Here is a 57,671-nt window from a genome sequence, read left to right as displayed (position 1 = left end):
CCAAGAGGATGGAGTTTCCGCATACTTAGCTATGGGAGACGGCGGCAATGTCATTTGCTGTATTCCAGAAAAAGATCTAGTCGTAGCCATCGCATCAGAATTCATGATGAATCCCCGGGATAGATGGACACTGATTAATTATTTAATCGGAAAATAAATATCAATCTGAGATTCGGGGTTATCCGCGCCTAGAAACCGTTCAGAATAGCATTCGAAATCATCCCTGGCAGCCAGTTCTACATCGCTTGCAGACAGCCAAGCTCCCCAGATATACTGATAGCTTTGAAACAATGAGTGTACCTTTCCAGTGTGTGTGAATCGTGCGTATTTTCCTCCGGGGAATTTTTTATAACACATTTTATCTGGAGCAAGGCTTGGTTCGTTTACTTCTATTCCGATAAATTCGCTTGTTTGGCTCTGCTCACTGAACGAATCAAATGTACAGCCTTGTGCAGACTCAAAGATGCCATAACGGCAGGAGTCAGGAAGCGCATGATGGATTTCATGAACCCGAGACTGGAAATATTCCCACTTACTAACGCTTTGATTGTTTGCAACACTAGTTTGAAATCGTATGCCAACGAGCTGTTTGGGTTCAACATCGACAATTTGCGGCCGCAGCGTAATAGAATTACACCGATGCAGTATTTCAGGTTTAGTGATTTCCCTGCGGCTGCCAAGGATGGTCTCTACACGGTTTTTGCGGTATTGATTCGGTGTCATATGATACTGGGATTTAAAGGCCCGGCTGAAAGCTTCATGGGATTCAAACTGCAGAGAAACCGCAATATCTAAAATTCTTTTATTAGTATATAGCAATTCCTTCGCGGCCTGTGTCAGTCTTCTGGAGCGTATATAACTTCCTGCGGTTTCTCCCATCATTGCTTGAAAAAAACGATGGAAATGATAATACGAATAGGAGGCTGCTTTAGCAACATCAGTAACGGAGATAGCGTTATTTAGATTGCTTTCAATAAAAACCAATGCTTTTTCCAATTGCATCCTATAGTCCATAGCAGCCTCTCTTTCTCAAATTATAAAATATTATAAAAGTTTTTTGGTGTCTGTTCGTAAGGAAGCTGTACAGAAAATTCCATATCCTTCTGTGAAGCGAAAGTAAACAACTGCCAATCATTCTGCTGTGGGGAACCAAAGGTCATTTCCACTTGTCCTGCTGTTACATCAAAAATCATAGAACGCAATGTGCCGAAAAAGTCTCCGTAGTAGTGGCAGCATAACCCATTTGGATAGGGTGAAGATAGCAATTGTTTTATATCTGTTTTCGTGAATTTTTCCCTTGCGTGGCTAAAGTGGACAATAAGGTCGTTTCTAATCATGGAATTTTCTAGGATCACTTTCTCAAAGGACTTTAGCTCAGTAAGTACTGCGTGATTGGTAGCACTTAAAAAAGATTCTTCTGTTTGGCCATCCAGTAACTTATTCGCTTTGTGTCCATCAATACATTCAAACAAGGCTATTTCACCACTTTTATCGGCAAGCATCAAATTCATGTTGTATCCGATGGGAACCTCCATGCAATAATTAACTGCTTCCTTAACGTTTTGGCAATTTTCCAAAATTCCGCGAATGACAGCCCAGAACTGCAGTCCGCTTACTTCCGCCTTCTGTCCGCCCTCAAAATTACCCACAGGCATTCCGCAGGAGGCTTGGGCAACGGCAAGGCCACATTCATTCATCCCATCACCGCGACCAAATAGGTTAATCATAGAGCCGAGATGCTTGTATTTACCAGCTGTTTGAGTATAGCTAAAGCAAAGCTCCTCCATCACATCGGAGAACTCATAATTCCTCGCAAGGATAGTATGTCCGTCCCGTGTTTTGGCAGGCATTGCCGCAAACAAGCTGCATCCGCGTTCTAAATAGGTCATAGCATAAAACAATGCTTGACCGCGTTCAATACCAACGGTATCAGCGAATCCTTGTATTTCTTCATTAATACCGCTGCAATATTGATCCAGTAGTTCTGTGATTTCCTGTAATTTCTTTTGAGGGTACACATTTGGAGGGAGCAACATAGCTTTGAGCATTTCCGGTTTGGACAACGCCCATTTACCAAGCAATACGCCAATTTGATAACTGTCTCCTTCAAAGGTTTTATAATACGCCGTGGTTTTTTTCAAAATAGTCACCTTACCTTTCCTGTTTTACTTTACAAGAAAGGAAATAATTGATTTTGATATTTTCTGCTGTTTTAGGTTTTTTGCATGATACTGTTTCAGCTTGCTCTTAGCTGTTACAGGAATTTCCGTAAAGTGTTCAGCCGCTTGATTCCTTCCGTGCCGGCCCATCCTCCGGCACTTGCCAAGATTACATTGTGGAAAAGCTTCAACGCTATAGAATAGGTTACAGTCCCGAGGATAATTTCGATGACAAAGAAGCGCAGGATATCGCCGGAGGTTATGATATAGACTTTGAATTCTTGGTTATGGGTCATGGATTAATCACCGTCTCTTCAGGGTTTATGTAACTAAATATGCTTATTTTAGGTTGTCTAATGCCTAAAATCACCTATCAACCGCTAACGTTGTCATGTCCTTGTTCCTTGCTGCAAACTTTTGTTCTGCGGGATAAATGGTATATATTATATTTGAGGAATAATTGAATGTTTTTATTTGAACAAAGGTGAGGAGCAGGGGAATGAACACAGCAGAGTTCCAACAGTACGTAAGAGAATTCAGTGAAGTGAAAGGTTTTGACAGGAGTACCATTGAGCAGCGGATGTTGTACTTGATGACTGAGGTTGGTGAGTTATCGCAAGAGGTACTGTCAGTATCATTTCATCCCGATGCCGAGAAGAAAGAGAATCTCGGTTATGAGATGTACGATGTGGTGTGGAACATCTTTGATTTAGCTAACAAACTGGACATTAATCTGGAGGACGCCTTCAATCGCAAGAAGGAAATCAATGACAACAGAAACTGGGAATAATATGGGGAATGTATCTCATTTGTATAGAATGTGATATTGTTAATAGCAGTGTGAAATGTGTGTGGTCTTGGAATTAGCAGGACTAGAAGGGACGAACGGCATTATGTTAAAGACAGAATTTATTGATGTATTGTCGGTCATTTCCATAAAGTTATATGATTCGGCTGCCAAGGTTATGGATACAGCAAGCAAGTTAATCCCCGCAAATACTTTCTGCATCGCGAATCTGGATAGTCTCTCTACAAAGGTGATGAAAGCATACAACCGGGACAAGCTCATCTTGGGAGAGGGACTGGTAGTAGACAATGAGGAGTCTTACTGCGCGCTGGTGACGGAGCATGCCCAGGGCCCGCTGCTTATTAACAATAATCTTACCCATCCGTTAACCAAAGACATGGATGCGACTCAATTCGTAGGCGGTTGTTCGTTTATCGGAGTTCCGATCCGTAATGAAAAAGGCGAGTTTTACGGTTCACTTTGCTCTTTTGATCAGGATTTCTATCAGTATCAGCAACGGGATATTGAATTGCTGCTTTCTTTGTCAGCCTTTTTCACCGTGCTGCTTGAAATGGAATCAACGCTTATACAGCTGAGAGAGGCTGAAGAAATAGCTGCGCAGGTGCTGGAGGACAAGAATAATCTGCTTGCAGTGCTCAGCCACGAAATTCGTACACCGATGAATGGTGTCATTGGCATGGCAAGCTTGCTGGAGTCTACCGAGCTCTCCGAGGAACAGTCCATATACGTCGATGTTATCGAGAAGAGCGGCAGTAATCTGCTCGTTATGATGGATCAGATCCTGGATTATTCCAAAATGGAGGCCGGCACAATGACGGTGGACAACAGCCCGTTCATTGTCCGTGACGTCGTGGACCATGTAATGCAACTATTCTCCACAGAAGCAGAGAAGAAGGGCTTGAAATTGTCGGCCATTTTCGATAGTGAGGCCAATCCCAGACTGCTGGGAGACAGCAATAAAATCCGTCAGGTTTTGACCAACCTGCTTGGGAATGCACTTAAATTCACGGAAAAGGGTGAGGTGTGCCTGTCAATCCGGAATCAAGCTGCCCCAGATGGCGGGGTCATCGTTACTTTCGAGGTAAGGGATACCGGGATCGGCCTGCCGGCCGAACAAATGAACAGTCTGTTCCATTCCTTCTCGCAAATTCATGATAAAATAACTCCGGGCAAATTTGGCGGTGCGGGATTAGGACTCTCAATCTGCAAGCAGCTTGCCGAATTGATGAACGGGAGAGTATGGCTTAAGGATTCGTGTGAACAGGGAAGCTGCTTTGTATTCGAACTTCCATGTGCTGTCGCGTAATAACCTGTATCAACTTAAATTGCAAATAGATGTTCTTACTCCTCCGAAGCGCTTGTGCAGCCTCAAGTGTTTCGGAGGAGTATTTGTGATGTCCTGTCTAGACCGAGGTTGCTTAATTCTAAATAGCGTTTTAGAATATAAGTAATGACTTATATGTTGGAAAGGAGAAACCTGCATGGATGTTCTAAATGAACTCGTGGATGATCTGAAGCTGCTGGGTGACAAAACACGTCTCTCTATGCTTTCGTTATTGAAAGAACGGGAGTGGTGTGTCTGTGAATTCGTTGAACTATTTGATATTTCACAGCCCGCGATCAGTCAGCACTTGCGCAAACTGAAAAGCAAAGGGCTGGTCAAGGAACAGAAAAGAGGGCAATGGGTTCATTATTCCCTGAATATCAAAGACAAGCCGCATATTCAGGCTATTCTTGAGTATACGCCGGATTCCAAAGAGATTTTGGCAGGACTCAACAAGGTGTCTGTTGCTGTCTGCTGTGACTAAATAGAATCATACATAAACGGGAGGGTCAGACTTGGTAATACTTGCAATTTTTATATTTTTGCTCACATTGGTTTTTGTTATTTGGCAACCCAGGAACCTGTCTATCGGCTGGTCGGCCTGCGGAGGTGCGATTCTCGCTTTGCTGGCAGGTGTAGTCAGCTTTAACGATGTTCTTGATGTTACCTTAATCGTGTGGAATGCTACACTGGCGTTTGTTGCGATTATTCTGATTTCCTTAATCCTTGATAAGGTTGGGATCTTTGAATGGGCTGCCCTGCATATGGCGAGAGCTGCACGGGGGAACGGAACCCGGATGTTCATCTATGTCACTCTTCTTGGGGCAGTAGTGGCTGCGTTTTTTGCCAATGACGGAGCGGCGCTTATCCTGACACCTATTGTCCTGGCCATGGTCCGTGCGCTGAATTTTGATGAGAAAAAGGTCTTTCCCTTCATCATCGCCAGCGGCTTTATTGCGGATACGACCTCATTGCCGCTGGTGGTAAGCAATCTGGTCAATATCGTATCGGCGGACTTCTTCGGAATCAGCTTCATGGACTATGCAGGGCATATGCTGATACCTACACTGTTTTCTTTGGCAGCAAGTACCCTGGTGCTATACCTCTTCTTCCGTAAAAGCATCCCGCGTAACTTCGACAGCTCAGAGCTTAAACATCCGCAAGAGGCGATCGAAGACCCAAAAATGTTCAAACTGTCCTGGCTTGTGCTTGCGATTCTGCTGGTTGGATACTTCGTCAGTGAATTCCTGAACATTCCGGTTTCTGTGGTGGCCGGGATTATTGCGATCTTTTTCCTGCTCATGGCCAGAAGAAGCTCTGCTATTTCAACGATGGAAGTAGTTAAGGGCGCACCATGGGCGATCGTGTTCTTTTCTGTCGGGATGTATGTTGTTGTGTATGGATTGCGGAATGCCGGGTTAATGGATATACTAGCGGATTTGATTCAGGTTGTTGCCGATCAGGGGGTATTCGCTGCCACAATGGGGATGGGCTTTATAGCCGCTGTCATTTCATCGGTAATGAATAACCTGCCTACGGTCATGATTGACGCACTGGCTATCGACGCCACACATACCTCCGGAATCATTAAGGAAGCTTTGATATATGCCAATGTCATCGGCTCAGATCTAGGCCCGAAGATTACGCCGATCGGATCACTGGCCACGCTGCTGTGGCTGCATGTGCTCTCGGGCAAAGGTGTGAAAATCTCCTGGGGCACGTATTTTAAGACCGGAATTATATTGACGATTCCTACATTGTTTATCACTTTAGTGGGCCTCTATTTAAGATTGACTCTATTTTAAACTTAAACTATATTGCATTGCGCCTATGGATCGACCCTTGGCCTGAATTCAAATCGAACAGTACAATCGAGTCTGTAGGCGCTTTTGTAAAGTGGGGATAAGTATGAACAACTATATAATATCTTTTACAAAAAAGTTTGATTATTTTTTCGGGCAAAAGGAAATCGCGAATCTTATTTATTTACATGATGAGGGTGATAATGAGAGATTAGATCATGTCCTTTTTCTTGAGAAAGATAGTGGTGATGTCATAGGCTTGTATATAAGAGGTATGAACCCGTTATTCTCAGTGAATAGAATTTACGATTTGGATGATTTTAATTTATTTGCAAGTTATGAAGGATTAATTGAATGTAAGGAAAAAATTAAACTCAAAATGGAGTATGTAGGTTTGTTTTTTAGCACTCAATACAACGAATTATTGGGTTTCTATTTGGCGAATAATGATGCATCCAGTTCTATATTCATATTATTTTTACAAGATGAAATTTATATGGAAAAGGATTGTAGCAGATACGAGGTTAGTAGGGTACTTGAAAAAAGGTTTTCGACTGAAGGTTTTATAACATACGAAAAAAAATGTGAGACTGACTGGGAAAAAATCATCAATCTATCTTTATCTCTCAGGGGAGAGTGCTAGGAACAGGTTGTTTTTCAATTATAGCCCAATCTATTCCTTCTTCAAGTTCAGTATCTTGAAGAACTGTCTCGCTTTTCATCAACAATAACAAATTAAAGAGAAAGAGGCGAAGTTGTGAAATCAATAAAAGATTTTTATGATGAAAGAGTTGCAAAAGTTCGCTGGTTCGAGAATTGTGGTAAAGAGATAAGGGAGCCTTATTTTGAAGGTAATATCATAATTGTTGATAGTTGGACAAAAGCTCAGAAAGGGATAAACGGGAAATGGGACAATCTGAAACTAGAAATAAGAAATAATCTAACGGGTGCTTTACATGAACGTTGGAGAAATGAATATAGAGAATGGAATACGATTACTTTAGAAGCGAAAGCTGTACTCCAAAAAGGTGTACTTAACGAACTCAAATCTTATGTTTCTGCTAATAACATCAATTATAGTGTATATGAGAGTGTTGAATGGGATCTTCTTTGCGTGTTGATGGAATATGCCTACAGCGATCTCGTCGCTCCAGGTTTTTATTTCAAAATGTTTGATGTATATGAAGCAGGTCATCTTCCATGTGGCTGGAAAGGAAAATGGCCGGAAGGAAGTGTTTTAATTTTTTAATATAAGGATCTAACCTCCGGAGGTACATATGGTTAAAAATGATGACTTTGCATCAGGTGAGCTAATAAATCATTTGCGTGAAAATATTGGAGAACCTAGTTTTGTAAACATGGAAGGTTTTATGCAAAACATAAATATAGATTTAATAGTATTTGAGGCAAACACTAATAGAAACTATCACACCATAGTTACTTCTGGAATGAGCAACTATTCATCCAATGTGGAGGAAGGATATGAAGAGTGGAAATACACAGAATTAATAATGTATTTACCTTCAGAGTGGCCTGTACGACAAGCTGACATCCAAGATGAATTGTATTGGCCTTTCGTCTGGTTACGGAAACTTGGGAAGTTTACATTTGATCATCAAACTTGGTTTTGTTACGGTGACAGTATTCCAAATGGAGATCCTCCGCAGTTATTAAGCAACAAAAACCCATTTGCCGGCTTTATGCTGTTACCACCTATAAACGAGAACCCTGATTTTTTCATACTAAAAACTCCTGATAAAGAAATTCAGTTTCTAGTTGTATTTCCTGTTTTTTTGGAGGAAATGAACTTTCTGAGGGATAATAATTTTACACTGTTGTTGGAGAAGTTTGATGATTGCCATATTAATGACATTATTAATCTGCAAAGGGTTAATGTTTGTGAGTAAGCAGATTGATCTACGTCGGGGGTGAGCGGCATCATGCGGAGCGCATGGAGGAGATGGATTCATTCGTCACCGGGTAGCCCCCACTATTGATACTCTACCGCACCCAAAAATCTGAAATAATTCGATTGAATGGTTGCTTCAAGAAGTTCCTCAGTATACATAAAATTATATAGTAAAACTACTGCATTAAAATCATCCGTCAAACCTTCTTGTAGTAAGGCAGTAAATCTCAGAACAATCTCATCATCATAAGAGAATCCTTCAAGTAATTGATTCAGATTATTACTTGCTTCTTCATAATATTCTGCTTCTCTTACAGCATCATCATATCTACGAATCCCAAAATGTTTAGCAAAAATCGATGGAATAAAGTATCCTTCATCCGTATAAGACACAGTAAGCAGCCTATCCAATTCCTCGGAAGATTGAACATTGCCTACCCACAGAGATACGGCTCCTTCTTTTTCCATGTTTAGCCTCCTCTAAGGTTTTAATCCATCAGGCAGATCAGTAGACGAATCAATAATTTCTAACGTACAAGTTCATTGGCAGCGGCACTTACTTATTCACTTATTTCGCATTTTTCTAGCACCCATTCCTTTGCTTGTTCTGATTTCAACAATATAGGGTTCTCCAAGGTACCAATATTAATGCTTCTAAAATGAGCTTCTTCTATACCTGTAATATTTTTCAGTGTCACTCCGTTTAATAATGTTTCTTCAAATGAGGCTACACTTATATCTACATTTTCTAGTCTTGCATTACTAAAATCAGTTAAATAGAAAAATACATTAATCAAATTACAATTCACTAAATATGCATTTCTAAATATTGCTTCCCAACAATCACCTTTACTAAATCTGCTGTTTTTAATGACGCAATTAGAGAAATCTGTATACCCAAGATCTGATTTATAAAAATCGCATTTATCTAAATACGCTTTTTTAAAAGTTGATGAGCATAATAATGATGCATGAAAATCGATATTTTCCAATATAAGATCATCAAAAATACACTCAGTTAAATATGCTTGTTCAAGCAATTTATCGGATAAATCAAAACCTCTTAAATCCACTTCATCTAATTTTAACTGTTCGCCTTCTTTACCAATGGACTCAACCCACTTTTTATGTAGTTCAAACTTATTAATAATATTTTCTTCCATTTTGCCACTCCTTAAGAGACCAATTCAATTCTTGATTTCTTCCTCCGTTATACTTTCCATCCTTATCGAAAAGGTTATCTTTATCCGGCCTCCAGCTCGACCCAAGTACTCTCCTGATTCTAACGCATCAATCAGTCCTTGTCTCTCCGGGGTGAGAACCGCTTCATGCGGATTTTCATTTTTCGGACAACACTTTGCAAGAAGCCTTCGAGAGAATCCAGATTGCTTGGCAGGCGGAGCGCTTGGGTCTTGAGCTTTCCGTCGCCGAGCTTGGTTACCGGGTATCAGGACCATGTGTTTTGTTGGGATTAGGTACGTCCAGTTCACTGGAGAGGAGAAAACCAATCATGGTAGTATCTGACCATAATCGACCTGTTTTATGTATCGCTTTAGCGTTAATTAAGTTATGCTTTTCAAGCATTACTGTGTGTACAAGCGAAATTACTAAATACTTATACGGTATTATTTCATCAGCCGTCACAAAAGAGCAAAAAACTAAAAAAACACAAATACGTACGGCTATCTCGCATTGTGGCGTTATTGGTTGTATTGTTTTTATTTCTGTATAAGGTCTTACAGTCTTCTAAATTGCCAACTAAACGTTTTACTCTTACAGTATAACAACGGTTATGAAGGAAAAAGACGACAATATATTATCAACTGCTCTCTCAAGACAAAGCGAGACTTCTTATTAAAGGCTCCATGAATATGTCTCAAGCTTTGGCTCCTGACTGTTTGGAAAAATGAAAGATTTGAAGGGAAAGTGGCAGGATAATATAAAATGAGGCTTTTCAAGCAACAAAAAAGAGCGGAAAACTTTTAAGTTCTCAACTCTTTTTTTTTGCTTCATTTACAAAAGTTAATTTGCAATGATAATAATAATAATTACATCACCCAACGTAGTCATCAAAATCCCCCCTTTGCATTAGCTATGCATAAAAGATAATTCAAAAGGGGCAATGAAAAGTTTGAATTGACGAATCGAAACTCAACTTGCGTATTTGAAATTCGGGATATTCAATTCTGCAAACTCTTTTAGAGCCTCTGCAAAAGGCTCTCTTCCCATCAAATAGAAGCTATGAATAATGTGCGTAATATTCGGGTCAAAGGTTCGGAGTTCATTTATACACTCGATGACGATCTGATAGTATTTGCTCATTAAACGATAAAAGGTGAAATCAGGAGTTTTAGGAAGCTTGTCTAGTAGCTGAAACGGTTTTCTGGTGAGGACAAGTTCTTTTTTTCTAATACATATAGATATATAATTCAGTAGAATTGTCGCCAGCAGGAACGGGTTTTCATTTGCAGTTTTCGTAAATGAGTAATCCATCCGCTTTCGGATTAAGGACTGGACTAAAAAAACGGTATCTTCAAAGTCGAAAATGTGGAGCGTATTTGCAAAAAGCATAAGTGAGCGAGTGGTCCAGTCTGAATCACTTGAAATTCTGGACTTCAAAAAATTTCTGTCTGCTTCGGAAATCTCCCTGTCAGAATGATCCGTAATCTCCTTTAAAACCTCCAATAAGGTAATGAAAATTTTCTTTTCAGAGTCAGATAGTTCCTGGTGATTTCGTGCAACACGCTCCAGTTGTGTGAGCTCAGCAATTTTGTTGTCATAAAATATTTGATACATTTGTACCTCTAGAAGTGTCAGCGGGGATTTTTGATCTGATATATCCAGCTTGTTCACAAACTCCGTAATTGAAATGGCATTGATTTGCAGCAAGCTGAACAAGTCCTCCGCGCATATTCTATGTAGGTTGTTCTCCACTTTTGAATAATAGGATTCCGAAATACAATTCTTGATGAATTCCTTCTGTGTCAGTTCTTTTTGCAAACGATATTCCCTCAATAAAGAACCAATTTCCATAAAAAAAACTCCTTTCGAATTCGAAATCATTGCCATACCTAGATAGTAAACAGGTTATGTTTGATTTATCAAGATAAAAGGAGAATGACAATGCACATTTATTTTTCTAACAGACAATTTCGGCAAATCGCTACTGCAAACATTTTCTCAACGATCGGGGATAAGATGTATTATCTGGCCATGCTGACTTTTGTCAGTACGCTTCCTAACGCGCAGTTAGCGATTGGCCTGGTGACAGCGTCTGAATTGATTCCGCAGCTATTTTCCTCTTATACTGGGTATCGGGCAGACCAAACGCACAAGGTGGCCAGAAATTTAATTTGGGCTGATCTCATCAGAGTTGGCTTGTATTTCATCGTCGGCTTGCTATTTTGTTCGACCCTTGAGAAATGGATTGTGTTAATAGGCATCGTCATATTGAATTTCCTGTCCGATTTCACAGGATCGTACGCAAGTGGATTGCGGCTGCCGCTCATTGTGAAAGTTACTGGAAAAGAGGATTATCCTCAAGCCAGCGGCTTCAATCAGGGCATTTCACAAATCGTCGGCATGATTTCCCAATTCATAACCGCCTCCTTACTGATCGTTGTGTCTTACTCCTTTTTAGCCTGGACGAATGCAGCAACCTTTCTTTTTTCTGGCTTTATTATGCTGAGTTTTTTTAGAAGAAGCCCGCAATTCGCAACAAAGGCTGTAACCGAAGTACAGCAAGGTCATAAAGGGGACAGCTATTTCAAAAACCTGAAGGTGAGCTTTGCAGCCTTAACAAAGGAAAACAAGCTTTTCGGCGTAATTCTTGCAATTATCGTGCTTAATGCCATGCTATCGTCCCTCACACCACTCATTCAAATGATCATTGTATCGGCTAAAAATGAGATGGTTATTTATTCCTATCCATTTACAATAGCTGTACTAAGCACGGTGATTTCTCTTTCACTAGCTGCTGGCGGACTGCTGGGAACTAAAATACTCAAGCAAATGCATTTGCAGCAATTAGTGATGATCTGCTTAGTGTTTACCACTATTTTTTATCCTGCTCTACTTCTAAAAAATATGCTGATCATTCTGCCGATGCTAGCACCTGTTTGTTTCCTGGTCGGAACGATCGTACCCAAGTTATCCGGCTGGATCGTGTCCGTAGTAGAAGAGAACAAGCTGGCAACTACGATTGGCATCATTAATACACTTTTAGTAGGCCTTGCACCGTTAACAACCTTTTTATTAGTAACGATATCTGCTGCAGCTTCTCCAATTTTGACCATAGCGATTTTATTCGTCAGCTCCCTGGCATTGATGACATTTCAAATCAAGAGCGGCCGGGTCAATAAAAGCAAGCAGCATGTGAATCTCCAGTAGTGTGAGGAAAGGGGAACGTCAAATAGCCCCATCTAGCGAGAGGGGGTGAAATGGAGAGACGTTGATGGCAATACCCATTTTAGAAACCTGTTGTTAAGACTAACGGCGAGAAAATAATAATAAACAGGTCAATCATGGTGGTATCTGACCATATTCGACCTGTTCAATGTAACGTAGAATGGAAGAGTATTTGAAAATATCCAACTACTCTTCTGTATCATCATATAAATTTTCTAAAAAAACCTTGAAATTCTCAGAAATAAAATACATGTTGTCCATATCTTCAGTGTCTTCGTCATGAATCCCAAAATAAATATTTCCGAAACACTTCTCAGTAAGACCTATGCAAATTTGATTTCCACCAGAATCATCTGCAATTGGTAAAAATCCTGCATTAAGTATATCGTCAAAAATATCTATTTTTTTGTCTAAATTATCATACATTCCTCCAATGCCATAGAAAATATTTACCATACCCTTACCTTGCCCCTCAGAAATGATGAAGTAGTATGGTTTAGGATAGCCCCCATTGTATCTCAATAAAAAATCTCGATAATGGTTAGGAAGTTGCACTCCAATGATTCGCTCAAAAACTTGAAGTCTAGCTTCTGTTAAAACTTCTTGATTGCTTTGCATTTCCAAACCAATCTCCTCCTGTTCCGTTTACAATGGACCGTCCGCCCATGTGCTCATGTATGTCTTTTCAACTAACACCAGTTCTTTTGCTCGTCCCTTAAGCCTGATCCAAGTACTCTCCCCGATTACTACATGGGTATATGTGTTTCTGGTTGAATGATGAGTTCATTCAGCACTGGTCATCCTATTTTCATCTTCTAAAACAATAATCCTATAAGTTTTTTCTTTGAGAATTAATCTATTACCAACCGAAATGTGAATATCATCAAACTTTGCCTCTATGATGGTTTTCAGTTCATTCAGATCTGGTATTTCGTTGACAAATAAATAAAGGTCATTGATTTTTAAACACTCCATGTCAATATCCATTTCTATTTTAGATATATCTTGATCTTTACGTTCAACGTTTTCGACTCTGCAAATAATTTTGTCTCCGTTATCCATACCTGCTTTACCTTTACCAAACCATCTTTCAAACTCTTCTTTCTCTTTTCGAGCAGTTTCTAATCCATAACGAGATATCAAATATCCTTGTACTATTTCATATTTCATACTAAAAAGTGAAGAAAGCTCGTAGTAGTTTGGCAGCCCTTCCTTAAAAATATGAACCAATTCACATATAAGGTCTGTAAAGTTACTCTCCTTTATGATTCTCCCTAATTGACCCTTCTCGTCGTTCCCGAACCAGTCAAATCCATTTGAAACTGTATCCACAATCACTTTAGCGAAATAGGGTTTAGTATATAGGAAATTTCTTTCTTGACTATAATTTGTATACATTAGAACTACCTCCCATCGATTCAGCGTTACATCAAACAGGCCGATTTTAAAATGGATATTGCGCAGGGAAGAGGGGGCGGGGGCGTCAGAAACATATGTTTTGGGATCAGGCAGGTTCAGCTTACGGGAGAGGAAAAGGGCCATTTCGATTTCCGTGCAGTTCTCAGACCGGGGGAGAAGTTGCTAGCGTAATTGTGCGTACAAGTAAAATGGAAGAATTCTTATACTGATATTATTTGAGTTAAGTCTGCTTGGGCTAAGCCGCCCGAATCACTCGGCATTGTGTGGGGTGTATATTAGAGCCAATCCCTAATATAATTTATCAAAAAAATCGTTGAAACTGTTTTTTAAAAAAGTCATGTTTTCCATTTCTTCATCTGACTCCATATCATGCATCCAAAAATATATTTTTCCAAAGTATTTCTCACTAATTCCAATACAAATCTCATTTCCTCCTGGATCACTAGCGATTGATATAAAACCTTCAGGCAGCTCACCATCTAAAATCTCAAATACCTTAGCCAAATTCCCCTTCATATCACCGATCCCGTAAAATTTATTTACGACACTTTCACCCGCTTCATCAGAAATCTTAAATGTAGATGCTTTAGGATACCCACCATTATTATTAAGCAAAAAATCAATATACTGCTCAGGAAGCTTTAGAACATATTTACCTTCAAATTCACGAATTTCATTTATAGTTATTGTCTTGTTTCCTCGATCCATATTCGCCATAGTTATTTTCCTTTTTGATTTTCTATTTTACTGTAGACTGACCACTGAATGCCTAAACTCACTAGGAATATCTTCATCGACAAGGATCATTGTCTTTCTATATTATTGGGCTTTATGAGTTAATTCTATATATTTGTTCTTCACCAGTTCCACATACTCTTCTAGATACTCAACCTCATGTTCATCCAAGCTGTCCAGATAGAGACGTGGCTATCTCATTAAGAACCTAATTAACATCTAATCCACAAAATCACAAATGGATTTTCGAAAGGAAATCTTGGAGCATTTTCTTTACTGGTAGGCTAGCAGTGTGTAATGAGTCATTTATACGTTGGAGTATATTTGGGTTATCTAATATCATTTTCTTAATTTCTTGATTTGTAAAACTTCTTAGTGTGTCAATACATATTTCGAATAATTCCTCATCATTCGTACTGAGCAATGATAATAAAATGTTGAATTCATTTACATTGCATTCATTATCCAAACAATACGCTAATTTTCTCTGCCACTCTATAGGTTTATTTTGCACTTGATTAGATAATTCAACCCAATCACTTGGGTTAAACTCCGAAAGCATCTCGCTTGCAATGACACAGCCATCATCGTACCACGAATCTACTGATGTATCAGCCGATAAAAGGTTATCTAGTTCTTTGTACATATTTGAGGCCTCCATTTATATTTGAATTAAAAACCTGATAGGCGAGACGCTTTATCTTGCCTGTTGGCTAACCACTTGTTACATCGTCACCAACTTTAAATATATCAATTTCCACAGCATTCGTCGTGGCCCTTTTCGGTGTAATGAGGATATTTGTACTTCGGATGATCATTCTATTAATGTTTGTTAATTTAAACATTAGAACTTCTGAAATTCTTGACAATTAGTTCCTTGTGGGTTAGTATTAAGAAGCTTCTGAATGCTAGAAGGAAAGCAAAATATACGAAGGTAGGAGAGGTGCTGTTTATTATGAAATACGATGGAAGTCAGGCTGGCACAACAGCGGTGTCCAAGATTCAGATGTATCTCACAGGAAAGCCGTTTAACCGGAATGAGGCTACACAGATAATAGAAGGCCTCAAAAGCTACAATAGGAACCGCAAGTATGGGGAAGAACTTACTGGATCATGTGAGGAAATTTTCAGCTATTTTAAATTCAAAACAAAAAACAGATTTACAGACGAGTTAGCATATGACAACTTCTTTAAGAAAAATGGGATTACCGATTATGCAACGCTTGAGATTCAAGCAGAAGACTACTACGAACGCTATAAGCTTTAAGAATAATAATCACTTTATCCCCGGCCTACGTATGAAAACCTTGAGAAATCAAGGTTTATTTTTTATAGAGAACTATAGAATGTAAGCTTAATTTTTGTTTTTTGATTGAAACTTCTAAAGTTCAGAAGTTTTTTTGATTGTATGCATACTTTTTTACTTGTATACTTAAAGCGAATATAGGATTGTGAAATTTATAAAGAGTAGGAGTTGATCAGAATGAGTGGAGAACAATTTAGCTCAAACGCTGAGGAAATCAGATATTATATTAAACAATTGCTTCAAGATGGTGCGATACATGGCATTGAAGAAATGCGAAGTTATGTTGAACGGCATTCTTCCAACGGTGCGAATTTTACTACTGGTATGTATACAGGGGCAATACGCGATCTTGTGCGTAATAGCGGGGGGCATTATGCCAATCCGGTTCGGGGCGGCTATCAATTGGTTCAAGAGCCAATCGTGAAGTCGGCAGGCTCCGAGTTGCGTCAAAATGTGCTTACCGTGATCGATAATACATGTGAATCTCTAACAGAAGCATGCACGATTAATATAATTGGACTTTCGCAGGCGGAATTAGCTGTCGCGAATAAGGTAGCTGATCTAATAGCCTATTTGAAATCAGCCGCTGATGAAATTCGGCAGGAATAATAAATCTTTAATAAGTTTGCAGTCCAACTAACAATAGAAAAGCGGCGGTCCTTTGGTCCCTGCCCGTCTTACAGGCAAAGGCCGAATGGGCCACCGCTATAGGATTACTTCAGTAATGGGGATAGAAAGTCACATTTTAAGGCCGAATGCCGGATATGAGGATGCCGTTCTTGTGCAGGGTAACATGATCCCATGTGCTGAAATCCACTTTGCTTGGGTCAAAGGAGTAGTCATTGGCTTCGTTGAAATTGCTCCAGTCGCTTTTATGCAGGCGCAGCTGGATATCTCCGGTCTGTCCCCCGGCAGGAAGACTGCCCGCGTTTGAACCAAAGGTGAGCTCCACATAGGAATCAGCGGAAATGCCGCTGAAGCTGCCGAATGCGGTAGTGATGTTGGCTGCACCGATTTGTGCCCAATCAATAACGGCATTCAGCGATTGTGTCCCATCCTTGGTGAAGTAATAACGTATTTGTAAGTCACTTAAGCTGACTGCGGATGGCCCATTGTTCTTGATATTGAAATGGGGTTTGATCTGGTTGTCATTGATGTTCGTATCCGCAGCCCGGTAGTAGAGGGCAAGTCCTGTGGGGGCTGCAGTTGGGGTGGGTGTAGGTGCGACGGTTGCTGTTGGTGACGGCGTTGTTGGGGCTGGAGTTGGAGTTGGAGTTGGAGTTGGAGTTGGAGTTGGAGTGGTTCCATTGTCGGGAACAGGTACATAACCGGGCGTTGTATAGATTTTGTTCAGAATAGAGGTTGCCTGTGTGCCGTACACACTGTTCACAACGGTATTTCCCCATTCCGAGAGCGTGCCTGCCGGGCCGCTGGCCAAGTCCAGATATTCGACACCGCCGCCATTACCGTACCAGGACCAGGCCAGCCAGCCTACTCCTATTTGCTGCGAATAGCTCATGATCGTCGCTTCATCAACATCGCCGCTGGTGTGCTTGTACCCAAATTCTCCAATAATAACCGGCAGACCGAGGGCCAGAACACTGTCGATATTGCTTTTGACTGTTGTGGCTGTGCCACCGGCATACTCATACATATGAATGGAGAAAATCGTATTTTTGAGCGGATCGGAGCTAAACACTGCATTGCCGCTGTTGAAAATCGAACCTGGATATTGTCCCCAACCGGCGGAATCCACGACCAGCGTATTTCTGATTCCCGCGGCCCGGAGGGCAGGAATGGCGGATTGATAGCCGCTGGCCCAGGTAGCCGTACTCCAGGAACCAAACCATTCGTTGGCAATGTTGACGATGACCCGGTCTTCCTTGCCGATCAGCGCATCCTTTATGCTAATCCAGTAATTTACGGCAGCGTTCAGATCAGAGATGTTGTCTGAACCTGTGGCATCATGCACTTCAAGCATAGCGGTCAGCTTGTACTCATCGCACAGCGCCAGAATATGCTGGACATCTGCCACACTGTCGAGGGACCATTTGCTTCCGTTCGAAAGCACGATGCGAACGACATTGGAGCCGGTGGCCGCTATGGCCGGAATGGCCGTTTCCAGGTCGTTTTTGTACCAGGTATGTGCATGGTTAATGCCTCTCATTACGAAAGGGCTATTGGTTGCATCATACAAATTGGAACCGCTTACATAAAATCCTTTGACTGATGTACCTGCCGCTGCTGCCTGCTTCTGAGGGAGTGAGAGGGAGAGGATGAGGACGCAAGCCAGAGCCACTAGACTAATGCTGCGGAACGAAAATAATTTGCCGGATTTCATTCATAGTTCCTCCTCAAATGGATATTGAACTTGCTTCGGAAGCCAGCACTGCCGAAAGAAATGGAGAATTCAACTGAAGGGTACTCACAGAAGCATAAGTTAGGCTTGCAGCATTGATCACCTCCCATATATATCCAACATAACATAAAAAGGTTTATATGGGAATGTTTATAGATTTGTATTTTAATCTTCTTTGAACTTTTCGGAAAATGCTTTTATTCTATCTACGAAAATTCCTTTCAGCTGATCTGTGCCTTCCTTCGGCGCGGCATAGGCCTTATAACCGCCAAAGGATTCAATGCAGACCGCTGCTTTTTTTAGTTCCTCAGGAAAATTCGCCTCGATGATTTCTTCAGTTTTTTTGGGCTTTTCGTTGCAAATGTAGTAACCCACACGCTTTTTCAGCAGTTCGGTTTGATTTTTTTTGATGAAATCGCGGATCGGCTTATACAGCTTTCCGTCTCTTACTCCAGCTCCAAGAATAACACTATCAAATTCCTCCAGGTTTGGTTTCCCGGAATCAATATTGCAAAGCGTACAGTGAGAAAGCTCTTCCGATAGGATTTTGGCACATTGCTCTGTGGCTCCTGATTTTGTAGCGTATAAAACGACTAATGACATTGGTCCGCACCCTTTCAGATAAATATGTTGGATAGACGAGAAGGTTATTTAATGATTATCTAGATTATCAAGATATATTAATTCTAAGTATTGATCGAAACTTTGTCAAGCAAGGTGCGGGGTGTATGGTGAAGTGGACTTGCTCTGCTGCTGCAAAGACACCGGCTAGATGGGCCGGTTTCTCAGGTGCTTTTGCTATATTTTCCGGGAGAAACTCCGGCAATATTTTTAAAGGTGCGGATGAAATTGGCATAATCATTAAAACCGGCCAGGTAGCAGGTCTCGGATACTGATTTTCCTCCAGCCAGCAGCTGCTTGGCCAGAGCTATTTTTTTTAGCAGTACATAGCGGTAAAGGGTGCCCCCGGTTTGTTGTTTGAACAGGTGGCTTAAATAGTATTTATCAACAGCCAGCTCACTGGAAACCTGCTCCAGCGAAAGGCCGGTGTGCAGATGGTTGTCGATATAATGGATTGCCGATTCGATCAAGGCGGAAATAATGCTGGGAACCGGGGAATGTGACTTGTTATAGAGACCATTGATGAATACCAGCAACTGCACAAGATAGGTCAGGGCGAGCACATCGCTGCCATACTGCGGGTGGTTTAACGCATCAATCAGCCGGGAAGCCAGCCGCATATATTCATTCAATTGAGGTTCGTCCATATGGGAAATGTTCTGCTTGCCCGGTTGATGGTTTTGGAAGCAGGCCAGGAGATTTGTCTCCGCGGTACAGAAGGGATACACCAGCTCTGCTTTGAAATGGATGGTTACCCGCTCATAGGGCCCCGGTGACAAATTGATGATTTTATGGATTTCTTGATTATTGAATACCAGCACAGACCCTCTTTGCAGCGGATAGCAATACTGGTCCACGAAGCCGTTCACTGTTCCGTTCAGAAAGAGGAAAATTTCATAATGGTCATGAATGTGAAAATCTTTTGTAGGCGATAAGGGTGAATTTCCGATTCCCGCCAACAAAGGCGCGGCAATTTTCTCATAATACTGGGAATGTTTCATAAGTTTAACGGCCTCCACATATAGCAATATTCGCAAGAAATCAAACATTAATCGCAAAGAACTTGCATTACTATAAAGGTAAACTAGGAGGGGAAATAACTCAATACAGCAAACAGTATTCGGTTGGTTGATATGAAGGGATGGACTGATCAGGAGGGTTAATAATGCTCGAAATCAAGGAAATAAAACAAATGCTGCTGCGCACGGAATCGTCCAAGCTGTATCTGGCTGATTATCCGGAGATGCTGAGGCAGAAGGTGCTCGGTTCGCCGGCCTTGCAGCCCATGCTGGCAGAGATCCGGGCGGAGGCTGAAGCGCTGCTGGCAACAGCGATTCCAGAGCTTTCTTACACATTATTTCGGATTTATTTCGAAAGAGGCACCCGGATGGAGTATGAGACGGCCTATTTCAATAGGAGAAACCGGCTGAGAACCTTTGGGCTGCTGGCATGGCTGGAGCCGGATAACCTAGTGCTCCGTGATGCGCTATGCGATACCTTATGGGCAGTCTGCGACGAGTATACCTGGTGCGTTCCGGCACATCTCGCCGGTGAGGCGGAGAATGATCCCGCGCTTCCCGAAGGTTCGATTGCAGCGGGCAAGGAGGTTCCGGCAGCCACAATAGATCTATTCTCGGCGGAAACCGCTTTTGCGCTTGCAGAATTACTGCATCTGCACGGGGATAATCTGCCGCAATTAGTGCGTAAACGGGTCATCTCCGAGGTGCTTCACCGTGTGCTGATTCCATTCACCGAGCGCAGCTTTTTTTGGGAAGAATCCAAGCATAATTGGGCGGCCGTCTGCGCAGGTTCTGTCGGAGCCGCAGCATTGTATATCCTGGACAATGCTGAGGATACGGCGGTCGTGCTGGCCCGTGTACTTCCCGCGATGGACAGCTTTCTGTCAGGCTATCCTGCTGATGGCGCGTGCACGGAGGGGTATGGTTATTGGCAATACGGATTCGGATTTTATGTTTATTTTGCGGATCTGCTGAAGACGCGGACCGGCGGAGCACTCGATTTGCTGGCAGAACCTAAAATCCGGCAAATTGCCATGTTTCAGCAAAAAGCATTTCTTGATGGGTGCCATACCGTGAGCTTCTCCGATACCCGGACAGTGGCAGGCGTGTTTATGGGCTTGTCCCACTATCTGCATGCCCGGTTTGAAGAGGTTGACATACCGTCGCGCAGTTATGAGGCCGCTTACATGGAGGATCATTGCTATCGCTGGGCTTCGTCGTTACGCAATCTGATCTGGCAGCATGGGGAAACGGAGGGACAGCCCTGGAGGCCGGCTCCCTACTACCTGCCGGAAGCGCAGTGGCTAATTTCCCGGCATGAATCGCAGGGACGGCGGTTTGTATTTGCCGCCAAGGGCGGGCACAACGATGAGCCGCATAATCATAACGATGTCGGTAATTTCATCCTTTTTGCCGAGGGGACGACACTGTTAGCAGATATGGGGTCCGGGCAATATACCAGCGGATATTTCGGCCCGGAACGCTACAATATTCTGTGCAATGCAAGTTTCGGACACTCTGTTCCTATCATCAACGGAATGGCCCAGTCGCCGGGCGGGCAGCACCGGGCAGCCGATGTTCAGATGGAGAGCGGGGAGCAGACGGAAACCTTCTCGCTTGACCTGGCCCAGGTCTATGCGGATAACAGTTTGCTGCGGCTGAAACGCCGGTTCACATGGACCAAAACAAGTCAGCCTGTACTTATGCTGGAAGACAGCTACCGGTTTGCCTCTCCGCCTCAATCTGTTACGGAAAGATTTATTACCCCGCTGAAGCCGCGGGTTGAAGAAGACGCAGTCATCCTGTCTTCGGATCAAGCTGCGTTAAGGATTGTCTTTGACAATAAGCTGCTGGCCCCGGAAATCCAGGAATTGCAGCATAAAGCTCATCGTGGACGCCTGGTAACCTTTTATGCCCTTGATTTTGCGGTCATCCGCATGGAGCAGAACATGAAGCTGTCACTGCGCTTTGAGTTGTCCGGAGGATAACGTCCGCTCTCTTAAGAGCAGCAAGAATACCTACTAAGAAATAGGGAGAGGATCAGAAGATGGAATATCATTTGACAACCGATGACCGGCAATGGCTGGAGGGAATATGGGGAAGTATCCGCAAAAAAATGGCTGTGGAATGTGAAAGAATCGGCACAGACATTCCATTCGAAGCCGAGAACGGGAAATATATAGATATGGGCAAGCAGGACATTTACTGGTGGACCAACGGCTTCTGGCCGGGAATGTTATGGCAAATGTATCATGCCACCGGAGAAGAGCTTTACCGGACCACTGCGGAAGGCGTGGAAGCCCGGCTGGACGAGGCTCTGGAAGGCTTCAAGGGATTGCATCATGATGTAGGTTTCATGTGGCTTCATTCCGCCGTGGCGAACTACCGGATCACCGGGAATGAAAAGTCGAAAATCCGCGGATTGCACGCTGCGTCGCTGCTGGCTGGCCGTTACAACCCGCTGGGACAATTTATCCGTGCCTGGAATTCTCATTCCGGGAATGATTGTACAGGCTGGATTATTATTGACTGCATGATGAATATTCCGCTGCTCTATTGGGCCTCCAAGGAAGTCAATGACCCCAGATTTAAAGCGGTTGCCATCCATCATGCGGACACTGTGCTGAAGACAACAATCCGTGGTGACGGTTCTTCGAATCATATTGTCATGTTGGACCCCGAGAACGGGGAGTTTATCGATAATCCCGGAGGTCAGGGGTTTGACAGCGGTTCTTCGTGGAGCAGAGGCCAGGCATGGGCGGTCTACGGGATGGCTCTGAGCTATAAACACACTGGAAAAACGGAATATCTCGATGCAGCAAAGCAGGTAGCCCATTATTTTATCGCAAATGTTGCTGAGACCGGCTACATCCCGCTCGTGGATTTCCGTGCTCCGGCGGAACCGGTATGTTACGACACTACTGCCGGGGTATGTGCGGCTTGCGGTCTGCTTGAGATTGCCGGGCATGTCAGCGAATACGAGAAACCGCTGTATATCCGCTCCGCCATCAAGATTCTGCAGGCGACCGAGCGTAAATACTGCAATTGGAATCCTGAAGAGGATTCGATTGTCAGCGGTGGTACGGGAGCATATCACAGTGAAATCAAAGAAATTCCGATTATTTACGGAGACTATTTCTTCATTGAAGCTGTGTTGAGATTGCTGGATAAAGATATTTTCATCTGGTAGAGCTGAGCTTCAGCCTATAACTTTTATAAAAATGGGAAGCAGTGAGAGTTTAACTCGCTGCTTCCTCTTTTTTATAATGTGGTAAAATGGTAATGATTTGAACCGGAAGGAGTCGTTCTATGTTTGATATTAATAGAATCAAGGAGCTAATCCCGCACCGATATCCATTTCTGTTGGTCGATAGAGTCATCGAGCTTGAAGAGGGAAAACGAGCGGTAGCGATTAAAAATGTGACGGTTAATGAGCCGTTCTTCACGGGACATTTTCCCGAGTACCCGGTTATGCCGGGGGTGCTCATCGTTGAGGCCTTGGCACAGACCAGTGGCATTGCCATGTCCAGTTCAGAGGAAGACAGCAATAGAATTGGACTGTTGACGGGCATCGACAATTGCCGTTTCAAACGTCAAGTAAAGCCGGGGGACCAATTGCGGCTCGAATTCGAAGTTACCCGGGTGAAGGGACAGATTGTCAAAGGCAACGGAACCGCCACCGTCGACGGAGAACTGGTCTGCCAGGCGGAGATCATGTTTGCCTTCAGCAGCAAATAATTGTGAGTGATGCAGTCTCGCCAGTAGAAATCGCTCTTTATTGAAGTGGTTGGGTGGTACCTCCATTTTACTAAAAGGGCGATTTTTTTTTTGTTTTTTTATAAGAAATTAGAAACAATTCCCGCTTAAACAATAGACACCCCCGCTTCACCTATACTTTGTAATTATGCAGTGCTGGCGGCGCCTGCTGTTCCTTTTTATATTCGTTGGGTGAGAGGCCGACCTCTTGCTTGAACAGCTTGGAGAAATAGGAGTAGTTGTTGTACCCTGTTTTATTGGCAATGGTATAGACGGACATATTGGTCGTTTCCAGCAGGTGCTTGGCGGCTGCGATCCGGACTTGAATGACATAGCTGCCGAGGGAGACGCCGGTCTCTCTCTTGAACAGCCGGGCCAGATAATCCGGATTGAGATAGACGATTTCCGCCAAGTCATTGCGCGTCAGATCATCCCCGTAATGCTTATGGATATGCTCCTTGATCTCTTCGGCAATGGAAGTGGGCTGTGCGGCAAAGTCGCGGTATTCCATGGCGGTGTTGACCAGATACTTCAGATATTCCTCCATATCCTCAATGGAGCTCAGCGAATGCATCAGCAGCTGATCATTGGTTTTGCCGGTATACAATTTATGCGCCTGTATCCCCTTCAGCTTCAAGAAGGAATACACAAGCTGCACAATATCCAGCCGGAACAAGCCCAGGACAGAGGTGTCGATAGCTTTGTTGCTCAGCATATGGTTCAGATGCGAGATGGATTCTCCAAGAAAATCGGCAAGCTTGTTCTGATTAAGCAGCTCCTCCAGATGTGCCAGATCCGGCGGAAGGTAGAGTGGTTTATTTTGCCGGGAGTACTCTTCCACGGAGAAGGTCTGGTTGCGGCATTTGGTCAGCTCTTCATCCATATTCAGCAGTTGTTTGAGAATAACACCGACCTTATTCAGTGTGCCAGGCAGGCCGATATTGCAGCAGACATCGCATTTTAAGTAGGGATTGGCTTTTTGGATAAAAGAGGCACTGAACGCTCTGAGCACCCCGGCGTCCTCCGGCGGGTCGTTCCATTTTAATATGGCGATCCAGTTATAGTCTTTAACTTCCAGGATGCTTTCTATGGAGAAGCCCGGATGGTTCAGCAGTTCGTACAGCACATTCAGCAGCGCAAAATCAAACAGGCCTTTCTCTTCTTTGCCCATGCTTCCATTGTGGGGAAACACGTTGAACAATATGGGCTGCAGGAGATCTTCCATTTGATAGGACAGGTTCTGCTCTTCAATTGCATGGGCGATGTCCCCCGGTTTAAGCGGGAAGGAGGTGCTGCTGCTGACCAGCTTGCGCCAGAAATGCTCAAGATTTTTCGCTTGATTCTTTTGCCAGAAGTAACCGCCCCGAATCGCCTGCTCGTTGCTTTGCTGCTCCGCTGCCCGCACGACAGCTTTTTGAATGATTAGCATCAGCTTGTCAAATTCGATTGGCTTGAGAAAATACTCAAAACTTTGCAATTCGATGGCCTTCTGCGCATAATTGAAATCAGCATAATTGGTAAGCAGGATGGCTTGAATACTGTAATTCTGCTCACGAATCCACGCCAGAAGCTCCAGTCCGCTCCCCTGCGGCATTTCGATGTCCGATATCAGAATTTGCACCGAATGCTTCTCCAGAATTTCCCGCGCTTGCGCCACGTTATTGGCCGTATACACAGTTTCGATATTCAGCATCTTCCAATCTATTTTCTTCTGCAAGGCGGCAATTACGTAATAGTCATCATCCACAAGTAATATATTCATAAGCTTCTCTCCATTCCTGATGATAGATCCGGCTGATCCGGCAGGGTCAACGTGATAACAGCGCCGCCTTCCGGCAAATTGGAGAAGCTGACGGCCGCTTTTTTAGCATAAAGGTATTCCAGGCGCTTAAGGGTGTTCATGATGCCGATATGTGTGCCTTTCGTCTGATCCAGCGGCAATCCGGAATGAAGTTTCTCCAGAACCTCCGGCGGAAAGCCCGGTCCGGTGTCAGAAATTTGGATAATAGTCAGCTCGGTGTCTTCCTCGTTCACGCAACGTCTGACGGTAAGCTTAATCTGCACTTCCGAATCTCTGGAAATCGCATATTTAATGGAGTTCTCAATGAAGGTTTGCAGCACGAGCGGAGGAATCATCACGGTGCCAGCCTGTTCAGCCATCTCGATATGATAGATAAAGGCATCCCGGTAACGTTGACGCTGAATTTCCAGATACATCCGCACATGCTCAAGTTCATTCTCCAGCGGAACAAAATTCTCGCCGTTCTGGAACAAATAGCGGAAATACTTGGAGGTCGACATCGCCATATCTTCGATCTCCTGATACATTTGAATTTGCGCCATGCTGTAAATGCTGGTCAGGCAGTTAAGGAAAAAATGCGGTTTAATCTGCTGCTTCATATAGTCCAGCTGGATTTGCTGTTTCTCCAGTTCCTGCTCGTACATGGCAATTTTAAATGTTTTGATCTGCTCCACCAGGTCTTTGAACTGGTCATTTGCCTGTTCCAGCTCAATAAGCTTGCTGCTCTTCAGATCCGCCGGCTGCCCGTCTTCATTAATGCGTGCCAGATTCTCGGAGAAGCTTTGGATCGGGCCAAGTACCCTTCGTTTGAAAAAGAGCATAACGACACAGATCGTTGAGGTGACTATGAAGAACAGCAGCATAATGAGCAGTTGGGCGATCATGATTTTCTCAAAGGCTCCAAATTTAATAACCATCTCAGCGCTGAACGTTGTACTCGTGAATTCACTGCTGATCGTGGTACGGGGCTGCAGCCGATTGAAAACGCCATCATTGTTCTGAAGCACTTTGCCGCTGTTGGAGACCGGGCTGGTAAGGCTGATGCCGCTCTCATCCACCAGGGATGCATAACCGTTGGCTCCCAGATTGATCTGGCGCAGCGGGCGGATCAGATGATCCGCCGAGATGAGACCGATGAGATAGCGGTTATAATAGGGAACAATGTTGATCACATAATATTTGCCGTTTACGAGGACAGGCGTCCATTTGGAATAAAACTTCTCGTACAGCTCTTTATCATCTATATAGGAAATGATCTGTTTCTTGAGCTCCCGATAGTCGGTATAGGTCACGCTGATCGGTGCGCAATTCAGAAAGTAGGACTGATTCTTTAAATAGTAGAAGAAGTTATACTCCAGTCCGTAGTTTTTCTGCAGCTCGGTGAACCGTTTATGCAGGTTTTCATTTGCTTTTAAGAACTCGATGCTGTTGATCCGGAAAGCGTTCATCGTGTTGAGGCTTTCATCATTGGCCAGTGTCCAGCCCATATAGTGATTAATGTAAGCAAAATCATGATTGATCCGGTTGATATAGAGGTCAGCGGTATCCTGCAAATACCTTGTGGACTGCTGCTTGACGATAAAAATAGAAGCGATGCTGATTGCCAAATCCAGAACAAGCACGGAGAATGAAATCAGAAGCATAACTTTCACATAATGACGAACAGGGTACAGTTTGGTTACTGCTTTACCTGAAGTTGTATTGGTCATAGTTCCCAAATCCAGTATCCTTTCCTGCGCAGCCATTTCTATGAATGCGTTTTTATAAGTAACAAAATCATTATAAAACCTTTAGTTGAAAAAAACATAAGAACAAGATGCCGTTTCGGCGCAAAGTCCGGAAAGCGCAAACAAAAGTCTGGAAACTGTTATTAAAATGAGGCCGCGGATAATTTTGCAGCTTCAATATTTTGTAAGCGGATGCAGAAGTCCGAATAAGAGGTTCAAAGTGTCCGGAATGCTGAGCGGCAAGCAGGTATGATTAGAACTGCAAAGAGGATGTATATATCGAAATGGGGGATTATGAAATGGGTGAACAGAGCAAGAAATCATCGGCAAAGAAATGGATGACCGGTCTTCTGGCAGCTGTAATGGTCATGGGACTTGCCGGCTGTGGCGGCAACAACAAGGAGAACAATACCGCGGCGACCGAAACGGGCGGGTTCAATAAAGAGGGTCTGCCGATTGTAAGCGAGCCGGTGACCCTGAAGATTCTGACTGTCCGCTGGGGCAGTATGGGCGATACTTTTACCCAGAACCAGTGGCTTAAGGATTTGGAGAAGAACACCAATGTGAAGATTGACTGGCAGGTGATGTCATCCAACGACTGGGCTGAGCAAAAATCCATTATGTTAGCAAGCGGCACCCTTCCGGATGTGGTACTGGGGGATCAGACCTTCTCCGATTCCGACATCGTCAACAACTTAAGCTACTTCCGTCCGCTGGATGATTATATTGATCAGTATATGCCTAATCTGAAAGCGGCAATGGAAGAAACGCCGGATATGAAGAAAATCAGCACTTTTCCCGACGGGAAAATCTACTCTCTGGCCACAAGACTGCCCTCGCGTCCAAAGAGCTCGCGCCAGCCTGTAATCAACAAAACCTGGCTCGACAAACTGGGTCTCGAAGTGCCGGATACCCTTGATGATTTATACAATGTATTGAAAGCATTCAAAGAGCAGGATCCGAACGGAAATGGCAAAGCGGATGAAATTCCTTATATTGAAGTGAGCAATGACCTCATCAGTCCTTTCGGGATCACCGATCTGAATACCAACAACATGCTGGTCAAGGACGGGAAAGCAGTATACTACCCTACTTCGGAAGCGTTCAAGGAAGGCCTCAAGTGGGAAAATAAACTCTACAACGAAGGCTTGCTGGATAAAGAGCTGTTTACACAAGACGACACCATGAGATCGGCCAAATTCCAGAGCCCGGATGCTCCGGTTGTAGGCTTCTCGTACCAATGGACTCCCGATGCCGTATTTGGCAAATGGGGAGATCAGTATGAAACCATTCCGCCGATTGCCGGACCGGATGGCAAACGTTATACGATCGGCAATCCAATCGGGATGAATCTGGCGCGCAACGAGCTGCTGATCACCTCTTCCTGCAAAACACCGGAAATCGCTGCCCGCTGGGCCGACCAGTTCTACACCAATGAAGCAAGCATTCAGAATTTCTGGGGAGCTATCGGCACTGTTATTCAGAAGAATGATGATGGCACCTATACGCTCATGGACCCGCCAGCCGGAACCAGCGCGGATGCCTGGTACTGGGATCAATCGCTGCGTGATTTCGGGCCGAAATATGTAAGCCCGTCTTTTGAAAAGAACATCGTGCTGAGCAGCGAAAGCGGCGACGGCTTGAAGCTGCAGCTCGATAAGCTGGGCAGCGAATACGTAACAACGCCTTTCCCTAACGTAATGTACACTGCGGAAGAATTCCAGGAGCTGCCTACCTTGACCACCGATATTGATACCTATGTGAACACCATGCGGGCCCAATTTATCAGCAAGGGCGGAATTGATGATGGCTGGGACGCATATGTGAAGAAGCTGAATGACATGGGACTTGAGAAGCTGATCAAGATCCGTACTGAAGCTTACGAACGTTATATGAGCGTAAAATAACTCTTTTTGACTCCACGAATCCGCCCTGCGCAGCTCACTAGCGCGGGGCGCATTATATTCATGGCTCAGCAAACAAGGGATATGAAGTCCACTATCCGCAAGGAGGCAGTTTTGACAGTTACACTTAAGAAAGTGGCCCGTAGAGCCGGAGTTTCTCCTTCCACGGTCTCCCGGGTATTGTCGGGCCATCCGAATGTTAAGGAGGAGACCTCCCGCAAGGTCAAGGAGATCATGGAGGAGCTGGGCTATACCCCGAATATCATCGCACAGAACCTGGTCTTAAGAAGTACCAACAGTATCTGTGTTCTGCTGCCGAGGCCGGCCGAGAAGCTGAAGAGGGAACGTTCAAGGCAGTAGAAAAGGATCTGGAACGCATCCGGGATTTAGGCGTGGATATTGCCGCGCCTGTCATACTGGAGCTTGAACAATAAGCAACACTCAACGATCCCATGGAAAACGTCCGGCACACCACCCTGTGCCGGACGTTTTTTTTGCTGGAATAGTGAAAGTCCGGAAAACAGCAGGGAAAGTCCGAATACCCTATGGCTTCCCGTTCATCCCGGAACTGTTCTGCATTCTGCCGCAGAAACGAACTCTAAAAGTCCGGTTAACGCGCCTTATATGTCCGGTAGGCGCAGAAGCAGAGGCGATATACTGAAAGCAATTAAACAGATAAACAGAATCAGGAAGCGGATGCTTACAAAATTTTAGGGGGGATTTCATGAAATCCGGTCAAGCCAGTCCGGCACGGGCATTCGGACAAATGAAACGAAATTGGGGACTGTACCTGTTACTGCTTCCCGCTGTGGTGCTTACATTATTATTCGCCTACAAACCGATGTATGGGGTGCTCATTGCTTTTAAGGATTATAGTCCGGCGATGGGTATAAGTGACAGTCCATGGGCGGGATTCAAGTATTTCGAGAAGTTTTTTAATTCCTATCAGTTTTCATCGACGATTAAGAATACATTGATCATCAGCTTGTACAGCCTGCTTACGTTTCCAATCCCGATTCTGCTGGCACTGATGGTCAATCAGATGCGGTCAAACCGGTTTAGACGTTTTTTCCAGACCGTATCCTATATGCCGCATTTTATTTCAACCGTGGTTATGGTTGGGCTGATGATGATACTGCTGTCCCCAAGCACCGGGTTTGTCGGTAATCTGTACAGTTTGTTTGGCAAAGAAGCCCCTGATCTGATGGGCTCCTCCAGCTTGTTCAGCAGTGTCTATGTCTGGTCGGATGTGTGGCAGCATGTGGGCTGGGACAGTATTATCTTTATCGCCGCGCTGTCTGCAGTAGACCCCAGTCTGTACGAGGCCGCTACTGTAGACGGTGCAAGCCGCTGGCATAAAGTCCGCTATATTGATATTCCGATGCTGATGCCGACAGCGGTTACACTGCTGATCCTGCGCGTCGGAGGGCTGTTGGGGGTTGGCTTTGAAAAGGTCTATCTCATGCAGAACGATCTGAATGCCACTTCAAGCGAAATTCTTTCAACGTATGTCTACAAAATTGGTCTGCTCAGCAGCCAATACAGCTTTTCCTCGGCGGTCAACCTGTTCAACACGGTCATTAACTTTATCTTGCTCATTATCGTCAATCAGATTTCCAAAAAACTCAGCGAAAACAGCTTGTGGTAGAAAGGAGGAACTTAGACATGGGAGTCTTGGAACCTGTAGTGAAAGAGAACATGGGAAAAATAAAAAACAACCGTTCCTCGGATACGGTTATGGAATATGTAATGTATGCCATTGCGGTGGTCTTTCTGATCATCCTGATGTACCCGCTGTATTTTATCATTATCGCTTCGTTCAGTGATCCTTCTGCGGTGGCGGGCGGACAGGTGTGGCTGTTCCCCAAAGGGTTCACATTTGACGGTTACAGAGAGCTGCTGCGGCATGAAAACATTTGGATCGGGTACCGGAATACAGTCCTCTACACGGTGGCGGGCACAGCCATTGGGCTTGTGGTCAATATCTCGGCGGCTTATGCATTGTCCCGAAAGGATCTTGCCGGACGAAAGTTCCTGTCGCTCTTCTTCATCTTTACGATGTTTTTTAACGGCGGTCTGATTCCGACCTTTCTGACGATCCGCGATTTTCATATGTACGATACCTTCCTGGTCATGGTGCTGCCTTTTTCAGTAGGCGTTTATAACATTATTGTTGCACGTACTTTTTTCCAGACCAGCATTCCCGGAGACTTGTGGGAAGCGGCGCAGATCGACGGCTGCGGGAACCTGCGTTATTTTGCCCAAGTGGTTCTGCCGCTCTCCAAAGCTATCATTGCGGTGCTGGGATTATGGATTGCTGTCGGCTACTGGAATTCATATTTTAATGCGCTGATTTATTTGAAAAATCCGAACCTGCATCCGCTGCAGCTGATTCTCCGCAACATTCTGATCACCAATCAGATGCAGTCGGGCATGGGGACAGGCGAAGCTGCCCAAATCGCGCTGCGTTTGGCTAATATGATGCGCTATTCCGTGATCATCGTTGCCACCGTTCCAATTATGTGTGTGTATCCGTTTGTGCAGAAGTACTTTAATCAAGGGGTTATGATCGGCGCCGTGAAGGAATAGCACTTTTGGCACGGAGCTGATAGCCTGTCCGGTCACACAGCCGGTAGACAAGCAGACAGGCGTTGCTGAATTCAAGGCTTGGCTGCCGGAAGGGATCTGGGTGGATTACTTCAGCGGAAGAGTCTCAATCCTCATCCCAAAAAGTTAATAGACCACACTCAAACCCCTTCACCACAGCACCGATTCTTGTCTTCACCCCCAGCTTCTGATTGATTGCGGCCAGATGGTATTCGACAGTCCGCTGGCTTAAGGCCAGCTCTGTGGCAATTTCCTTGTTGGATTTCTCCTTCGCCAGCCAGCGCAGCACTTGTCGTTCGGTTGTAGTTAGCGCGTCTGGAGAAGCGGAAGCCCGAAGATGCTCAGGGACCAGAATATTGCCCAGCACACTTTGTTTGATCGCGTTGATAATGATGCTGTATGAGCTTTGTTTGGAGAGGTAGGCATGAACGCCGATTCGGTACGCTTTGTAGTAGAACTCTTCGTAGGTATAGCCGGATAACAGAATAATCTTCAGCACATTGCCGTAGTTCTCCTTCAACAGCCGGGCTACCTGGAAGCCGTCCATCTGTGGCAGCGAGATATCCATCAGCACTACATCCGGGCGCAGCAGCGCCGTCTCTGCGAGGAATTCTACCGGATCTGTGAAGGTCCGCAGAACTTCAAGGCCGGGCTCCTCGTCCAGACGGCTCTTAAGCCCGTCCAGCACAAGGGGGTGATCATCAAGAATATACAGAGTTATATTGTCATTCATGAGATGATGGCTCCTTATAGAGAGGTATTTTGAGAGTGACGGAAGTTCCCTGTTCCGGTACAGAGTCAATCAGAGCCGTTCCACCCAGATGCTCCATCTGTTCCCGGATCGACAGCAGTCCGAAGCGGGGGCGGCCGTCGGCAGGGGCCGTTATGGCAATATTTCCGTTGAAGCCTATGCCGTTGTCGGTCACACTGCAATAGATGCTGTCACCGTCTATCCAGACACGGACCTTCAGTTCGGAAGCCATCGCATGCTTGAAAACGTTGACGACCAGCTCGCGGGCTGCCCGGAAGAGATTCGCTTTGATAAAGACAGGGAAGGCGTCCGGCAATGGAGCCTCAAACTGCAGGGTCACGTTAAGCTCCTCCAGGCGGTTCATGTCTTGCAGCAGCCAGTGCAGTGCTTCCTGCAGATTGCCTTTATCCAGAATATGCGGATATAAATGATCGCTGAGCGCCCGGATGCTGCGCTGAGAATCGGCCAGACATTTGAGCCATTTCGCATTGCGCTCCTGCTGGTATCTTCCGGTATCATGCAGCTCCTCCAGATCCCGGGACAAGAAGATCAGGTTCTGCAGCAAGTCATCATGCAGGAAATAAGAGATGCGGACCTTCTCTGCTTCTCTGGCCTCCAGCAAGCCCTGGCTATAGCTGCGGAAATCATGCACCTGGCGCTCGTAATGGTCAATCTGTTTTTGATTGTCCTCATATTCGCGCCTCAAGCGGAGCAGATGGCGGGCGTTCATAAGCATCTGAACAGCTTCGCTGCGGAATTTCTGGATGATCCGCTGTTCTTCGGCAGAGAACAAGGTCTGATTGCGCTTCGGTCCAAGGCACAGGTCGCCCAGCCGCTGCTCCTCCAGTTCATGCACCAGCACGAATACGGCAGCGTATTCGCTGCCGGCGGACCATTCAGGTTCAGGGGTGTCCCGTAACGGAGCTGGACCCTTCGTCCCTTTTCCCTCGTAAATCCCTGTGTTATGTACAAGCGGCAGGGAACTGTCATCGTAATATACCAGTGTAAGACCTTCTACTTCAATCATATCCTGCAGAAGCTCAGCGAACAGCTTGAGGATATCGCGGATATTCTTGTTACCGGCCAGCTGTAGGGAGAGAAGCAGCTTCTGTTGCTCCAGCCAGTCTTTTTTGCGCTTTTCCCCATGCTGCAGCCGCCGCAGCAGCAGACGATAGCCGCCGGTCAATAGCGCCAGTAGAATGAACAATAACACCGCGTATCCTATCGAACCCCAGATGGTTGTCAATAGAAATAGCACTAGTGTCAGGCTGAAGTACAGGCTGTGCGCGGCCAATCTGGGAATATAGAATCTCATGTCCAGAACCTGACGCTGGACGAGCAGATAAGTGAACGTTGCAGAAATCGGCACCAGACCAACCAATGCATATTCTGCCGTGATCCAATACCGTTCCCATAACAGATAGGGCAGGGCATACAACCACACATAAGGAAGCAGACTTACGGTTATTCCTGTAAACAGGATGTAGAGCTGATTTTTCTCAATCCGGTCGAATTTGCTCCAGTGCCAGACCGTTATGGCAGCCATCAGCAGCAGTGTGGCAAGCAAGGCCATATTCAGAACACTGGTTACCCAGTCATATACATGACGCTGCAGCATAAAGCCTAGGGCAAAGACCGAGAACATCAGCGAGTAGACCTGATAACCCCGCAGCAAGGCACGGAATTTTGAATAAATAGGACGGAAGGCAAACAGCAGATAGAAGGAAATTATCACATAAGGCATCCAGATTGCACAAAAAGTGAACAGGTAGCCGGAGAGCACAAGCTCATCCGAGAACAGCGCCACTATGACGAATGCAAACAACAGATTCATCAGCAGAAATCTGCGGATCAGCAGCGATTCAGGATTCTTGCACAGGGCATAAGTGCCTACACCCACCAGAAAGATTTCCATGACGAAGGCAAAGCCATTCTCCAGTTTGTCTTTACTGCCAGCTTTAAGCGGAATGGTATACGGCTGCCCTTCCTTGCTTTTAACCTTCAGACTATGGGTTCCAGTAAGCATTTGCCTTCTGTCAATGATAAATACTTCCGGTTCCGGCTCCCCATCGAAAGCGAGAATACGATCACCTGGTTTGAGGTTTGTTCTCGAACCAGGGCTGTCCCTATCGATTCTGGAGATCATCCATCCGCCGCTGGAATCCGGTTCCACGCTGATGCCTGAGTAGGGATTGGTGAATAATTGAATCTGTATATAGGTTGTGGCGAGCACTACAAGCCCCATGAAGATGTAGATGATCCTACGGCTGACACGGGGGCGTTGAAAAAAGCTGAACATGGTTCACAATCCTTTATCACTCTTTTTCTTAAAAGTATATGATAAAACAGGCGATTCGTCTCGAATCGCCTGTTCGGCTGCCCTGTTGTTACAGCAGGTTCTGCAGCAGCCGGTAGACTAAAGCTGCAGCCTCCTGATTCAGCATTGGATCCTGTGCCCTGTAATTTACTTTCCCGTCTGACAATTCTGCGTCAGGACCATAAAGGCCGCGGCCAACCACATACTGGACACCTTCGGCGGCCCAGTCCGAGAAGGGCTTCTGCACAGCAGCCTTCACCGGGGCAGCTCCCAGTCCAATATGGGCAATCCGCCAGACAAAGGTTGCAGCCTGTTCACGTGTTAGAGGCAGGTCGGGGCCGAAATAACTGCCCGGCAGTCCTTGAACGACACCGTAATCAAGCGCAGTCTGAATGGCGGTCTCATATGGGCTGCCCTTGGTGTCTTTGAATGCGCTGGGCCGGGTCGAAGACTGAAATCCGGCAAGAGGGATCAACTGGGCAATGAATTGTCCGCGTGTAACTGGGCGATCCGGCTGGAAGGGTCCAGTGCTTTCAGGAATGGCGCCTAACTGAACAAGATTATAGATGTATTTGGCATAGGGATGATCAGAGCCCACATCGCTGAAGTGCTGGGGCTCAGGCAGCTTTTCAAGCCAGCTGTCGGGCTGGTTGTAATAGAAGTACAGCACCTTGCCGTCGGCATCCAGCTTGAAGCCGGCCGGCTTGTCTTCTTCATCATAAAACAGCAGCTCCTCATTCTGCCGCAGCTTATGCTCTCCGAACACATCCTTAACCAGCAGTGCGCCGTCTATTGCGGTGATCTCCGAAGTTAAGGCTGGTGTTCGCAGATGGCGGTACAAGCCTGCAAAACGCTGCAGCTCCTCTTGGGTAGCTGCAGGCTCAATGGAAGCGGGGGCCTTGCTTGACTTAGGGAAATAACGGCTCATGAACTGATGGAACAGGGGCTGGCGCAGATTGCCTTTATCGCTGTTCAATGCGAGGAAGATTCCCGTGTTCTGCTCAGGCAGCAGCCAAAGATTAGAATGGAAGCCGGATAAATCGCCGCCCTTCTCAGTAACTTTATATCCGTTGTAGTCCTGCGAATAGGTAGACTCGAAGGCATAACCGTTTCCTGGAACCTTAGGATGAATCGCTACACTGCTGTGCTCCATGGCCTGTATGGATTCTGGTTGAAGAATCCGGTTCTCCCCCTTCTTCCCGCTGTTCAGCATCGCAAGCATGAACTGGGCCATATCCTTCCCGGTAGAAGTCATGCCGCCTTCAGGAGCGCTAACCGGGTCGTTGGGAATCTGCTCGGTCGGCTGCAGCTGGTTATCATATGGGGTGGCCATCCGCTTGATCACCTTATCATCGAAAATGAAGCTGGTGTTGCTCATCCCAAGTGGCTTGAATAGCTTTTCGGCCATGTAATTCTCAAAGGGCATCCGGGAGACTTGTTGAATGATGTAACCTTGCAGGGTGAAGCCGAAGTTGTCGTAGCGGTAGACCTCACCCGGCTTGCGGACGATTGTAGGCATCTTCTCCTTCACGAATTTCTCCAGTGTGGAAGGGGTTCCGGATTCAAGGACATCTCCGTTGTCGAAACCGGTAGTATGGGTCATCAGATGTTTGAGGGTAAGCGGTAATCCGCTTGTGTTGTTAATGTGCAGACCCGGCAGATACCTCTGCACGTCTGTGTCCAGATCAACCTTGCCTGATTCGCTCAGCTGCATCACGCCAGCTGCAGTAAACAGCTTGGATACGGAAGCCAGACGAAACAAGGTCTTCTCCGCATCAACCGGCTGTTTGGCAGCAACATTGGCATACCCATAGCCCTGGTTCAGCAGAATCTTTCCATCCTTAACGATGACTAGAACAGCTCCAGCCAGCTGCTCCTGTATCTCTTGCTGCTTAAAAAAATCAGCGCCAAACCGCTTCGCATCCTCCATGTTGAGCGTAACTGCAGAGGGGGAGCCTGGCGGACCGGCGGCAAATGCAGAGAGGGGGAACATCAAGAAGGCCATAACAACAAGCATAATTTTTCTCATAAATGTGCTCCTTTAATCAGGTTGAGCCCTCATCCTATCATAATTGCATCAGCCTGAAATCCGTAGAAGCGGGCAGCGGGCGCGGACAAGCCGCATGAATTTTGCGGGATCACGCAAAGGGGAGGCTGGAAGGCTGCGCCTGATTTGGCATAGCCGAAGTTTATACAAACACCAATAAGAAACCTATTAGTATTATCGGCATGTTATAATTTGGGAATTTCTGCAAATGTGTTGCATATCGGCAACAGCAGCTTGCTATTTGATCAAATAAAAGCTATTATAGACTAATAAAGTCTTTGATTGAGGTGGAAGATGAAATATTCAAAGGCAACAAATTATGCGCTGCATACGATGCTCTTTTTGGTGGTGGCTGCGTCCGACAAGCCGGTAGGCGTACAGCAGTTAGCAGAGCGGCAGGAGGTTTCCCCTACGTATCTGTCCAAGATTTTGACCAAGCTGGTGAAAGCTGGACTGATCGAGTCGGCATCGGGTGCGAATGGCGGTTATCGGCTTAAGCGCAAGAAGGAAGACATTTCATTTCTCGACATCATTCATGCCATTGAAGGCACGGCCTCGTTGTTTGATTGCACACTAAATCATCCCAGCGAGTGTCTGATTCAGCAGGAAATGGTGGAAGCTGAACGGCGGATGGAAGAGTATTTGCGGAACAAAAAAATCTCCGAGCTTGCTGCACAGATAACGGTGGCTTTATAACCGCCGTTATTTTTGCAATTAAATTATAGATATAATAAGTCTGTTAAGTCTATTAAATGCAGGCTAAATGATATTCAAGAAAGGGATGAGCAAAGATGGCAACAGATTTATTTGATATTCAATTGTGGGAGCAGGCGTGGAAGGAGGACCCCTCATCCACGGCCAACCAGATGAAGCGTGCTGGCATTGATCCCACGCATGGGTTTGATCATAAGGCCAAGGTGTTTGATGAAGAGGTATTCAGTGAAGGCGGAAGACGCAGAAGCGAGCGGATTATCGGCTGGATGGAAGGGCAGGGAGTGGATTTTTCCGGACTCAGCGTACTGGATATCGGTGCGGCTTCAGGGGGCTTCAGCGTACCCTTTGCCGAGCGCGGGGCCAAGGTTACCGCTGTTGAGCCCAACGTACCGCTGGCTGATTTATTTGAGGCCAATACAGCCCGTGTCAGCTCCGGAAAAGAAAAGATAACCTTAGTGCGGGAAGCATTCGAGGACCTCGACATAGCTGCAATGGGCTGGGAGAAAGGGTTTGATCTGGTATTCGTCTCCATGTGTCCGGTGATCATTGACTGGGATAGCGTGGAGAGAGTGCTGAGCTGTGCCCGTCAATATTGTTATATCAGTACTTCAGCTGGGAGCAGACAGCACAGTCTTATTCATGAGGTGATGCCGCTGCTGACCGGGAGGGAGATGCACCCGGATTCCTCAGATATGGCGTATTTGAACCATCTGCTTTACTTGAAAGGCTATGCCTATGAGTCCATTGTGACACGAGAAATGAAAAGCACCGAACTCTCCGTAGAGGCGGCAATTGAAGAGGTCTTGCAACTGTTGAAGATGCATCATCTGCCTGCCCACGAAGTTTCCCGGAATATTGTTACGGATTATATACGCAGCAAGTATCAAGAGAAGAAGGTAACGGTTCAGCAGGGCGGACGTTTCGGCAAGGTGCTGATCCGGCTGCAGGATCAGAATATGTACAGCAAATCATAAAACGTAGAATCTACCGCTTCTAAGGTGTATTTTCCTTGTGGAAATACGCCTTTTTTCTTTGCGGCCGCAGCAGAATGCGAAAATTGTCGGCCAACCATTTCTATCAGGAGCTGTAAAATGCTAAGATAGTAGTACATTATTTAACGGGGAGTGAATTTCTTATGAAAAAGATTGCTGCCGGATTTCTTGCCGGGGCAATACTGATGGTTAGTGCGCAGGCACTTGGGGCTACCTCTAGTCTGGTAGGAAAGAAAATCCAAGCGGAATATACAGTCAACGTGTACGGCAAGAAGCTGGTAGATCCGGCCATAATCATTGATGGAAAAAGCTACGCCCCGGTGCGCGCCATCGGAGAACTGGCTGGCTATAAGGTTTCGATATCTGGCAAGAATATTAACCTGGATGAGAAAGATAGCGGAGCGGGCGCATTGGCCAATGATAAAAATACCAATGCCGTCCTGGGACCGCGGCCGACCACAACACCTGACCCTTTGCCGGCGGTCACCAAAAATAAAATCAAGCAAATTGACGAAAAAATTGATACTGTTGTCGATAACATTCTGGTCACCAGCAGCCTGCTGAAGACAGATGCCAATAATGCTGAATTGAAGCTTAAGCTGGAGCAGTATAAATCGGAATACACAGATCTGCTGAAACAGAAGGATCTGGAGCTGCAGAAGTAAGGAAGAGCATCGTGCTTTCCCGTTAAGTGATCTAAAGACAGGGCGATCCCCATCCTCTAAGTGAGAGGATGGGGATCGCCCTGTTTATTATTGAATCTGTTGTCTGCGGTATTGATAAGGTGTGATTCCATACTGATCCTTGAACAGCTTGATGAAATACTGCGGCTTCTTGTAACCGACCATATGAGAAATATCGATCACATGCAAATTGGACTCTATCAATAGCTGGGAGGCTTTTTCCAATCGTTTGGCTGCAATGAAGTTTGATAGATTCTCACCGGTCTCCTGCTTATACACTTTGGACAGATAGACAGGATGAAGATGAACAATTTTACCCAGATCGTCCAGGCTCAAACCATCGCCGATATGACCGGCAATATGAGATTGTATGGTTTGGACAATATGGCTGTTAGACAATTTTGCGCTTCGCTCGAGTTGTGTGATGCAGAGCAGAATGGACTCAAGTGCAGTGTCCGGTTCTGCCAGTTGACTGAAGATCCAACCTGCGACCTCAACCTGCTGCAGCCGGCTGGCAGTGAAATACACCCGCTGAATAAAGTCGAGCAGATATAAGATTTTCTGCTTTTTGGACCCAAGCTGGGCGAAGGTCTTGAGAATGTTCTTTCTGGTCAGCTCCCATTCTCCCGGCTCCCACTTAGGATGAGCAGTACAGTCCTGCAACAGGGTACAGTCACCCGCGTGAACTTCCTCCTGGTAGTAAAACTGGCAGAAGATATGCCGGATGGCATTCTTCCGGGTAAATTCAAATTTCTCTGAAAAAGAAATATTGCTGATGCTGTGCGCGAGCTTCTGAGCGTCGGATTCCATGATTAATCCTGCCAGCCCCGGGCCTGTCGTCCAAATCAATTGATCCAGCTCCCGGCTGTTGTCTCTTAAGGTGATTTCATCTGCTCCCCCTGCATCTGGAACCTGAAAGAAGCAAAAGGTCTCCTTCAGCAGCACGGTGTCATAAGCGCTGAAATCAGTGCCTGCGGGGGAGGGTCCGCCAATAACGGACAGCAGATAACCCAGTCCGTCAAATTTCTCCCACTTAATCTGGGGCTTCTGCTGCTGCTCATCAATGCTTTTGAGTACTTGCTTCATCGCTTTCTCCATATCCTCTTTATCTACGGGCTTCAGCAAATAATCCAGAGCACCCAGCCGGATCGCTTTCTGCGCATAATCAAATTGGGAGTAGCCCGAGAGAAAAACCACTTTGGTCTTAAGCATGTTCTCATTAATATGCTCCAGCAAATCAATGCCGGACACCTCGGGCATGCGGATATCCGTAATCAGAATATCAATCTGATTCTGATTCAATAGTTGCTTGGCTTCAACCGAATTGGTTGAGGTCACAATCTGGTGTATGCCGAATTTCTTCCAATCCAGCAGATGTTTTAAGTATTCAACAATGTAATGTCCGTCATCCACAATCAGTAATCGCATGTTCTCCTCCTTCATCCAGCGAGAAATCAATGTAGGCCATCACGGACAAGCCGCCCCAGTCATTGGTGAAGAAACGCAGGCCGCTTAATTCGCCGTAAGCATTTTTAAGACGCTGATGTATATTCCACAGACCGATTCCTCTGGAGCCTGGCGGAGGGGATTCGCTTTCGACCCTGGCGGCCAGCAGAACGATTTGCTCCGGCATAAGCCCCTTGCCGTCATCCGCAATTATGATCAGTGCACCGTCATCAAGAGCTTTTATTTCTATGGATACACGATGGGCGCCTTGCCGTTCCTCAATACCATGCTGGATGGCGTTCTCTACGATCGGCTGGATAATGAGCGGCATAATACGATGTTCTCCCAGCTCCGGGGGCAGGTTGATTTCATAATGAATCTCTTTGCATAGGGACATGATGGATAAAAAATGATCCGCAAGCTGCAGCTCAGAGGCCAGAGTGGCGTCATGGCGATCCAGCTTCGTCAGATAGCGGTAATATTCAGCCAGATGTTTGCTCATCTGCATGACAGCCTCCGGAGACGTCTTCGCCATCGACATAATGAAGAACAGGCTGTTATACAGAAAATGCGGATTGATCTGCGCCTGCAGCTGCTTCACCTCGGCATCTCTCCGCAGCTCTGTTTCAATCTTCAGGGACGCAAACAGATTCTGGGTTTTGAGCACCATGTGGTTAAAGCTTTTGAACAGATTAAAAAATTCATTAACGGGATTCTCGCTGATCCGTGTGCTGTAATTCCCTTGCTCCACCTGATAAAATTTCTTGCCCAGCAAATGAACATTCCGGTAGAAATTACGGTAGAACATCAGAATGACGATCAGCCCAATAATCAGAATGACCAGGATACTGCCTACGAATACCTGCTGATTCCGGTCCAGCGGATTCAAGAAATCACTCATCCGTGTATATGTCACAAGATATGTGTCAATAGGCTCGATATATTTAGACAATACATAATAGTCGTCCTCGCCGGTATGATAGTCAAATTTCAGGATTCTCTGCGTATCCGGTGTAATCGTCTCCTTGGCTTTTTGCTCGATACGGCTGTCTACAGGTTTGCCGCTGATCACCAGGTTGTCGTTCACAAGGAAAAAAGCATTGGAGCTGTCGCCGTTAACCGCTTTGCCCAGCAGGCTGACCAGATATTCCTTCTTGAGCTTCACCCCCACGATGTATTGAATATTTGCCGGGTTTTTGGGCTGATGGATGTAGGGGTAGACTGAAAAATAATACAGGCTGTTATTATAGGTCTGCCAGCCGCGCTCAGTGACCTGTTCGAAGGGAAGCTTGGCCAGCGAATCATGGCCGGTCTGAATAAAGGTGCCATCCGGCTTCCAGTAAATCCCGATGGATTCCACCGCCAGACTCGAAAAGAGCTGATCCGATAACCGGTCCGAGATTTCATTCTTATTCATCTGTGCATCATAATTGCTTAATTCCTGTTTCCGGCTCTGATAGAACCGCACATCATTGTCGGCGGTATACTGGATACCGTACATGCTTGCCTCGGAGATGACGCCATCCATAATGCTCTCCGCATAAGCCAGCTGATTTTTGGAGGAGTTGATCAGACTTTCCTGAATCGTTCTTGAACCCAACGTATTCATGATAAAAAACAGTCCCAGCGTAAGCAGCAGAAAAAAAACGAAAAAGTAGATGAACCGTTTCATATTCACTTTTTTAATCATATTCTCTTCCTCGTTCCCCAAAACTGGCGGTTGCCGGATTCGTATCATTCTGTATAAATCTATCATAATTCATTAAATTCAAAAGAAAAAGATAATCCAGCCGCAAAATGAAAGCGCTTATCAAACATGTTTAGGGATTGGTTATGATCTTTAGATTAAGACATTTTAGGATGAAAGCGCTTTTGCTAACATTAAACCTGAAAGAAAAACTTCTTGGCATGATAAAAGGGGGTAACACAAATAGCTCAGGTTATAAATACCCAAGTGGGGACGTTAAAGACAGATGACAGGAAAAAAAGCAGCAAAAATCCCTGGAATAAGGAGATCAGGAAAAACTGGCCGCTGTATGTGCTCTGTATCCCGGCACTCGTATTCGTTCTTATCTTTGCGTACGGACCGATGGTCGGCCTGGTGATGGCTTTTCAGGATTACAAGCCCTGGCTGGGACTTACCGGCTCAACGTGGATCGGCTGGGACAACTTCGCGAGAATATTCCAGTATAAAGAAGCGACACAGGCCATTACCAACACGCTCATCATTGCTGTAATCAAAATTATTGTCGGCATTATCGTTCCGATCTTCATGGCAATCCTTTTAAGTGAAATCAGAAATATGGGAGTCAAGAAGAGTATCCAGACCTTGGTGTATTTGCCCCATTTCTTATCATGGGTAACCGTTGCCGGAATTATGATTGATATTCTGGGACTGGACGGCGGCATTAACCACTTTCTGTCCAATCTGTTTGGATCGAAACCGATTTTCTTCCTGGGTGATCCGGTCCTGTTCAGGCCGACGGTTATTATCAGTGACCTGTGGAAAAATTTCGGCTTCGGCATGATTGTCTACCTGGCGGTCATCACCGGGATCGACCCTTCCTATTACGAGGCTGCTGAGATCGACGGCGCTTCACGCTGGCAGCAAATCAGGCATGTTACTTTGCCGAGCATGATGCCGATGATCATCGTCATTGCTACGCTGAGCCTGGGGAATATCCTCGATGCGGGTTTTGATCAAATCTTCAACCTGTACAATCCGCTTGTCTATAGCACAGGAGATATTATCGATACGTACGTGTACCGCTCTTCCTTATTGAATGGACAATACGGGTTCGGTACTGCCGTCGGGTTGTTCAAATCTGGCATCAGTTTTATATTGATCATCGTTTCATACCGGATTGCCTATAAGGTTGCCAACTACAAGATATTCTAGAAAGGAGCATGGAGAGTGTATCATAAGTCCAAGGGATATAGGATCTTTTCGTTCTTCAATTATATATTTCTGATTCTGATTGCATTATCATGCTTCTTGCCTATGCTCCATCTGCTCGCGCAATCTCTTAGCAGCAAAGCAGCGATAAATGGTAATCTGGTCTCTTTTTGGCCGGTGGATTTCAATGCGGACGCTTATGTCAAAACCTTTAAAAACTCCAACTTCACCGGTTCCATGCAGGTATCCGTGTTCAGAACCGTACTGGGAACCTTAATCAGCATGTTTATTATTACGACTGCGGGTTATGCCTTATCCAAAGATTTCCGCGGACGCAATGCCTTGATGTGGGTCTTCATCTTCACCATGCTGTTCTCCGGGGGATTAATTCCGTCCTATATCCTGGTCACGAAGCTTGGATTAAAAGATACGATTTGGTCCTTGGTGCTTCCGGGTGCCTTTGGCGCGTACAATTTGATTCTGATCATGAATTTCTTCAAGACCATTCCGAAGGCGCTGGAAGAAGCGGCGTTTATTGACGGAGCTTCGTTCTTCGTGATTTTCCGCAAAATCTACCTGCCGCTGTCGCTTCCCGGCTTGGCCACTGTGGGATTGTTCATCATGGTCGGGCACTGGAACGCCTGGTTTGACGGCATCCTGTATATGTCGAATACTGAGAACTACCCGCTGGCTTCGTTCCTGCAGACGGTCGTCGTCCAAGGCTCTGCCCAGAGTATGGCGCTCAGCCAATCGGAAGCGGCAGCGATGTCGGAGCAGAGCATCAAGGCGGCCCAGATTTTTATCAGCACTCTGCCGATCATTCTGGTCTATCCCTTCCTGCAAAAGTATTTTGTGAAAGGCATCGTGTTAGGTGCAGTCAAAGAATAACCCACAATAAAGGAGCCTACTCAATGAAAAAAACAGGTGTTTTACTCTCCGCCGCTTTACTGATGACTGGATTGCTCGCCGGCTGCGGCTCGGATAACAAGGGATCAAGCTCCGCTGCGGAAGCAACGCTTAAGGACGGGAAATATGATCCTCCGATTACGATCAGCATTGCGAAGCAGCAGGATGAAAATGCCGGCAAATACATCAACGGCGAAAGCCTGAATGACAATGTCCTGACCCGCTGGGGTAAAGAGCATCTCGGCATCCAGATCGAGACCACACTGCTGGGCGGCGATGCGACCCAATATAACACCAAGCTGCGGCTTGCGCTCACCGGCTCCGAGAAACTCCCGGATGTTCTGCCTGTCTATGACACCTCGCTAGAGAATGACCTGATTCAGTCCGGGCTGGTCAAAGATATTACAGAGGACATCAGCAAATATATGCCTGAGCGGCTGAAAGAGATTTATAAGGAATACCCGACGGCCTTCAATCCGGTCATACAGGACGGCAAGGTGTACGGCATGCCGATTGCCCCCAATTTGACGGAAGGCCAAGTGATGCTCATCCGTCAGGACTGGCTGGATAAGCTGAACTTAAAGGCACCGACAACTATCGATGAGTTTGAAAAAGTGATTGCTGCCTTTACGAATGATGATCCCGACGGCAATGGCAAACAGGATACCTACGGATTTGATTTCTCCGGTAAGGATTCCTACAACACAGGCTGGGTCAGTGACTCCGTGATGATCTTCAGTGCCTATACCGGCAAGCATCTTCCGGGCCAATGGTATAGCGAGGACGGCAAGCTCACTTACGGGTCAGTTGCCGAAGGAACTAAGGATGCGCTTGCCAAACTCCGCGACTGGTATTCGAAAGGGTATCTGAACAAGGAATTAGCTACACAGGGCGCATGGGATGCACTGGCTGACTTTACCGAAGGCAAAGCAGGCATTATCATTGGCCGTCCTTGGCTATATGGCAGTGTAAAGGATGTTGAAACCAACGTTCAAGGTGCCAAAATCAGTGCTTATCCCACTATCAGCGGTGTCAGCGGAGATAAGACCTATCAATCCGGTCAACAGAATGACGGAGTATTCATGTTCAATAAGGAATTTAACAATATGGAAGCTTTCTTCCTGTACTACGACAAGCTGTACGATGCGGCATTTGGAACGGGTGACTTCAAGTACGGATATGCCGAAGGTTATGATTATGATACCGTAAACGGCGAAGTTGTCTTTGATTCCAAGAAATTCAACACGCCCATGGATGCTGCACAAGGCGTAGGTAAGATGTCCTTTACCAAGAATACACCAAACGTTGATGGCCCGGGCAAATCGTTCTATGATCTTGCGCAAGGTGCGAAGCCGGATAATGGGGTTCTGATGAGATCGGCAGCCAATGATCCTACCGCCAAAGACGGATATGTTATTTCTTATGAGAACAGAGATGTGCTGCTTCCCAATGCCTTTAACGGACCGCCGACCAAAACGATGCAAACTTCGTGGGAACAGCTGAACACCATGGAGAAGGAAACCTTCACAAAGATCATTTACAGCAAAGAACCGCTTGAAGCTTACGACACCTTTGTTAAGCAATGGCATGACAAAGGCGGCACGCAAATTACAGAAGAAGTGAACGATTGGTACACTAATGCCAGCAAAGTCGATGTAATGTCCAATATGGGCCTGAAATGAGCCAATGATGGAAAATATCTTAAACACGGCTGTCATCCAAAACGGTGTTCCGCTGATGGACTCAAATGGAAATCCCGTACATGCACATGGCGGACATATGCTCTTCGAGGATGGATTCTATTACTGGTTCGGAGAAAACCGCACAGGACGGCGTAAAGTGAGCTGCTACCGCTCCGCGAACCTGGCGGACTGGGAATGGCGGAATGATGTACTGACGCTGGATTCTCCGGTACGGCCGATTTATCACCGCACTTCCCTGGAGCTGGAACCCGGGGAAGCACAGAACCGCGGGTACGGAAAAGGGGCTGTCATCGAGCGGCCGAAGGTGCTTTACAATGCGCTTACCGGCAGATACGTCATGTGGATGCATTGGGAGAACGGGTGCGACTATTCCGACGCGCGGTGTGCGATTGCCGATTGCGGGACAATCGACGGAGATTACGTCTTTCGCGGCAGCTTTAATCCGGTAGGCAACATGTCCCGGGACTGCACTCTGTTTCAGGATGACGATGGTACGGCCTATTTCCTGGCTGCGGCCAGGGAGAATGCAGACCTTATCATGTACCGGCTGTCACCGGATTATCTCAGTATAGAGGAGCAGGTGAAGACATTGTGGCCGGGGCAGGCGCGCGAAGCTCCTGCGTTGATGAAGCGGGGAGGCATCTACTTTCTGATCTCGTCAGCTTGTACCGGCTGGCTGCCCAACCAGGGCGCGTATGCCTGGGCCGGGCAGCTGACCGGCCGCTGGTCGCCGCTGATGCCGCTTGGCGACCTTACGACCTACGACACTCAGCCTGCATTTATTGTTCCTGTAACGGATACCGCGCAGGGTCAGACCTCTTATTTATATGTGGGTGACCGCTGGGACCCTGCGGATTACTACGCCTCGTCCTATGTTTTTCTACCGCTTGAGTTCCCGTCTGAAAGAGAGATGCAGCTTACGTGGGGAGAACGGCTGACTATAGATCTCGGTTCGGGAAGAATGACGGCGGAATGCAGCTCCAGCAGCGGGCTGTTCCGGCTGAAGAGTGTGGGCACAGAACTTTATCTCGCCGCAGCGGGTGAGCTTGGAGAACAAGGCCAAGCGCTGAGTGTGGAAGTCCGCAAGCTTGCTTATAGCGATAAGCAACAGCAATGGGCCGTGGAGTACAGCGATGACGGTACTGTAAAGCTCATGAACGGGGAGTTCACATTATGCTCCGGAACTTCCGGTGCCTTGACACTGGAGCCTGCACCGGACAACCTTGATAAATCAAGCTGGCTGCTAACAGAGACGGAAGAAGAGGCGCTGATTATCAGCTCCAGGGACAGCAAAGTGCTTAAGGCAGTGAAAGATTCAAGGGAAGGACCGGGCCGGGTGTTCCTTGAACCGGAATCTGCTCATGATCCACGTCTTGGCCCGGATAGGCAGTTGTTTCAGCTGATACCGGTAAGATAACGGGCTGACGGCCGGTCTTATAATTATGAAATCATTTATTTCTGAGAAAGAGGGTTACTTATGAACCTTACGATCCCATTCTCCAATGAATGGTTTCAAGCTGATCATAATTCACAAGTATCCGCGGCTCTGTCCGGCGGCTTCCGGTTGAACACAACGCCCGAGGGCGGGGGAATGGAGCTTCTGCCGGGCAGTCTGGACAGTTCTGTATGGCAGGAATACGAGTTTATGAATGCAGAGGTGTATCACGATTCACATGATGTACTGGTGCTGCTATTCAGTTTCCGTGATCAGGACAGCCGTATGATCACGTATCACACAGGCATTTTGCCGGGCGTCAGAACGGTGATCTGTTTGCCGCTGAAGCACCTTAACGGGGAGAAGCTGTTCCTTGACCGTTATCCGGGTGTGATGCAGACCGTGCTGCGCGGAGATGCAAAGGTCGACCGGAAGCGGATTGCAGTGTTCTCCATTGCGACCATTCCTTCAACGACAAGCCGGAGTGTGGAGATTAGCGGATTGTCCCTCAGCGGAGCCGAACCGGATTTCACCTACGAATATCACCCTTATATTGATGGGCTGGGCCAGCTGAAAGGCAGGGATTGGCAGGGGAAGACAGCCAATCAGGCGGAGTTGAGCGAAAGGCTGCATCTAGAACGCCAGCTTGCAGCTGCGGCTGATTTCAGCGGGAACGGTCTCGGCCGGTACGGAGGCTGGAAGGGACTCGCATTTCAGGCGACCGGCTATTTCCGGACAGAATTTGACGGCAGCAACTGGTGGTTTGCTGATCCGGACGGCTATGCCCTGTTCAGTACGGGAATGGACTGTGCCGGTCCGGCTTCTCCCATGCGCGTAACCGGCATGGAGCATTTGATCCCGCAGCTGCCGGAGCGGGAAGGGAGCTATCATGAGGCCTGGTCACAGGCAGGGCAGGAATTCAGCTTCGGGATCGCCAATCTGATCACAACCTTCGGGTCACAGTGGCGCTCCGCCTGGACGGAGCTGACTGAATACCGGATGAGACAGTGGGGATTCAATACGATCGGCAATTGGTCCGATGACGGATTTATCAAGAGTTCGGAGCTTCCCTATGTGTATCCGCTGTCTGATTTTCCGGCGACGGAGCAGACGATTTTCCGCGATTTCCCCGACGTGTTCAGCCGGGAGTATGAGCAGAATGCAGAGGAATTCGCGAAGCAACTGGTTCCGCTGCGCGGAGATCGGCGGATGATCGGCTATTTCATGCGCAATGAGCCGCATTGGGCATTCGTGGACAGTCTGAATTTGACGCAGCTGATGCTGAAATCACCGGTCCGTTATGCCAGCAAGGAACGGTTCGTCCAGTGGCTGGGCGAAAAATACGGGACTGTGGAGCAGCTGAATGAGGCGTGGGCCAGCAGCTACGCCAGCTTTGAACAGCTGTACACACCGCATGATACGGCAGCCTCGGATCATCCCGTAAGGGAAGCGGACTACACACAATTCAACCGGATGATGATCCGGCGGTATGTCGAGATTCCGGCACGCCTATGCAAGCAGGCGGACCCGAATCATCTCAATCTGGGCATGCGTTATGCCTGGGTGGGCAGCGATGATGTGCTGGAGGGCTGCGAGTGGTTTGATGTCTTCTCGCTGAACTGCTACCAGTTCGCTCCTGACCGGGAACAGATCATGCATATCAGCGAGCGGCTGGGCAAGCCGGTCATGATCGGAGAATATCATTTCGGCGCAGCGGACGGCGGCATGCTGGCTTACGGCATACGCGCGGTGGCAACCCGGGAGGAGCGCGGCGCTGCCTACCGCTACTATGTCGAGCAGGCTGCAGCCATTCCGCAGCTGATCGGGGTGCATTATTTTCAGTGGAATGATCAGCCGGTGCTGGGGCGTTTTGACGGGGAGAATTACGGGATCGGCGTGGTGGATGTCTGCAACCGGCCGTATGAACATTTTGTAGAAGCAGCGAAGCAGGCCCATGAGCAGATGTATCAGGTGCGGACCGGCCTTGTTGAACCCTATAATGTACTTCCTGCAGAGATACCCAAAACAGGATTCTGACGGCACAATCCTTACTGATTACACTAAAAGGGCAATCCCGGGTCATAGTGACCATGGATTGCCCTTTATTTAGAATATTAGAATATGATTTAATCCATTATACTTAAGCTTTTTCTACCGTAAGCTTGGAAGGATTCAAGCCTTCCGCTTCCCCTTCGGCAGGAGCCTTGTTCGAAGTGCGGAGCGGCAGCTCCTTCAGGAAGAAGACCAGAATAAAGGCGACAACCAATACGATGGTCCCTGTCAGGAACACGGTGGACAATGTCTGGCCCAGAGCGTCACGGATGCTGTCAATCATCTGAACAAAGATCGGCTGGGCATCGGCTGGCAGGCTGGCTTGTGTCTGCTCAAGCAGCGGCTTGTTCATCAGCGCCTGCGGATTGGCGAAGGCCGTCATCTGCTGGGTCACTGCCGGATCCAGCTGAGAGAAGTCCGCTGCTGAGGAAGACTGCAGGGCTTCCTTGAGATGTTTCGTAAGATTGTTCGACATAACAGTCCCCATCACAGCGATACCGATGGTGCCGCCGAGGTTACGGAACAGCTGCGACGAAGCGGTAACTGCACCCAGCTCCGTATGGGAAACTGCATTTTGTGTAGCCAGCGAGAATACAGGCATACCCAGACCAAGGCCGAGACCGAATACGATCATACTCAGAACTGCCATTGGCACATTGTTCATGAATACCATAATCGCCATGCCGGCAATCATAACCGGTACGCCGATCAAGGCATAACGTTTGTATTTTCCTTTTTTGGCGATCATCTGGCCGGTAAAGGTACTGGCAACCACCATAACGATCGACATCGGCATTGTGACATAACCGGCGTAAGTAGCGGAGATACCGAGCACACCCTGCACGAAGAACGAGAGATAAATCATCGCGCCCATCATGCTGAAGTTCATAATGAACCCGATCAGGTTGGAAATCGTAACTACACTGTTTTTAAATAAATGAAGCGGCAGAATCGGATTCTTCGCTCTGGTTTCGGTGAAAATAAAGACAAGCAGCGAAACAACGGATCCGGCTAACAGGCCGAGAATTTGGGATGAACCCCAGTCATATTCCGTACCTGCCCAAGAGAAGGCCAGCAGCAGCGGAACAATGGTCGTCGTCAGGAACAGTGAGCCGAGATAGTCGATGCTTGTAGACTCTCCGCGTTTGGCTTTCGGGAACAGGGCCAGGATCAGCGCAAAAGCAACAAAGCCGAGCGGCAGGAAGATCCAGAAGAGCCAGTGCCAATCCATATGGTCAACAAGATAACCGCCGAGTGTCGGTCCAAGTACACTGGAGAAGCCGAAGACAGCCGTCATTAGGCCCATCCATTTGCCGCGTTCACGCGGAGGGAACAGGTCGCCTACAGCTGTGAATGCGGTGGACTGGATAATACCGGCGCCCACCCCTTGAATCCCGCGGTAAATGATGAACTGATACACATCATCCGAAGTACCGGTCAGAAAAGCTCCGACCATAAATATCAGAATCCCTGCCAGCAGAAAAGGCTTGCGGCCGAACATGTCGGACAGCTTGCCGACAAGCACCGTGGCGATTGTTGAAGTCAGCATGTAAATATTGATCGTCCAGGTATAGTAATCCATACCGTCCAGTATCGCGATAATTCGCGGCATAGCCGTGCTGGTAATCGTCTGATTGATCGCGGCAAACAGCATAGCTGCCATAATGGCGATCATAATGGTAAGCTTGCGCTTATCAGATAAATGTTCCATTGATTTTTTCCCCACCGTTTTTTTATTTTTTGTCTAATTCCGAGATTAATACTCCAAAAATTCTTCTTAAATGTGCGATATCCTCATCAGGCAAGATACTGAAGTAGGAGCCCATGATCTCCTTTTGTTTATTATGCGCCTCCTCGATTGCAGCTTTTCCTTCCTTCGTCAGTGTAATATTAACCACTCGTCGATCGTCAGCCGCCCGTTCCTTCTCGACGTAACCTTCAGCAAGCAGCGAGTCTGTAACACCTGTGATTGCCGCTGGGGTCATGTTAAGCGCAGCGGCCAGCTGGGATACCATCATCGGGCCTTCCTTGGACAGAAAATGCAAAGCCTTGAATTGGGTCAGGCTAAGGGCAAAGCCTTGTTTATTCCAGCCCTGAGCCATTCCTTTCAGGAACGTTTTGAACATGGTAGAGATTTCAAAAAAATCATTGTGATCGGACAAAACTTCACCTCCGAAAGCTGTATGGAAAAACGCGGACAAGTTAATTTAGTGTTTAATGATTAAGTGATAAATAGTTAAATGCTAAATTATTAAGCTGTGAATCAATATATCACCATTTTTTTATCCCGTCAAGACAACAAGCTAGTGAAATTTTCTTTGATTCTAATCGTTAAGAAGTAAATGGTTAAATACTAAAATAATAAACCGTGAATCAATATATCATCAAACTTTTATCCAGTCAAATGATTACCAGAGAAGACTATGTCATTCACTGGTCTTCTTCGCATGCCTCCAACAATTATGGGGATAAGGCTATCTATTATACACGTACCAAGGATTTTGACAGCTTTAGCGAACCCCGGATGCTGTGCCGGAAGGAAGGCAGCGGAATTATCGATTCAGCAATTTATGAAGAGAACGGCATGTATTACCGCTTCTTAAAGAGCGAGGCCAACCCGGCGGGGATTATTCTGCAGAAGGGCAGAACTCTTACCGGAGAGTACACCCGAATTGAAGCCTTTGATGAAGAAATGGCCAAGCTGGGACACAGTGCTTATGAAGCACCTACAGCGTTTATGCTGAGCAACGGCAAATGGTGCCTGATGCTGGACTTTTTCGGTGTGGAAGGGGAGGGTCAGGGCTACGTTCCTTTTATAGCGGATGAAATCGACAGTGGACGGTTTATCCGCTCAGACGAGAGCTTCAGCTTCCCGTACGGTTTTAAGCACGGCACAGTGCTGGCTATAACAATGGAAGAATACAACCGGATCAAGGAAGCATTCGCCGGACAATAGAACAAAAGGAGCATCCGCCAGCGCAGCGGATGCTCCTTTTTGTTCATAAGCCTGTATCTCTACAATTCCTCGACTTCCCGCAGCCAGAGCGCGGCGGAAGCGTCGCTTGGCATCCGCCAGTCGCCGCGCGGTGAAAGACTGACGGTCCCGACCTTCGGGCCGTCCGGCAGGCAGGAGCGTTTGAACTGTTGGGTGAAGAAACGGGTGATGAATACTTTCAGCCACCCGACCAGCTGTTCCCGGGTATAGCCATCGCCGAAGGCATGTTGGGCGAGGTACAGGATTTTGCCGGGGGAAGCGCCGGTGCGGAGCATATAATAGAGGAAAAAATCATGCACAACATAAGGACCGAGTATATTTTCGGTCAATTGGACAATTTCCCCTGTCTTCGAAGGCGGCAGCAGCTCCGGGCTGATCCCCGTTTCAATAACGCTGTAGAGCAGTTTGTTCACCGTCTCGTCCGCTTCGTGATCCGCGTACCAGGCGACGACGTATTGGATCAGTGTCTTCGGAATGCCTGAGTTGACGCTGTACATGGACATATGGTCCCCATTATAGGTACACCATCCAAGCGCCAGCTCGGACAAGTCGCCGGTGCCGATGACGATGCCGCCGTTTTTGTTGGCCAAATCCATCAGGATTTGTGTCCGTTCCCTGGCTTGTACATTTTCGTAGGTCAAGTCATGAACATCCTTGTCATGGCCGATGTCCTCGAAGTGCTGCAGACAGGCAGCCTTGATATCGACAACCTTAAGTGAAGCTCCAAGCGCTTTGATCAGGCCGACGGCATTATCGTAGGTCCGGTTCGTGGTGCCGAAGCCCGGCATCGTAACGGCGAGCACGTCGCTTGCCGGGCGGCAGAGCAGCTCCATGGCCCGTACGGCCACCAGCAGCGCAAGCGTGCTGTCCAGGCCGCCGGAAATGCCGATAACGGCCTGCTTGGTGCCGATATGGCGGATTCTCTTCATCAGGCCGGAGGTCTGGATGGAGAGGATCTCACGGCAGCGTTCGTCGCGCTGAAGCGGATTGCCGGGAACAAAAGGATTAACGCCGACGGTACGAACGAGTTTCCGTTCACTGTTACGTGGGGCAGGCTCCGCATACAGCACCTCACGATAATTGCGGCCGCCCTTTCCGGCACGGAAGGTACCCATGACCGCGCGGGAATACTGGATTTTCGGGATGTCGATATCGGCGATGATGATCCGGCTCTCATGGGTAAAACGCTCTGATTCCGCAAGTGTCAGACCATTCTCGGCGATCAGGGAATGGCCGCCGAATACGACATCGGTTGTGGATTCGCCGGCATTGCAGCCGGCGTAGACATAACCTGCCACGCAGGAGGCGGACTGGCTGGAGACAAGCTGGCGGCGGTAGTCTGCTTTGCCTACCAGCTCGTTGCTGGCTGAAGGGTTAAACAGCAGCACAGCGCCGGCTTGGGCTAACAGACTACTCGGTGGAACGGGAACCCACAAGTCCTCACAGATTTCAACGCCAAAGGATAAATTGCTGTTCGCTTCACATGCGAAAATAAGATCATTGCCGATGGGAACGGTGATTTCCCCGAGACGCAGCTCTGTGATTTCAAGCTCTTCGGCACCTGCAAACCAGCGCGGTTCATAGAACTCACTGTAGCCGGGAATACAGGTTTTGGGCACAATGCCCAAAATGTTTCCCTGCTGGATGACGGCGGCACAGTTGAACAGCCGTCCCTTAATAGCAATGGGCAGCCCGGCAATGACTACCATGTGAAGTCCGGCACTTGCAGCGGCAATGCTATGAAGGCTCTTCAGAGCCGCATCCAGCAGCGCGGGCTGCAGGAATAAATCTGCACAGGTATAACCAGTGATGCAAAGCTCGGGCAGCACCAGGTACTCCACCTGTTCCTCGTCCGCCTGCTTGATAACCTCAATAATTTGTGCTGCATTAAACTCGCAGTCAGCCACCCGCAGTTCCGGGGAAGCGGCAGCCACCCGCGCGAATCCATAATTATGCATTGGTTTCACCTATCCTTTTTATAATAACGCGTTTCTAATAATTGTACCCATGATTCCCCATCAGTAACAAGCGGCAGTTTCATGAGTTATAGATTACGCGCAGCGGGGCGGGGACGGGGAGTCACAGCAGCATTGGTTAAAATCGAACCGTGCGTCGTTACATAAAAATGCCCGGAACTCCAGAGAGCCCGGGCATTCAACTGCAGCACCGGATGATTTCAGAGTGCATGTTCTGGAATCATCCGGCATAATAGATACGGTGAATCGGTCCTGAAATGTGTTTGAAATGCAGCGTTTCGCTAGACTTCGCTGTATAACCGTTGCAGGAAATCTACACTTTCCCGCAGATGCGGTTCGGAGGTGCTCTCCAGGAGACTCTGAATGTGCGGGCGGTTGTATTTCATATAATGTAGAATGGGGGCAAACTGCAGCTGCCCCTGACCGACAGGAACAATGATGATTTGGCCGTCCTGGACCGTGAAATCCTTCAGATGGATCACCGCGATTCTGTCCCCAAGCAGCTCAAGTGCTTCGGTAATGACCGCTTCCTGCTGCCGGTAATTATCGGGCGACATCAGGTTCGCGCAGTCCAGAATGATCTGCAGATTATTGGAGGGAATCAGATCCAGCAGCCGCCTCGTCAGCTTCGCAGAGTGCAGGGGATGATTCTGGCCTGCCTCAATGCCTACCGTTACGCCGAAACGTTCCGCTTCCGCCACCATGGCCTTGACCGAAACGACTACCTCCTGGAAGGCTTCCTCCGTAAAGTTATCCGTTGTATAGCCCTTGCCTACGCTGCCTGTTTCTGTACCTACCAGGCTGGCTCCGAAATCACGTGCCAGGCGTAGATGGGTGCTGAAATCATTTAGCGCCTGCGCTCTTTTGCCGGGATCGGGATCAATGATATTCACATAGCAGCCGAGAACGGCAATCCGGACCCCGGCTTGCCGGAACGCTTCGCCAAAGTATGCCGCCGTTCCCGGGCTTAATGCCGCCAGAGAGGGGACGCTTTCGGGAAAAGATTTGCGTACCGCAAACTGAATATGCTTAAAGCGGTATTGATCCAGCTTGGCGATCAGCTCCGGCAAAGGAAGCCGGGCAAAATCATGGGCGCGGATGCCAAGATTAAGCGGTGCGGACATAGGGTACATCCCCTTTTCTTAGTTAAATCCGGTTCTGTTGCAATGGTTGCATGTGTTGAATAAGAGCGGACAAGTCTGCAGAATGGCGGATTGCTTCTGCTACCAGCTCTGCCACTTTTTTAGCCCCTTCATTAGAGAAATGGGTATCATCCGTAATCCCTTCCGGATAATTGGGATGCCCGTTCTTGGGCAGATGCATAAATAAATGCCTGGACCCCTCGATACCGAGCTTCCGGTAGAGCTGCTGGGAAGAAGCGAAGAGATCAAGCAGCGGTGTGCCGGTAAGCTCCGCCACTTCACGCATCGCCTGCGGGTAAGCTCCCACCGCCAGCGGATCGGGATCGCCCTGCGGAGTGAAGCGGCGGCGGCTGACAGAGGTCAGCAGGACAGGGAAACCGCCGCGGCTGCGGGCCGAATCAATAAACGTGATCAGATTGAGGCGGTAGTCCTTGCCGGGATCGGTATAGCGGGCCGGATCCTCCTGCTTCTCGTCATTGTGGCCAAACTGAATCAGCAGAAAATCACCGGGCTGGAAATCCTGTTCAATATCCGCGAGCCGTCCTTGCTCGAGATATGATTTGGTGCTCCGTCCGTTAATTGCGCGGTTGTCCACGGTGATTTCCGGGCCGAAATAGCCCTGAAGATATTCTCCCCAGCCGGTCATCGGCTTCTGATCGGCACCTTTCTGCGCTGCGGTGGAGTCACCGGCGATATATAGTGTCGGCATGAAGTATTCTCCTTCATTACATATTAATGTTTTTGCGCCAGCTCTTGCAGAGCAGATCGCGTCTGCTTTCTTTATTCTCCGGCTGGAAAACCGAAGAATCCGGCGGCGTTGTTATACGCGATATTCTCCACCAGTTGACCCAGCAGCACTTCGTCATCCGGCGCTTCACCGCGCGCGGCCAGTTCACCGATCAGCCCGCACAGTACACGGCGGAAATATTCGTGGCGGGTGTAGGAGAGGAAGCTGCGGGAATCTGTCAGCATGCCGACAAAATTGCCCAGCAGGCTGTTGTCCGCAAGCAGTGTCAGCTGCTCGCGCATTCCGCTGCGGGTGTCGTTGTACCACCAGCCGGAGCCAAGCTGGAGTTTGCCCGGTGTGTCCTTTTGATAGCAGCCCATCAAGGCCAGCAGGGCGGGATAATCGCCTGGATTCAGCGAATAAAGAATCGTCTTCGGCAGGCCGGTCCCGCATTCTGCGCGGTCGAGCAGCTTAGACAACGCTTCGGTCAGCGGCAGGTCATTCAGGCCGTCATAACCGGTATCCGGTCCCAGCTTTCGAAACATTGGTGTATTGTTGTTGCGGAAGGCGTGCAGATGCAGCTGCATCGTCCAGCCTTTATCGTGATAGAACCCGATTAGAGCCGACAGCAGCTCCGTGCGGTAGAGTGTGACTTCCTCCGGCGAGAGGATTCCGCCCTCCAGCCGTTTGGCGAAGATGGCTTCGGCATCAGCAGGCTCCCCTGCACGGTAGCGCAGCACATCCAGCGCATGGTCGGACAGGCGGCAGCCGTTCTCATGGAAGAATTCCACGCGGTTTCTCAGTGCGTCCAGCAGCGAAGCATACGACACCACGCTTAAACCGGATGCTTCTTCCAGCCGCTTGATCCAGGCCGGGAATCCTTCGGCGTCAATGTTCAGCGCCTTGTCGGGACGGAAGGTAGGGAATACCTTGAAGGCCGTCTCCGAATCTTTTAAGAGCCGGTGGTACTCCAGCGTATCAGCCGGATCATCGGTAGTGCAGATGGTCTTGACTCTGGAGCTGCGGATCAGTCCGCGGCGCGAGAAGGCCGGTTCCGCCAGCTTGCGGTTGACTTCTTCCCAGATGGCCGGAGCAGACGTTTCGTTGAGCAGCTCATGGATACCGAAAAAACGGCGCAGCTCCAGGTGAGTCCAGCTGTACAGCGGGTTGCCTACGGCTTGCGGTACGGTCCGGGCCCAGGCCAGAAACTTGTCATAATCCGAGGC

General features: G+C 47.1%; 53 protein-coding genes and 2 pseudogenes (2 of these 55 only partly in view). 29 read left to right on the top strand and 26 right to left on the bottom strand.

Annotated features, from left to right (window positions below; all coding sequences use genetic code 11):
• A protein-coding gene (locus ACAN56_RS05190) for a serine hydrolase domain-containing protein (protein WP_379140912.1) crosses the window boundary here: on the top strand, positions 1-157 show its end. The gene continues 857 nt to the left of window position 1, outside the view; 157 of the gene's 1,014 nt are visible here — the last part of the coding sequence; its start codon lies beyond the left edge, outside the window; the stop codon is at positions 155-157.
• On the opposite strand, the gene ACAN56_RS05185 is transcribed toward ACAN56_RS05190, so the two are convergent.
• The 3 genes from ACAN56_RS05185 to ACAN56_RS05175 all read right to left on the bottom strand — a co-directional run bounded on the left by ACAN56_RS05185 (position 139) and on the right by ACAN56_RS05175 (position 2,455).
• Positions 139-1,014, bottom strand: a complete 876-nt coding sequence (locus ACAN56_RS05185; protein WP_379140910.1) for an effector binding domain-containing protein — start codon at positions 1,012-1,014, stop codon at positions 139-141. The two genes, ACAN56_RS05190 and ACAN56_RS05185, sit on opposite strands and share 19 nt — an antisense overlap.
• 20 nt (positions 1,015-1,034) lie before the next feature.
• Positions 1,035-2,150 carry a C45 family autoproteolytic acyltransferase/hydrolase gene (locus ACAN56_RS05180; RefSeq protein WP_379140908.1) on the bottom strand — a complete coding sequence of 372 codons (1,116 nt, stop codon included), beginning with the start codon at positions 2,148-2,150 and terminating at the stop codon, positions 1,035-1,037.
• Positions 2,151-2,254: 104 nt separating this feature from the next.
• Entirely contained in the window at positions 2,255-2,455 is a 201-nt protein-coding gene (locus tag ACAN56_RS05175; protein WP_342436467.1) for a hypothetical protein, read from the bottom strand.
• Positions 2,456-2,658: 203 nt separating this feature from the next.
• Between ACAN56_RS05175 and ACAN56_RS05170 the strand changes: the two genes are divergently transcribed.
• From ACAN56_RS05170 to ACAN56_RS05140, 7 genes are all read left to right on the top strand, one after another.
• Positions 2,659-2,949, top strand: a complete 291-nt coding sequence (locus ACAN56_RS05170; protein WP_038595156.1) for a MazG-like family protein — start codon at positions 2,659-2,661, stop codon at positions 2,947-2,949.
• Between the two features lie 103 nt (positions 2,950-3,052).
• Entirely contained in the window at positions 3,053-4,273 is a 1,221-nt protein-coding gene (locus tag ACAN56_RS05165; RefSeq protein WP_379140905.1) for a GAF domain-containing sensor histidine kinase, read from the top strand.
• A 175-nt stretch (positions 4,274-4,448) separates the two neighbouring features.
• Positions 4,449-4,775, top strand: coding sequence for an ArsR/SmtB family transcription factor (locus tag ACAN56_RS05160; RefSeq protein ID WP_379140903.1), 327 nt, complete (start codon positions 4,449-4,451; stop codon positions 4,773-4,775).
• A 31-nt stretch (positions 4,776-4,806) separates the two neighbouring features.
• Complete coding sequence (locus tag ACAN56_RS05155; protein ID WP_342436465.1) at positions 4,807-6,096, top strand: arsenic transporter; 1,290 nt, start codon at positions 4,807-4,809, stop codon at positions 6,094-6,096.
• Positions 6,097-6,199: 103 nt separating this feature from the next.
• Positions 6,200-6,736 carry a hypothetical protein gene (locus ACAN56_RS05150; protein ID WP_379140901.1) on the top strand — a complete coding sequence of 179 codons (537 nt, stop codon included), beginning with the start codon at positions 6,200-6,202 and terminating at the stop codon, positions 6,734-6,736.
• Positions 6,737-6,850: 114 nt separating this feature from the next.
• The gene (locus ACAN56_RS05145; protein ID WP_038595143.1) at positions 6,851-7,342 is read left to right on the top strand and encodes a hypothetical protein; all 492 of its coding nucleotides are present in this window, start codon (positions 6,851-6,853) and stop codon (positions 7,340-7,342) included.
• A gap of 28 nt (positions 7,343-7,370) precedes the next feature.
• Complete coding sequence (locus ACAN56_RS05140) at positions 7,371-8,000, top strand: suppressor of fused domain protein (RefSeq protein ID WP_052092235.1); 630 nt, start codon at positions 7,371-7,373, stop codon at positions 7,998-8,000.
• A gap of 83 nt (positions 8,001-8,083) precedes the next feature.
• On the opposite strand, the gene ACAN56_RS05135 is transcribed toward ACAN56_RS05140, so the two are convergent.
• Positions 8,084-8,470, bottom strand: coding sequence for an immunity 22 family protein (locus tag ACAN56_RS05135; RefSeq protein ID WP_038595141.1), 387 nt, complete (start codon positions 8,468-8,470; stop codon positions 8,084-8,086).
• A 92-nt stretch (positions 8,471-8,562) separates the two neighbouring features.
• Positions 8,563-9,165 (bottom strand): pentapeptide repeat-containing protein, encoded by a 603-nt coding sequence (locus tag ACAN56_RS05130; RefSeq protein WP_379140895.1) that lies wholly within the window; start codon positions 9,163-9,165, stop codon positions 8,563-8,565.
• Between the two features lie 347 nt (positions 9,166-9,512).
• Here ACAN56_RS05130 and ACAN56_RS05125 point away from each other — a divergent pair, with 347 nt between their 5' ends.
• Positions 9,513-9,734 (top strand): hypothetical protein, encoded by a 222-nt coding sequence (locus ACAN56_RS05125; protein ID WP_379140892.1) that lies wholly within the window; start codon positions 9,513-9,515, stop codon positions 9,732-9,734.
• 419 nt (positions 9,735-10,153) lie between these two features.
• Here the strand turns inward: ACAN56_RS05125 and ACAN56_RS05120 are convergent, their stop codons facing one another.
• Entirely contained in the window at positions 10,154-11,035 is an 882-nt protein-coding gene (locus tag ACAN56_RS05120) for a helix-turn-helix domain-containing protein (RefSeq protein ID WP_038595137.1), read from the bottom strand.
• A gap of 90 nt (positions 11,036-11,125) precedes the next feature.
• On the opposite strand from ACAN56_RS05120, the gene ACAN56_RS05115 reads away from it, so the two are divergent.
• Positions 11,126-12,391 (top strand): MFS transporter, encoded by a 1,266-nt coding sequence (locus tag ACAN56_RS05115; RefSeq protein WP_038595135.1) that lies wholly within the window; start codon positions 11,126-11,128, stop codon positions 12,389-12,391.
• A gap of 204 nt (positions 12,392-12,595) precedes the next feature.
• On the opposite strand, the gene ACAN56_RS05110 is transcribed toward ACAN56_RS05115, so the two are convergent.
• The 4 genes from ACAN56_RS05110 to ACAN56_RS05095 all read right to left on the bottom strand — a co-directional run bounded on the left by ACAN56_RS05110 (position 12,596) and on the right by ACAN56_RS05095 (position 15,209).
• Positions 12,596-13,027, bottom strand: coding sequence for an SMI1/KNR4 family protein (locus tag ACAN56_RS05110; RefSeq protein ID WP_038600388.1), 432 nt, complete (start codon positions 13,025-13,027; stop codon positions 12,596-12,598).
• Positions 13,028-13,192: 165 nt separating this feature from the next.
• Positions 13,193-13,807, bottom strand: a complete 615-nt coding sequence (locus ACAN56_RS05105; protein ID WP_379140888.1) for a hypothetical protein — start codon at positions 13,805-13,807, stop codon at positions 13,193-13,195.
• Positions 13,808-14,116: 309 nt separating this feature from the next.
• Complete coding sequence (locus ACAN56_RS05100) at positions 14,117-14,545, bottom strand: SMI1/KNR4 family protein (RefSeq protein ID WP_038595130.1); 429 nt, start codon at positions 14,543-14,545, stop codon at positions 14,117-14,119.
• Positions 14,546-14,795: 250 nt separating this feature from the next.
• Complete coding sequence (locus ACAN56_RS05095; RefSeq protein WP_379140886.1) at positions 14,796-15,209, bottom strand: hypothetical protein; 414 nt, start codon at positions 15,207-15,209, stop codon at positions 14,796-14,798.
• Positions 15,210-15,518: 309 nt separating this feature from the next.
• On the opposite strand from ACAN56_RS05095, the gene ACAN56_RS05090 reads away from it, so the two are divergent.
• Both ACAN56_RS05090 and ACAN56_RS05085 read left to right on the top strand, forming a co-directional pair.
• Positions 15,519-15,830: a hypothetical protein gene (locus ACAN56_RS05090; protein WP_038595125.1), complete on the top strand. Its 312-nt coding sequence runs from the start codon at positions 15,519-15,521 to the stop codon at positions 15,828-15,830.
• Between the two features lie 216 nt (positions 15,831-16,046).
• Entirely contained in the window at positions 16,047-16,478 is a 432-nt protein-coding gene (locus ACAN56_RS05085; protein ID WP_038595122.1) for a hypothetical protein, read from the top strand.
• Between the two features lie 136 nt (positions 16,479-16,614).
• Here the strand turns inward: ACAN56_RS05085 and ACAN56_RS05080 are convergent, their stop codons facing one another.
• From ACAN56_RS05080 to ACAN56_RS05070, 3 genes are all read right to left on the bottom strand, one after another.
• The gene (locus tag ACAN56_RS05080; RefSeq protein WP_379140883.1) at positions 16,615-18,210 is read right to left on the bottom strand and encodes a cellulose binding domain-containing protein; all 1,596 of its coding nucleotides are present in this window, start codon (positions 18,208-18,210) and stop codon (positions 16,615-16,617) included.
• A gap of 183 nt (positions 18,211-18,393) precedes the next feature.
• Positions 18,394-18,831: a flavodoxin domain-containing protein gene (locus tag ACAN56_RS05075; protein WP_038595118.1), complete on the bottom strand. Its 438-nt coding sequence runs from the start codon at positions 18,829-18,831 to the stop codon at positions 18,394-18,396.
• Positions 18,832-19,013: 182 nt separating this feature from the next.
• On the bottom strand, positions 19,014-19,850 hold the full coding sequence (locus ACAN56_RS05070) for an AraC family transcriptional regulator (protein ID WP_052092233.1): 837 nt from the start codon (positions 19,848-19,850) through the stop codon (positions 19,014-19,016).
• A gap of 164 nt (positions 19,851-20,014) precedes the next feature.
• Between ACAN56_RS05070 and ACAN56_RS05065 the strand changes: the two genes are divergently transcribed.
• From ACAN56_RS05065 to fabZ, 3 genes are all read left to right on the top strand, one after another.
• Entirely contained in the window at positions 20,015-21,856 is a 1,842-nt protein-coding gene (locus tag ACAN56_RS05065; RefSeq protein ID WP_379140880.1) for a heparinase II/III family protein, read from the top strand.
• Between the two features lie 59 nt (positions 21,857-21,915).
• Complete coding sequence (locus tag ACAN56_RS05060; protein WP_038595114.1) at positions 21,916-23,058, top strand: glycoside hydrolase family 88 protein; 1,143 nt, start codon at positions 21,916-21,918, stop codon at positions 23,056-23,058.
• A 119-nt stretch (positions 23,059-23,177) separates the two neighbouring features.
• On the top strand, positions 23,178-23,606 hold the full coding sequence (gene fabZ, locus ACAN56_RS05055) for a 3-hydroxyacyl-ACP dehydratase FabZ (protein ID WP_379140877.1): 429 nt from the start codon (positions 23,178-23,180) through the stop codon (positions 23,604-23,606).
• A 151-nt stretch (positions 23,607-23,757) separates the two neighbouring features.
• On the opposite strand, the gene ACAN56_RS05050 is transcribed toward fabZ, so the two are convergent.
• Entirely contained in the window at positions 23,758-25,386 is a 1,629-nt protein-coding gene (locus ACAN56_RS05050) for a response regulator transcription factor (protein ID WP_379140874.1), read from the bottom strand.
• Entirely contained in the window at positions 25,383-27,134 is a 1,752-nt protein-coding gene (locus ACAN56_RS05045; protein WP_379140872.1) for a sensor histidine kinase, read from the bottom strand. Before ACAN56_RS05045 ends, ACAN56_RS05050 begins: the two co-directional genes overlap by 4 nt.
• Before the next feature lie 317 nt (positions 27,135-27,451).
• Between ACAN56_RS05045 and ACAN56_RS05040 the strand changes: the two genes are divergently transcribed.
• From ACAN56_RS05040 to ACAN56_RS05020, 5 genes and pseudogenes are all read left to right on the top strand, one after another.
• Positions 27,452-29,059, top strand: coding sequence for an extracellular solute-binding protein (locus ACAN56_RS05040; RefSeq protein WP_038600383.1), 1,608 nt, complete (start codon positions 27,452-27,454; stop codon positions 29,057-29,059).
• A gap of 111 nt (positions 29,060-29,170) precedes the next feature.
• Positions 29,171-29,392, top strand: a pseudogene (locus ACAN56_RS05035) (LacI family DNA-binding transcriptional regulator); the annotation flags it as partial.
• A 388-nt stretch (positions 29,393-29,780) separates the two neighbouring features.
• The gene (locus ACAN56_RS05030; protein ID WP_379140869.1) at positions 29,781-30,704 is read left to right on the top strand and encodes an ABC transporter permease; all 924 of its coding nucleotides are present in this window, start codon (positions 29,781-29,783) and stop codon (positions 30,702-30,704) included.
• Between the two features lie 17 nt (positions 30,705-30,721).
• Entirely contained in the window at positions 30,722-31,645 is a 924-nt protein-coding gene (locus ACAN56_RS05025; RefSeq protein WP_081965908.1) for a carbohydrate ABC transporter permease, read from the top strand.
• 13 nt (positions 31,646-31,658) lie between these two features.
• A pseudogene (locus ACAN56_RS05020) lies at positions 31,659-31,793 on the top strand (hypothetical protein); the annotation flags it as partial.
• Here the strand turns inward: ACAN56_RS05020 and ACAN56_RS05015 are convergent.
• The 3 genes from ACAN56_RS05015 to ACAN56_RS05005 all read right to left on the bottom strand — a co-directional run bounded on the left by ACAN56_RS05015 (position 31,770) and on the right by ACAN56_RS05005 (position 36,760).
• On the bottom strand, positions 31,770-32,396 hold the full coding sequence (locus ACAN56_RS05015) for a response regulator (RefSeq protein ID WP_379140865.1): 627 nt from the start codon (positions 32,394-32,396) through the stop codon (positions 31,770-31,772). The pseudogene ACAN56_RS05020 and the gene ACAN56_RS05015 overlap by 24 nt on opposite strands.
• Positions 32,389-34,713, bottom strand: coding sequence for an ATP-binding protein (locus tag ACAN56_RS05010; protein ID WP_379140863.1), 2,325 nt, complete (start codon positions 34,711-34,713; stop codon positions 32,389-32,391). Before ACAN56_RS05010 ends, ACAN56_RS05015 begins: the two co-directional genes overlap by 8 nt.
• A gap of 88 nt (positions 34,714-34,801) precedes the next feature.
• The gene (locus ACAN56_RS05005; protein WP_379140861.1) at positions 34,802-36,760 is read right to left on the bottom strand and encodes a serine hydrolase domain-containing protein; all 1,959 of its coding nucleotides are present in this window, start codon (positions 36,758-36,760) and stop codon (positions 34,802-34,804) included.
• Between the two features lie 312 nt (positions 36,761-37,072).
• Here ACAN56_RS05005 and ACAN56_RS05000 point away from each other — a divergent pair, with 312 nt between their 5' ends.
• The 3 genes from ACAN56_RS05000 to ACAN56_RS04990 all read left to right on the top strand — a co-directional run bounded on the left by ACAN56_RS05000 (position 37,073) and on the right by ACAN56_RS04990 (position 39,149).
• Entirely contained in the window at positions 37,073-37,474 is a 402-nt protein-coding gene (locus ACAN56_RS05000; RefSeq protein ID WP_038595098.1) for an Rrf2 family transcriptional regulator, read from the top strand.
• 95 nt (positions 37,475-37,569) lie between these two features.
• Entirely contained in the window at positions 37,570-38,466 is an 897-nt protein-coding gene (locus tag ACAN56_RS04995) for a class I SAM-dependent methyltransferase (protein ID WP_038595095.1), read from the top strand.
• Positions 38,467-38,627: 161 nt separating this feature from the next.
• Entirely contained in the window at positions 38,628-39,149 is a 522-nt protein-coding gene (locus tag ACAN56_RS04990; protein WP_379140858.1) for a stalk domain-containing protein, read from the top strand.
• Between the two features lie 87 nt (positions 39,150-39,236).
• On the opposite strand, the gene ACAN56_RS04985 is transcribed toward ACAN56_RS04990, so the two are convergent.
• Together ACAN56_RS04985 and ACAN56_RS04980 are read right to left on the bottom strand one after the other, a co-directional pair.
• Positions 39,237-40,595: a response regulator transcription factor gene (locus tag ACAN56_RS04985; protein WP_379140856.1), complete on the bottom strand. Its 1,359-nt coding sequence runs from the start codon at positions 40,593-40,595 to the stop codon at positions 39,237-39,239.
• Complete coding sequence (locus ACAN56_RS04980) at positions 40,573-42,303, bottom strand: sensor histidine kinase (RefSeq protein WP_379140854.1); 1,731 nt, start codon at positions 42,301-42,303, stop codon at positions 40,573-40,575. Before ACAN56_RS04980 ends, ACAN56_RS04985 begins: the two co-directional genes overlap by 23 nt.
• 264 nt (positions 42,304-42,567) lie before the next feature.
• Here ACAN56_RS04980 and ACAN56_RS04975 point away from each other — a divergent pair, with 264 nt between their 5' ends.
• Genes ACAN56_RS04975 through ACAN56_RS04955 form a run of 5 tightly spaced genes read left to right on the top strand, consistent with a single transcriptional unit; the run spans position 42,568 to position 49,590 of the window.
• Positions 42,568-43,512, top strand: a complete 945-nt coding sequence (locus ACAN56_RS04975; RefSeq protein WP_379140852.1) for an ABC transporter permease — start codon at positions 42,568-42,570, stop codon at positions 43,510-43,512.
• Positions 43,513-43,527: 15 nt separating this feature from the next.
• Positions 43,528-44,397, top strand: a complete 870-nt coding sequence (locus ACAN56_RS04970; protein ID WP_076113367.1) for a carbohydrate ABC transporter permease — start codon at positions 43,528-43,530, stop codon at positions 44,395-44,397.
• Positions 44,398-44,420: 23 nt separating this feature from the next.
• The gene (locus ACAN56_RS04965; RefSeq protein ID WP_379140849.1) at positions 44,421-46,097 is read left to right on the top strand and encodes a type 2 periplasmic-binding domain-containing protein; all 1,677 of its coding nucleotides are present in this window, start codon (positions 44,421-44,423) and stop codon (positions 46,095-46,097) included.
• Positions 46,098-46,101: 4 nt separating this feature from the next.
• Positions 46,102-47,535 (top strand): family 43 glycosylhydrolase, encoded by a 1,434-nt coding sequence (locus tag ACAN56_RS04960; protein ID WP_379140847.1) that lies wholly within the window; start codon positions 46,102-46,104, stop codon positions 47,533-47,535.
• Between the two features lie 60 nt (positions 47,536-47,595).
• A complete protein-coding gene (locus ACAN56_RS04955; protein WP_379140844.1) occupies positions 47,596-49,590 on the top strand; it encodes a beta-galactosidase in 1,995 nt (664 codons plus the stop codon).
• 103 nt (positions 49,591-49,693) lie between these two features.
• On the opposite strand, the gene ACAN56_RS04950 is transcribed toward ACAN56_RS04955, so the two are convergent.
• Together ACAN56_RS04950 and ACAN56_RS04945 are read right to left on the bottom strand one after the other, a co-directional pair.
• Positions 49,694-51,316, bottom strand: coding sequence for an MDR family MFS transporter (locus ACAN56_RS04950; protein WP_038595083.1), 1,623 nt, complete (start codon positions 51,314-51,316; stop codon positions 49,694-49,696).
• Positions 51,317-51,338: 22 nt separating this feature from the next.
• A complete protein-coding gene (locus ACAN56_RS04945) occupies positions 51,339-51,767 on the bottom strand; it encodes a MarR family winged helix-turn-helix transcriptional regulator (RefSeq protein ID WP_038595081.1) in 429 nt (142 codons plus the stop codon).
• 206 nt (positions 51,768-51,973) lie between these two features.
• Here ACAN56_RS04945 and ACAN56_RS04940 point away from each other — a divergent pair, with 206 nt between their 5' ends.
• Entirely contained in the window at positions 51,974-52,561 is a 588-nt protein-coding gene (locus tag ACAN56_RS04940) for a glycoside hydrolase family protein (RefSeq protein WP_379140841.1), read from the top strand.
• A 59-nt stretch (positions 52,562-52,620) separates the two neighbouring features.
• On the opposite strand, the gene ACAN56_RS04935 is transcribed toward ACAN56_RS04940, so the two are convergent.
• The 4 genes from ACAN56_RS04935 to uxaC form a co-directional block, all read right to left on the bottom strand.
• Positions 52,621-54,558, bottom strand: a complete 1,938-nt coding sequence (locus tag ACAN56_RS04935; RefSeq protein ID WP_379140839.1) for an NAD(+) synthase — start codon at positions 54,556-54,558, stop codon at positions 52,621-52,623.
• 299 nt (positions 54,559-54,857) lie between these two features.
• Positions 54,858-55,700, bottom strand: a complete 843-nt coding sequence (locus tag ACAN56_RS04930) for a sugar phosphate isomerase/epimerase family protein (RefSeq protein ID WP_379140836.1) — start codon at positions 55,698-55,700, stop codon at positions 54,858-54,860.
• Between the two features lie 22 nt (positions 55,701-55,722).
• Complete coding sequence (locus ACAN56_RS04925; RefSeq protein WP_379140834.1) at positions 55,723-56,427, bottom strand: rhamnogalacturonan acetylesterase; 705 nt, start codon at positions 56,425-56,427, stop codon at positions 55,723-55,725.
• Between the two features lie 71 nt (positions 56,428-56,498).
• Positions 56,499-57,671, bottom strand: the 3' portion of a protein-coding gene (gene uxaC, locus ACAN56_RS04920) for a glucuronate isomerase (protein ID WP_038595072.1). 228 nt of this gene lie beyond the right edge of the window; the window shows 1,173 of its 1,401 coding nt (coding positions 229-1,401); its start codon lies beyond the right edge, outside the window; it ends in the stop codon at positions 56,499-56,501.

Origin of the sequence: Paenibacillus paludis (assembly GCF_042610515.1) — a bacterium.
Taxonomy (GTDB): domain Bacteria; phylum Bacillota; class Bacilli; order Paenibacillales; family Paenibacillaceae; genus Paenibacillus_AQ.
This window is presented reverse-complemented; position numbering and strand designations above follow the sequence as displayed.

Excerpts from the sequence above, each read along its gene's own strand:
- ACAN56_RS05185 (WP_379140910.1), bottom strand. The coding sequence starts at position 1,014 with ATGGACTATAGGATGCAATTGGAAAAAGCATTGGTTTTTATTGAAAGC.
- ACAN56_RS05175 (WP_342436467.1), bottom strand. The coding sequence starts at position 2,455 with ATGACCCATAACCAAGAATTCAAAGTCTATATCATAACCTCCGGCGAT.
- ACAN56_RS05170 (WP_038595156.1), top strand. The coding sequence starts at position 2,659 with ATGAACACAGCAGAGTTCCAACAGTACGTAAGAGAATTCAGTGAAGTG.
- ACAN56_RS05165 (WP_379140905.1), top strand. The coding sequence starts at position 3,053 with ATGTTAAAGACAGAATTTATTGATGTATTGTCGGTCATTTCCATAAAG.
- ACAN56_RS05160 (WP_379140903.1), top strand. The coding sequence starts at position 4,449 with ATGGATGTTCTAAATGAACTCGTGGATGATCTGAAGCTGCTGGGTGAC.
- ACAN56_RS05150 (WP_379140901.1), top strand. The coding sequence starts at position 6,200 with ATGAACAACTATATAATATCTTTTACAAAAAAGTTTGATTATTTTTTC.
- ACAN56_RS05140 (WP_052092235.1), top strand. The coding sequence starts at position 7,371 with ATGGTTAAAAATGATGACTTTGCATCAGGTGAGCTAATAAATCATTTG.
- ACAN56_RS05135 (WP_038595141.1), bottom strand. The coding sequence starts at position 8,470 with ATGGAAAAAGAAGGAGCCGTATCTCTGTGGGTAGGCAATGTTCAATCT.
- ACAN56_RS05130 (WP_379140895.1), bottom strand. The coding sequence starts at position 9,165 with ATGGAAGAAAATATTATTAATAAGTTTGAACTACATAAAAAGTGGGTT.
- ACAN56_RS05125 (WP_379140892.1), top strand. The coding sequence starts at position 9,513 with ATGGTAGTATCTGACCATAATCGACCTGTTTTATGTATCGCTTTAGCG.
- ACAN56_RS05120 (WP_038595137.1), bottom strand. The coding sequence starts at position 11,035 with ATGGAAATTGGTTCTTTATTGAGGGAATATCGTTTGCAAAAAGAACTG.
- ACAN56_RS05115 (WP_038595135.1), top strand. The coding sequence starts at position 11,126 with ATGCACATTTATTTTTCTAACAGACAATTTCGGCAAATCGCTACTGCA.
- ACAN56_RS05110 (WP_038600388.1), bottom strand. The coding sequence starts at position 13,027 with ATGCAAAGCAATCAAGAAGTTTTAACAGAAGCTAGACTTCAAGTTTTT.
- ACAN56_RS05105 (WP_379140888.1), bottom strand. The coding sequence starts at position 13,807 with ATGTATACAAATTATAGTCAAGAAAGAAATTTCCTATATACTAAACCC.
- ACAN56_RS05100 (WP_038595130.1), bottom strand. The coding sequence starts at position 14,545 with ATGGCGAATATGGATCGAGGAAACAAGACAATAACTATAAATGAAATT.
- ACAN56_RS05095 (WP_379140886.1), bottom strand. The coding sequence starts at position 15,209 with ATGTACAAAGAACTAGATAACCTTTTATCGGCTGATACATCAGTAGAT.
- ACAN56_RS05090 (WP_038595125.1), top strand. The coding sequence starts at position 15,519 with ATGAAATACGATGGAAGTCAGGCTGGCACAACAGCGGTGTCCAAGATT.
- ACAN56_RS05085 (WP_038595122.1), top strand. The coding sequence starts at position 16,047 with ATGAGTGGAGAACAATTTAGCTCAAACGCTGAGGAAATCAGATATTAT.
- ACAN56_RS05080 (WP_379140883.1), bottom strand. The coding sequence starts at position 18,210 with ATGAAATCCGGCAAATTATTTTCGTTCCGCAGCATTAGTCTAGTGGCT.
- ACAN56_RS05075 (WP_038595118.1), bottom strand. The coding sequence starts at position 18,831 with ATGTCATTAGTCGTTTTATACGCTACAAAATCAGGAGCCACAGAGCAA.
- ACAN56_RS05070 (WP_052092233.1), bottom strand. The coding sequence starts at position 19,850 with ATGAAACATTCCCAGTATTATGAGAAAATTGCCGCGCCTTTGTTGGCG.
- ACAN56_RS05065 (WP_379140880.1), top strand. The coding sequence starts at position 20,015 with ATGCTCGAAATCAAGGAAATAAAACAAATGCTGCTGCGCACGGAATCG.
- ACAN56_RS05060 (WP_038595114.1), top strand. The coding sequence starts at position 21,916 with ATGGAATATCATTTGACAACCGATGACCGGCAATGGCTGGAGGGAATA.
- fabZ (WP_379140877.1), top strand. The coding sequence starts at position 23,178 with ATGTTTGATATTAATAGAATCAAGGAGCTAATCCCGCACCGATATCCA.
- ACAN56_RS05050 (WP_379140874.1), bottom strand. The coding sequence starts at position 25,386 with ATGAATATATTACTTGTGGATGATGACTATTACGTAATTGCCGCCTTG.
- ACAN56_RS05045 (WP_379140872.1), bottom strand. The coding sequence starts at position 27,134 with ATGACCAATACAACTTCAGGTAAAGCAGTAACCAAACTGTACCCTGTT.
- ACAN56_RS05040 (WP_038600383.1), top strand. The coding sequence starts at position 27,452 with ATGGGTGAACAGAGCAAGAAATCATCGGCAAAGAAATGGATGACCGGT.
- ACAN56_RS05030 (WP_379140869.1), top strand. The coding sequence starts at position 29,781 with ATGAAATCCGGTCAAGCCAGTCCGGCACGGGCATTCGGACAAATGAAA.
- ACAN56_RS05025 (WP_081965908.1), top strand. The coding sequence starts at position 30,722 with ATGGGAGTCTTGGAACCTGTAGTGAAAGAGAACATGGGAAAAATAAAA.
- ACAN56_RS05015 (WP_379140865.1), bottom strand. The coding sequence starts at position 32,396 with ATGAATGACAATATAACTCTGTATATTCTTGATGATCACCCCCTTGTG.
- ACAN56_RS05010 (WP_379140863.1), bottom strand. The coding sequence starts at position 34,713 with ATGTTCAGCTTTTTTCAACGCCCCCGTGTCAGCCGTAGGATCATCTAC.
- ACAN56_RS05005 (WP_379140861.1), bottom strand. The coding sequence starts at position 36,760 with ATGAGAAAAATTATGCTTGTTGTTATGGCCTTCTTGATGTTCCCCCTC.
- ACAN56_RS05000 (WP_038595098.1), top strand. The coding sequence starts at position 37,073 with ATGAAATATTCAAAGGCAACAAATTATGCGCTGCATACGATGCTCTTT.
- ACAN56_RS04995 (WP_038595095.1), top strand. The coding sequence starts at position 37,570 with ATGGCAACAGATTTATTTGATATTCAATTGTGGGAGCAGGCGTGGAAG.
- ACAN56_RS04990 (WP_379140858.1), top strand. The coding sequence starts at position 38,628 with ATGAAAAAGATTGCTGCCGGATTTCTTGCCGGGGCAATACTGATGGTT.
- ACAN56_RS04985 (WP_379140856.1), bottom strand. The coding sequence starts at position 40,595 with ATGCGATTACTGATTGTGGATGACGGACATTACATTGTTGAATACTTA.
- ACAN56_RS04980 (WP_379140854.1), bottom strand. The coding sequence starts at position 42,303 with ATGATTAAAAAAGTGAATATGAAACGGTTCATCTACTTTTTCGTTTTT.
- ACAN56_RS04965 (WP_379140849.1), top strand. The coding sequence starts at position 44,421 with ATGAAAAAAACAGGTGTTTTACTCTCCGCCGCTTTACTGATGACTGGA.
- ACAN56_RS04960 (WP_379140847.1), top strand. The coding sequence starts at position 46,102 with ATGATGGAAAATATCTTAAACACGGCTGTCATCCAAAACGGTGTTCCG.
- ACAN56_RS04955 (WP_379140844.1), top strand. The coding sequence starts at position 47,596 with ATGAACCTTACGATCCCATTCTCCAATGAATGGTTTCAAGCTGATCAT.
- ACAN56_RS04950 (WP_038595083.1), bottom strand. The coding sequence starts at position 51,316 with ATGGAACATTTATCTGATAAGCGCAAGCTTACCATTATGATCGCCATT.
- ACAN56_RS04935 (WP_379140839.1), bottom strand. The coding sequence starts at position 54,558 with ATGCATAATTATGGATTCGCGCGGGTGGCTGCCGCTTCCCCGGAACTG.
- ACAN56_RS04930 (WP_379140836.1), bottom strand. The coding sequence starts at position 55,700 with ATGTCCGCACCGCTTAATCTTGGCATCCGCGCCCATGATTTTGCCCGG.
- ACAN56_RS04925 (WP_379140834.1), bottom strand. The coding sequence starts at position 56,427 with ATGCCGACACTATATATCGCCGGTGACTCCACCGCAGCGCAGAAAGGT.